The 42718-nt window shown below is 62.8% G+C and carries 38 protein-coding genes (1 of these 38 cut by a window edge); 15 read left to right on the plus strand and 23 right to left on the minus strand.

From position 1 onward, the window contains the following. Window positions 1–612 carry the 3' portion of a peptide chain release factor H gene (gene prfH / locus ACP7D4_RS20025; protein WP_426106222.1) on the plus strand. The gene continues 9 nt to the left of window position 1, outside the view, so 612 of the gene's 621 nt are visible here — the last part of the coding sequence; its start codon lies off the left edge, out of view; it ends in the stop codon at window positions 610–612. Here prfH and ACP7D4_RS20030 read toward each other — a convergent pair. The 7 genes from ACP7D4_RS20030 to ACP7D4_RS20060 form a co-directional block, all read right to left on the minus strand. Continuing rightward, the gene (locus tag ACP7D4_RS20030) at window positions 609–929 is read right to left on the minus strand and encodes a DUF2288 domain-containing protein (protein WP_426106223.1); all 321 of its coding nucleotides are present in this window, start codon (window positions 927–929) and stop codon (window positions 609–611) included. The genes prfH and ACP7D4_RS20030 overlap by 4 nt on opposite strands. 8 nt (window positions 930–937) lie before the next feature. Further along, the gene (locus ACP7D4_RS20035; RefSeq protein WP_426106224.1) at window positions 938–1630 is read right to left on the minus strand and encodes an RES family NAD+ phosphorylase; all 693 of its coding nucleotides are present in this window, start codon (window positions 1628–1630) and stop codon (window positions 938–940) included. Next, a complete protein-coding gene (locus ACP7D4_RS20040) occupies window positions 1631–2068 on the minus strand; it encodes an antitoxin Xre-like helix-turn-helix domain-containing protein (protein ID WP_426106226.1) in 438 nt (145 codons plus the stop codon). Window positions 2069–2398: 330 nt separating this feature from the next. Further along, complete coding sequence (gene recJ / locus ACP7D4_RS20045; protein WP_426106228.1) at window positions 2399–4093, minus strand: single-stranded-DNA-specific exonuclease RecJ; 1695 nt, start codon at window positions 4091–4093, stop codon at window positions 2399–2401. Then, on the minus strand, window positions 4090–5112 hold the full coding sequence (locus ACP7D4_RS20050; protein ID WP_426106229.1) for a hypothetical protein: 1023 nt from the start codon (window positions 5110–5112) through the stop codon (window positions 4090–4092). The genes recJ and ACP7D4_RS20050 overlap by 4 nt, the downstream gene beginning before the upstream one ends. Before the next feature lie 139 nt (window positions 5113–5251). Further along, window positions 5252–6037, minus strand: a complete 786-nt coding sequence (locus ACP7D4_RS20055) for a ferritin Dps family protein (RefSeq protein ID WP_426210920.1) — start codon at window positions 6035–6037, stop codon at window positions 5252–5254. Between the two features lie 50 nt (window positions 6038–6087). After that, window positions 6088–7278 carry a hypothetical protein gene (locus ACP7D4_RS20060; protein WP_426210922.1) on the minus strand — a complete coding sequence of 397 codons (1191 nt, stop codon included), beginning with the start codon at window positions 7276–7278 and terminating at the stop codon, window positions 6088–6090. Between the two features lie 179 nt (window positions 7279–7457). Here ACP7D4_RS20060 and ACP7D4_RS20065 point away from each other — a divergent pair, with 179 nt between their 5' ends. The 5 genes from ACP7D4_RS20065 to ACP7D4_RS20085 are packed head-to-tail and all read left to right on the plus strand — an operon-like array spanning window position 7458 to window position 12218. Further along, window positions 7458–8723, plus strand: a complete 1266-nt coding sequence (locus tag ACP7D4_RS20065; RefSeq protein WP_426106233.1) for a lipoprotein-releasing ABC transporter permease subunit — start codon at window positions 7458–7460, stop codon at window positions 8721–8723. Further along, window positions 8716–9456: a lipoprotein-releasing ABC transporter ATP-binding protein LolD gene (gene lolD / locus ACP7D4_RS20070; protein WP_426210924.1), complete on the plus strand. Its 741-nt coding sequence runs from the start codon at window positions 8716–8718 to the stop codon at window positions 9454–9456. Before ACP7D4_RS20065 ends, lolD (ACP7D4_RS20070) begins: the two co-directional genes overlap by 8 nt. After that, on the plus strand, window positions 9453–10724 hold the full coding sequence (locus ACP7D4_RS20075) for a lipoprotein-releasing ABC transporter permease subunit (protein ID WP_426210926.1): 1272 nt from the start codon (window positions 9453–9455) through the stop codon (window positions 10722–10724). Before lolD (ACP7D4_RS20070) ends, ACP7D4_RS20075 begins: the two co-directional genes overlap by 4 nt. Beyond that, entirely contained in the window at window positions 10717–11415 is a 699-nt protein-coding gene (gene lolD, locus ACP7D4_RS20080; protein WP_426106239.1) for a lipoprotein-releasing ABC transporter ATP-binding protein LolD, read from the plus strand. Before ACP7D4_RS20075 ends, lolD (ACP7D4_RS20080) begins: the two co-directional genes overlap by 8 nt. Before the next feature lie 2 nt (window positions 11416–11417). After that, a complete protein-coding gene (locus tag ACP7D4_RS20085) occupies window positions 11418–12218 on the plus strand; it encodes a TatD family hydrolase (RefSeq protein WP_426210928.1) in 801 nt (266 codons plus the stop codon). 19 nt (window positions 12219–12237) lie between these two features. On the opposite strand, the gene ACP7D4_RS20090 is transcribed toward ACP7D4_RS20085, so the two are convergent. The 3 genes from ACP7D4_RS20090 to ACP7D4_RS20100 all read right to left on the minus strand — a co-directional run bounded on the left by ACP7D4_RS20090 (window position 12238) and on the right by ACP7D4_RS20100 (window position 16453). Further along, entirely contained in the window at window positions 12238–13638 is a 1401-nt protein-coding gene (locus ACP7D4_RS20090) for a sigma-54 interaction domain-containing protein (RefSeq protein WP_426210930.1), read from the minus strand. A gap of 104 nt (window positions 13639–13742) precedes the next feature. Next, entirely contained in the window at window positions 13743–15686 is a 1944-nt protein-coding gene (locus tag ACP7D4_RS20095) for an acyl CoA:acetate/3-ketoacid CoA transferase (RefSeq protein WP_426210932.1), read from the minus strand. Further along, a complete protein-coding gene (locus tag ACP7D4_RS20100) occupies window positions 15671–16453 on the minus strand; it encodes a 3-hydroxybutyrate dehydrogenase (protein ID WP_426106244.1) in 783 nt (260 codons plus the stop codon). Before ACP7D4_RS20100 ends, ACP7D4_RS20095 begins: the two co-directional genes overlap by 16 nt. A 601-nt stretch (window positions 16454–17054) precedes the next feature. Between ACP7D4_RS20100 and ACP7D4_RS20105 the strand changes: the two genes are divergently transcribed. Both ACP7D4_RS20105 and ACP7D4_RS20110 read left to right on the plus strand, forming a co-directional pair. Beyond that, window positions 17055–19412 (plus strand): DNA internalization-related competence protein ComEC/Rec2, encoded by a 2358-nt coding sequence (locus ACP7D4_RS20105; RefSeq protein ID WP_426210934.1) that lies wholly within the window; start codon window positions 17055–17057, stop codon window positions 19410–19412. A gap of 128 nt (window positions 19413–19540) precedes the next feature. Then, a complete protein-coding gene (locus tag ACP7D4_RS20110; RefSeq protein WP_426106246.1) occupies window positions 19541–20701 on the plus strand; it encodes a papain-like cysteine protease family protein in 1161 nt (386 codons plus the stop codon). A gap of 186 nt (window positions 20702–20887) precedes the next feature. On the opposite strand, the gene ACP7D4_RS20115 is transcribed toward ACP7D4_RS20110, so the two are convergent. Further along, complete coding sequence (locus ACP7D4_RS20115) at window positions 20888–21403, minus strand: alpha/beta hydrolase (RefSeq protein WP_426106247.1); 516 nt, start codon at window positions 21401–21403, stop codon at window positions 20888–20890. A 115-nt stretch (window positions 21404–21518) separates the two neighbouring features. On the opposite strand from ACP7D4_RS20115, the gene ACP7D4_RS20120 reads away from it, so the two are divergent. From ACP7D4_RS20120 to ACP7D4_RS20130, 3 genes are all read left to right on the plus strand, one after another. Then, window positions 21519–22319, plus strand: a complete 801-nt coding sequence (locus tag ACP7D4_RS20120; RefSeq protein WP_426106249.1) for an alpha/beta fold hydrolase — start codon at window positions 21519–21521, stop codon at window positions 22317–22319. 66 nt (window positions 22320–22385) lie between these two features. Beyond that, window positions 22386–22952 carry a dCTP deaminase gene (gene dcd / locus ACP7D4_RS20125; RefSeq protein ID WP_426106250.1) on the plus strand — a complete coding sequence of 189 codons (567 nt, stop codon included), beginning with the start codon at window positions 22386–22388 and terminating at the stop codon, window positions 22950–22952. 207 nt (window positions 22953–23159) lie between these two features. Then, window positions 23160–23729 carry a PEP-CTERM sorting domain-containing protein gene (locus ACP7D4_RS20130; RefSeq protein ID WP_426210936.1) on the plus strand — a complete coding sequence of 190 codons (570 nt, stop codon included), beginning with the start codon at window positions 23160–23162 and terminating at the stop codon, window positions 23727–23729. 62 nt (window positions 23730–23791) lie between these two features. On the opposite strand, the gene ACP7D4_RS20135 is transcribed toward ACP7D4_RS20130, so the two are convergent. The 11 genes from ACP7D4_RS20135 to wrbA form a co-directional block, all read right to left on the minus strand. Further along, the gene (locus ACP7D4_RS20135) at window positions 23792–26044 is read right to left on the minus strand and encodes an Orn/Lys/Arg decarboxylase N-terminal domain-containing protein (protein ID WP_426210938.1); all 2253 of its coding nucleotides are present in this window, start codon (window positions 26042–26044) and stop codon (window positions 23792–23794) included. Between the two features lie 164 nt (window positions 26045–26208). Next, a complete protein-coding gene (locus ACP7D4_RS20140) occupies window positions 26209–26706 on the minus strand; it encodes a dihydrofolate reductase (RefSeq protein WP_426210939.1) in 498 nt (165 codons plus the stop codon). Continuing rightward, entirely contained in the window at window positions 26703–27497 is a 795-nt protein-coding gene (locus tag ACP7D4_RS20145) for a thymidylate synthase (RefSeq protein WP_426106254.1), read from the minus strand. Before ACP7D4_RS20145 ends, ACP7D4_RS20140 begins: the two co-directional genes overlap by 4 nt. 34 nt (window positions 27498–27531) lie before the next feature. Beyond that, the gene (locus ACP7D4_RS20150; protein ID WP_426106256.1) at window positions 27532–28617 is read right to left on the minus strand and encodes a threonine aldolase family protein; all 1086 of its coding nucleotides are present in this window, start codon (window positions 28615–28617) and stop codon (window positions 27532–27534) included. Between the two features lie 247 nt (window positions 28618–28864). Next, window positions 28865–30718 carry an ABC transporter transmembrane domain-containing protein gene (locus ACP7D4_RS20155; protein WP_426210941.1) on the minus strand — a complete coding sequence of 618 codons (1854 nt, stop codon included), beginning with the start codon at window positions 30716–30718 and terminating at the stop codon, window positions 28865–28867. Window positions 30719–30744: 26 nt separating this feature from the next. Next, window positions 30745–31803 (minus strand): lipocalin-like domain-containing protein, encoded by a 1059-nt coding sequence (locus tag ACP7D4_RS20160; protein ID WP_426106258.1) that lies wholly within the window; start codon window positions 31801–31803, stop codon window positions 30745–30747. Beyond that, complete coding sequence (locus tag ACP7D4_RS20165; protein WP_426210942.1) at window positions 31803–34352, minus strand: ABC transporter permease; 2550 nt, start codon at window positions 34350–34352, stop codon at window positions 31803–31805. The genes ACP7D4_RS20160 and ACP7D4_RS20165 overlap by 1 nt, the downstream gene beginning before the upstream one ends. Further along, entirely contained in the window at window positions 34340–34780 is a 441-nt protein-coding gene (locus ACP7D4_RS20170; protein ID WP_426210944.1) for a DUF4124 domain-containing protein, read from the minus strand. The genes ACP7D4_RS20165 and ACP7D4_RS20170 overlap by 13 nt, the downstream gene beginning before the upstream one ends. Before the next feature lie 17 nt (window positions 34781–34797). After that, window positions 34798–36207 carry an FAD-binding oxidoreductase gene (locus ACP7D4_RS20175; RefSeq protein WP_426106261.1) on the minus strand — a complete coding sequence of 470 codons (1410 nt, stop codon included), beginning with the start codon at window positions 36205–36207 and terminating at the stop codon, window positions 34798–34800. After that, the gene (locus ACP7D4_RS20180) at window positions 36204–36599 is read right to left on the minus strand and encodes a DUF2069 domain-containing protein (protein ID WP_426210945.1); all 396 of its coding nucleotides are present in this window, start codon (window positions 36597–36599) and stop codon (window positions 36204–36206) included. Before ACP7D4_RS20180 ends, ACP7D4_RS20175 begins: the two co-directional genes overlap by 4 nt. Beyond that, window positions 36599–37210 (minus strand): NAD(P)H:quinone oxidoreductase, encoded by a 612-nt coding sequence (gene wrbA / locus ACP7D4_RS20185; protein ID WP_426106301.1) that lies wholly within the window; start codon window positions 37208–37210, stop codon window positions 36599–36601. The genes ACP7D4_RS20180 and wrbA overlap by 1 nt, the downstream gene beginning before the upstream one ends. Window positions 37211–37304: 94 nt before the next feature. Here wrbA and ACP7D4_RS20190 point away from each other — a divergent pair, with 94 nt between their 5' ends. Continuing rightward, the gene (locus ACP7D4_RS20190) at window positions 37305–38636 is read left to right on the plus strand and encodes a YihY family inner membrane protein (protein ID WP_426210946.1); all 1332 of its coding nucleotides are present in this window, start codon (window positions 37305–37307) and stop codon (window positions 38634–38636) included. A 58-nt stretch (window positions 38637–38694) separates the two neighbouring features. On the opposite strand, the gene ACP7D4_RS20195 is transcribed toward ACP7D4_RS20190, so the two are convergent. Then, window positions 38695–39171: a lysozyme inhibitor LprI family protein gene (locus ACP7D4_RS20195; RefSeq protein ID WP_426106265.1), complete on the minus strand. Its 477-nt coding sequence runs from the start codon at window positions 39169–39171 to the stop codon at window positions 38695–38697. A gap of 106 nt (window positions 39172–39277) precedes the next feature. On the opposite strand from ACP7D4_RS20195, the gene ACP7D4_RS20200 reads away from it, so the two are divergent. From ACP7D4_RS20200 to ACP7D4_RS20210, 3 genes are all read left to right on the plus strand, one after another. After that, window positions 39278–41260, plus strand: a complete 1983-nt coding sequence (locus tag ACP7D4_RS20200; protein ID WP_426210947.1) for an alpha/beta fold hydrolase — start codon at window positions 39278–39280, stop codon at window positions 41258–41260. A 272-nt stretch (window positions 41261–41532) separates the two neighbouring features. Then, entirely contained in the window at window positions 41533–41958 is a 426-nt protein-coding gene (locus ACP7D4_RS20205; RefSeq protein WP_426210948.1) for a hypothetical protein, read from the plus strand. A gap of 109 nt (window positions 41959–42067) precedes the next feature. Further along, window positions 42068–42409 (plus strand): transcription initiation protein, encoded by a 342-nt coding sequence (locus ACP7D4_RS20210; RefSeq protein ID WP_426210949.1) that lies wholly within the window; start codon window positions 42068–42070, stop codon window positions 42407–42409. The last annotated feature ends 309 nt before the right edge of the window (window positions 42410–42718 follow it).

The raw sequence follows: 42718 nt of genomic DNA on the forward strand, positions 1-42718 counted from the left end.
TTGCAAATCACGGTCAATTCCGGCCCGGCGGCGTGCTGCCTTGCGGTGACAAAGGCGGTCGGCGTGTTGAGCGCGGAGGCGTTGCAGGCCGGCGTCGACATTCGTATCGTCGAACAGCTGGAAGGGCCGGTTCTCGGCACTTTCAGGTCGGTCTTGCTTGAACTCGATGGTGGCGACGCCGCGTTGCTGGCCAGGCGCTGGTGCGGCAGTTTGCTGTGGGTGTGCGAGAGCCCCTACCGCAAGCTCCACAAGCGCAAGAACTGGTTCCTGCATGGCGCGGCCTTCGCGCCGCCGCAGGTGGACGCCGGCACGGGCGAGATCCGCTATGAGGCGACGCGCGCGTCCGGACCGGGCGGGCAGCACGTCAACAAGACCGACAGCGCGATCCGGGCCACGCACGTGGCGTCCGGCTTGTCGGTCAAGGTGCAGAGCGAGCGCAGCCAGCATGCCAACAAGCGGTTGGCGGGGCAACTGCTGGCAAGTAAGCTGGCCGCTTTGGCGCAAGCGCAAGCCGATAGTCAAAAGTCGGCGCGCCGCATGGGGCACCTGCAGGCGGAGCGGGGTAATGCCGCCCGCGTGTTCGTCGGTGCAGACTTTGCGGAAAAGCGCTAGTGAATTTTTTTCTTCTCTGGCTGGACCAGGATGAAAGGATTGACCACTGACGTCCACAGCAAGGCCTCGGACTGAGCCCAGGTCTGGGCCTGCACGTCGGTGACCTTGCCCACTTTGCCTTCGGCCATCCAGGCGGCGATGGCGGCCTTGTCGTCGTGCGAAATACGCACGGCGACATCGACCAGGTCGAGTTCTTCGCTAATGTAGACCACGGTGCCCTGGGCGAAGTGGCGTTCCAGTTCGGCCCATGGCAGGCGCGCAGTTTCGAGGTTGATCTTGATGCGCAGGTCGGTGTCGTTGTCAGGTGTCGTGTTCATGCAAAAGATCAAGGGTGTTCAATGGATTCAATGACGGGTGTTGGCGAGCCGGACCACGTAAGGCGGTAGGCCGGGCCTTTGCGCACGTTGCCGACCAGCGCGGGCCGAAAGCATGCCAGGCAAGTGCCGCCTTCATGGCGCACGCTGGGGTAAATAACGCCCATCGAGCCGGCGTCGAGCAGGTCGGCGGCCAGTTTTTGCGAGTCCATGTAGCTGGCCGGGTCCAGGCAGTTGCTGAAGGCGTCGATGCCACGGATGTCGTGGAAGGTGCTGGTGAAGTCAGCCAGCATCGCCTGGTAGGTCACGCTGTCGTCGAAGCGGTCGATCTCCTGGTATTCCACGGTCTTGTGGAAAGTGATTTCGGCGAGCGAAGTCTCCACTTCGAAAGCGCAGTACCAGGCCCCGCGTTCGCCGTCGTTGAAGCGGCTGCCTTCCGGGCGCGGATAGGTATAGGCCGCATTGATGATGCGAAAGTTGGGCACGCCGAATACGAGTTCATCGACGCCAATGCCGGGCAGGCCGCCGTATTCGCCGCGCAGGCGTTCGTTGGTGGCGTTATCGAGCTCGAACAGGTCGCGCAGCACGTCGGGGCTTCCGGCCAGCGGTGCGAGGACCGAGTCTTCGACATCGGCAAAGCGCGACGGGATTAGGCGACAGGTATCGAACTGGCGCAGGTTGCAAAGTTGGGGGACGACGGGCAATTAGAGGCCTCCGCGGCGCGCATCGAGCAGTTTGCGTACGGTTTGCATGGCCAGCAGGCCGCCCGCAACCATCTGCGAGATCGGGGTGCGCCCGGCAAACACGGGATTTTTATTCGGGAGCGTGATCCATTCGTCGGCGAGCTTGTCGCCGTACAGAATGTGCAGGGCCTTGTAGATGCCGAGCAGGTAAGAAATACGCGTAATGCGGTCGACTTCGAGCACGCGGTCGGGGTTCTTTTTCCACTCGTAAAACGTGGACGAAGACAGGCCGCCGAGAAGTTCGCGCGCGTCTTCGTCGCGCAGCTTCCAGGCTGCAACGAGCTTGAAAAAGCCGATGAGCGCCGACTTGGACAGGCGCTCGCGTTCGGGCCGCGCGTTCAAGTCCACCAGGACGGCGGGCTCGAAACGGCTTTTAGGATATGCGTAGGCTAGGTTCATGATGCGATACCTCCGGTTATGGATACTTTATACTCCACTTGGGCCGCACGTGCAAGCGTTTGCGCCGAATTCGGAGGGTTTCTTGGCTTTTTTCGATGAGTTGGAGTAATTTACACTCGTCATTTTGTTGTTGCGCGTTTGGGGCGTCAACGATGCGCAGGTCGGAGAAGGGGCGCGCCCAGGCCTTGCGCTTATCCGACCTATGCCCCTCGTTGGGACACGTTCACACCAGAGGCAGCGCGCAATGCTAAAACGTTATCTGTTCTGCGATAACTTCGTGCGCGAGGTGCTGCGTCGATGACTGAGCAACTCCTTGGATCTGGCGTCCCTTTACGCCGGTTCCGCGTGTTCCACCATCAGTTGCACCCGCGTGACGCCGTTGTACTCATTGGCATCGAGCCGGAATGCGACCCTGGCGCGCTCGCCCACCGACGCGGTGTGCCCGAACCAGATCGCATCATAGCGCTGGCCATTGCGCTCCAGCTGCAGCTTCAAGTGGCGCTCTTTCAAAATGCGCTGGCTTACCACCCGAAACTCGTCGCAAAACACGGGCGGCGCGAAGCCCTGGCCCCATACCTGGCCATCCATGATGTCAATGAATTCGGTCGTGTAGTACGCGTCTTCCAGCGGTCCGTCGGTCTCGATGATGCGCTCGAGCTGCGGGGCGCTCAGCCAGGCGCGTCCCACTGCCTCGAAGGCTTCCGAGAACGCGTCAAAGGCGTCAGCGCGTATCGTCAGCCCGGCCGCCATCGCGTGGCCGCCAAATTTGTCGATTAGGCTGGGCGCACGTTTCGACACGAGGTCGAGCGCATCGCGCAAGTGAAATCCTGGGATCGACCGTCCGGACCCCTTGATCCAGCCATCGGCACCGGGCGCGAACGTGATCGTGGGCCTGAAAAATTTCTCCTTCAGGCGCGAGGCCACAATGCCGATCACGCCCTGGTGCCAGCTTTCGTCAAACACGCTGATCGTATTGCTGGCCGACGGCTCAAAGGCGTCCAGGTGTAGCAGCGCAGCGTCCTGCATCTCCGCTTCGATTTCGCGCCGTTTAAGGTTGATTTCATTGAGCTGCTGGGCGATCGCCCAGGCGCGCCCTTCGTCGTCCGTGATCAAGCACTCGATCCCAAGCGACATGTCGTCCAGCCGTCCCGCGGCGTTCAAACGCGGACCCAGGGCAAAGCCCAGGTCGAAGGGCGACGCGGTGCGCGGTTCGCGCCCGGCCACGCGAAACAGCGCGGCTACGCCGGCATGCATGCGGCCGGCGCGCATGCGCTTCAAGCCTTGCGCGACCAGGATGCGGTTGTTGGCGTCGAGCTTGACGACGTCGGCCACGGTCCCCAGCGCGACCAGGTCGAGCAGGTTGTCGAGCTTGGGCTGGGTCTGGGCGTCGAACACGCCGCGCCGGCGCATTTCGGCGCGCACGGCCAGCAGTACGTAAAACACCACGCCCACGCCCGCCAGGTGCTTGCTGGGAAAGCCGCACTCGGGCTGGTTGGGGTTGACGATGACGCGCGCCTCGGGCAGCTTGTCGGCGGGGAGGTGATGGTCGGTGATGACGACGTCAATCCCGCGCCGCTTCGCTTCGAGCACCCCGTCGATGCTGGCGATGCCGTTGTCGACGGTGACGATGATGTCGGGCGCTTTTTCGCGCGCGGTCAGGGCGACGATTTCGGGCGTGAGCCCGTAGCCGTACTCGAAGCGGTTGGGAACAATGAAGTCGACCGTGGCGCCCATGGCCCGCAAGCCGCGCAGCGCGACGGCGCAGGCGGTGGCGCCGTCGCAGTCGTAGTCGGCCACGATGCACATCTTTCTGCCGGCAGCGATGGCGTCGGCCAGGAACACGGCGGCGGCGCCAATATGCAGCAAGCCGCTTGGTGCCATCAGGGACGCTAATTCGCTCGACAGTTCGCGCGCGTCGGACAAGCCACGTGAGGCAAACAGGCGGGCCAGCACGGGATGCACGCCGCCCTGGCGCAGCATTTCAGAAGTGCGGAACGAACAGGGGCGGGTCGAAATACGGGTCATGGCAACAATCGGTCGAGGGTAGGCGAACGCCAGAATGCTTTCTGCGCCCACTTGGTGGTGATGAATGCCTTGTGGACGGCGCGGTTGCCGATCACGAGCCTGAGCTGCGCATTGCGCCCATGCTGCAAGCCGGCCAGCGTGGGCGCGAACAGTGTCTCTTCAAAGCGCTGCATGAGGCCAAGCCAGCTGGACCAGTCGCCGGCCATGGCGGCCTGGCACAAGTCGCCGCGCACCAGCATGCTGTCAGCCTCCTTGCCGCTGAACGGGTCGGGCAGGGCGGCTGCAGGACTGGTGGCGATGGCCGACAGCCAGGACGGCACGCCGGTGGCGGCAAACAGTGGCGTAGCGCCCGCAGTTGCAGGCCCTTGCGACAAGCCCCACGGCCAGAAGGAATTGACCGCTGCCAGGCCGCGACCTTCGCGCGCCACGTTGGCCGGGTGCTCGAACCACAGCATCTGGACTTCGTTTTGCAGCTTGCGAAATTCCACGGCGGCCGGGCCGGTAGGCAGCCAGTCGGTCAGGTTCTGGCCCACGGCGGCGTCGGGCGAGCCGGTGTGCAGCGTGGCCCAGTCGCCGGCGGCCATGAACCAGGTCTGGGCGTCGCCGTACACCAGCGTTTTGCCCAATTCGTCGAAAACCGGCTTGGAGGTGGCGAACAAGGCTTTGGCATGGTCTTCGGCCAGGTGCAGCTGGCGAAGGTCGTGCATTAACAGGTGGCTGCGTGCGATTTCGATGTGGGCAGGGTTGATGATGAACCAGGCGGCCGTGCCAGGGTCCAGGCCAAAGCCGCGCATGGCGGCGGCGGCAAAGCTTGGGGCGCCGGAAGGCGCCAGGCCGAGCGTTGCGGAAAGCCAGGTTTCATGCGGCAGCGCGCGCAAATTGTCGTCGAAGGGCAAGCTGCGGCACGCAGCGCGCGACAGCAACGCTGCCAAGGCTGGGGTCTTCAGGGCGCGCACCAAGTCTTGCGCCAGTTCGGAGGGGGGCAGAGCGTAGGGCAGGACAAGCGTAATCTGAGTCATGCCACATTGTAGGGCATCTTATGTTTCCAGGTGCAATTGCACGAACCTGCAGTGCCCTTAAAAACGCGCGCCGGGCGACAATCAAGCCACCATTAGGCGGCACGGCGCGTGCTGCCATTTACTAATGCATGCGCTGCTGTTATTCCGCTGATATCGACTCTTGCTGGCTATCGATGTCCCCACCGTCGAGCTCCACATCGCCGTACGTCAGTCCGATGGCTTCCTCGTACCACGTTTGCACCAGTGCCAGGTGCTCGCGCTCCTGGTTCAGCGCGTTAGTGAACTCATCGACCATGTCGGTCAGGTCGTGCTCGTCAGCCAGCGCGACCAGCGTTTCCCAGCCGGCTTTGTCGCACAGTTCGGCCGTCATGATGGCGTGCAGCGACTGGGCAATGCTGGTGCGCGGGTCGTTCAACACCTGGACCAGACCCATGGACTCGACCCCGGCCAGGTCGGCGCTGGGCGTTTGCGACGTCGGGTCGCCGCCCAGCGATTCGATGGCGTCGGAAATAAGCATGAAATGGCGCGCTTCATCGGCCCTGATGTGCTCCAGGTCATCGATAGTCATGCTGATGTCGCCGTCGAGCATGACTTCGCACTTGGTGATCAGCGCGTCATAGAGCCGGGTGCCGGTACGTTCAAAGGCGAGCCGCTCGCCAAGCTTGTCGAGCAGGATTTGCGGGCTGTCGCCCTTGAGCGCCTGCACCGTCATGCTCACTGCACCCTTGAGCGTGCCGGGAAGCGGAATCGAACCAAGCGAATCGGCGTTGGCGATGTAGTCGTTGCGCATCTCGGCCAGTGCCGATTCGTCGCCGTCGTCAATCCCGGCCATGGAAGGATCCATTTCCTGCATCGCCTTGCTGTCAACGGGCGACATCTGGATCCCGGTGCGGTTCATGCCCACGTGTTCAGAATGAAGTGTCATACATATCTCCTAAGATGTCTCCTGCAATAGTTCATCAAATCGGGAAGACGTCAGGACGCCATGGTTCCCACGGCGCTGATCTTGCCCCTGCGGCTCAGTTCCGTGCCTGGCGCCCAGATGTAGCCGGACGCCACCGCTTCGCTGGGCGAACCGTCAGCGTTGACCACGTTGCGGTAGAGGATAGAGTTAGGTCCCTCCTTGTCGCGCGTGACGAACTGTGTGCCGTCGGTGCGCAGGTCAACCTCGTTGGCGAGCACCTTGCGCACGAACTCGCGCTGGCTGCGGAACGCGAGCGGGGCGGTGAAGTCGCTCGTGACGATCTCGGCTGGGTCACGTTTGGCGAACTGCTTAAGCGCGTCGCAGGCCATGTGGAAGTGCCCCAGCTCATAGTCCAGGAAGCGTTCCCAGATGGCTTTGACGTTGTGGTTGGTTTCCTGCTCCACGCAGCTGTAGTAGTTGTAGCACTCGTTTGCCTCGTGCAGCACCCATTGTTCGAGCCAGCTTTCGGTCGGGTCGAGCATGGATGAGTACTGGGTGACGTGCTGCTCTTCGACCGATGCAATCTCGGCATAGAGCTGGCGTGCCAGCGGGTCGGAAAACAGCGGACCGATATTGAGGTAATAGTTCTGGGTTTGCGATTCGCCTGCGACGATGATGAGCGCGTGCAGTTTGGTGAGGAAATCGGCCTGTTTGGCGTCGTAGGGCGTGCGCAGGTCGTCCTCGGGCGAGCGGTGGTGTTCCACCGTGTGGCGGGCGGGCACGATGTCGGTATAGCTTTGCAAGATGTTGTTGGCATCCTTGCCTTCAAGCCGGTCGAGCAGGGCCGAGTAGCGGTATAAATGGTCGAAGTCTTCCAGCAGCCCGAAACGGTAAACCTGCGCCAGGTAAGCGTCCGGCTCGCGCTGGGCGATGGCGGCGGTGACTTCGATCGCCGTCTGTTCGTAGGCAATGGTGGTTTCAAGGGGCGAATGGTCGGCGCCAATGAGCCAGTTGACCATGGTGGCCTGGTGGTGCTCGGTGCGGCGCACCTGGGCCAGCGGCAGGCGCAGGTCGGCATTGAAACGCGCCGCCATGTGACCGAAACGCAGCGCTTCGTGCTCCAGCCCGTTGATGAGAATGATCCGCACGCGCGTAAATGCGTCGTCGTCAAGTTTGCTGATCGGTTTTTGAACAAGGTCGCGCCAGGTAAAATGCTGGTTCTCGACCTTAATGCCTTTTGCGTCAAATAAGCTAAATGCCATCACGAGCCTCCTGTTGGTGAACGTACGGGCTTCATGCTTTGAGTTGCCGGCTGCCGGCAGGTTCAAGGTTTTTTTGTAACTGTCAGCCTAGCGGCGCGTGATTCAATGGTGGCAAGACTGTCATGCAGCGGCTTTGTATGGCACACTTCGCACTTACTTAAAATACACTGCCGGGACTCATGAGTATCACCCACAAGATGCCGTACGAATGGCTGGTCGGCCTGCGCTACACGCGCGCCGGCAAGCGCAGCGGCCGCAACAGCTTCATTTCCTTCATTTCCTTCCTGTCGGTCGCCGGCATCGCTCTCGGCGTGGCCGCGCTGATCATCGTCATGTCGGTCATGAACGGCTTTCGCAAGGATGTCACCAACCGCATGCTCTCGGTGCTGGCGCATATCGAAGTGCTCGGGCCCCAGGGCGAGATGAGCAACTGGCAGGAGGTGATGACGCAAGCGTTCCAGAACCCGGCCGTCAAGGGCGCGGCGCCCTACGTCCAGACCCAGGGCATGCTGCTCAAGGACGGCTCGATGCGCCCGGCCGTGATTCGCGGCGTGCTGCCGTCGGAAGAACCCAAGGTGTCCGACGTCGCCAAGACGGTCGTGCAAGGTAGCCTGGACGCGCTGCGCCCCGGCCAGTTCAATATTGTGATGGGCTACGCGCTGGCCCGTTCGCTTGGTCTGAATATCGGCGACAAGGTCACCATGGCGCTGGCCCAGGCCCAGGTCACGCCGGCCGGCATGGTGCCGCGCATGCGTTCTTTTACGCTGGTGGGCGTGTTCGAGGCGGGCCACTTTGAATTTGATAACGGCATGGCCTTCGTGCACATGGCGGACGCACAGAAAATGGAACGTCTGGCCGCGCCGTCCGGTATTCGCCTGCGCATCGCCGACATGCACCAGGGGATTGAAGTCGCCAGGCAGCTCGAAGCGAGCCTTCCCGGCCACCTGGAAGTGCGCGACTGGTCCAAGCAGAACAAGACCTGGTTTGCCGCCGTGCAGATCGAAAAGAAGATGATGCTGATCGCCATGGCGCTGATCATCACCGTAGCCGCCTTCAACCTGGTGTCGATCCTGGTGATGACGGTGACGGACAAGCAGGCCGACATCGCCATTTTGCGCACGCTGGGCGCGTCGCCGCACTCCATCATGAAAATATTCATGATCCAGGGCGCGGTCGTGGGCATTCTGGGCACGCTGGCCGGCGTCGGCATGGGCGTGGTGGTGGCGCTCAATATCGGCGTGATCGTCCCGTTTTTTGAACACCTTTTTGGAGCGCAGGTTTTGTCGAGCGATATTTACCAAGTGAGCGCCTTGCCGTCGGACCTGCACTGGCCCGACGTGTATGGCATCGGCGGCATGTCCGTGCTGATGGCCTTTTTGGCTACCATCTATCCAAGCTTTGCCGCCTCGCGCGTCAAGCCCGCGGAGGCGCTGCGCTATGAATAAGCCTGTTTCAAGTAAGCCGGTTTCCGACGTTGTGCTGGCCTGCCGCGGCCTGGGCAAGACGTATACGCAAGGCGACTACCAGGTCAAGGTACTGAGTAATATCGACTTTAGCGTGCAGCGCGCCGAGCATGTGGCCATTGTCGGCGCGTCCGGTTCGGGCAAGTCGACTTTGCTGCATCTGCTCGGCGGGCTCGATACGCCCAGCACCGGCTCGGTCACCTTGCATGGCAAGGACTTTGCCACGCTGTCGGAAACCGCGCGCGGCGACTTGCGCAATGCCTCGCTCGGCTTCGTCTACCAGTTCCACCACCTGCTGCCCGAATTTTCGGCGCTCGACAATGTGGCCATGCCGCTCCTGATCCGGCGCGAAAAACGTGCAACGGCGCTGGCCAAGGCCGAAGCCATCCTGGCGCGCGTGGGCCTGTCCAAGCGCGCCATTCACGTGCCGGGCGAACTGTCCGGCGGCGAACGCCAGCGCGTGGCACTGGCGCGCGCCCTCGTCACGCAACCGGCCTGCGTGCTGGCCGATGAACCGACCGGCAACCTCGATCACGCGACCGCGCAGCAGATCTTTGCGCTGATGCTCGATTTGTCGAGCACCCTGGGCACCGCCTTCGTCATCGTCACCCACGACATTGAACTGGCCGGGCGCTGCGACCGCGTGCTGCGCCTGACCGAACACGGGCTGCATCCGGCTGAACGGATGACCGTTTTGCAAGGCGCGACGCCATGAGCATTATCGACAAACTGCCCTACGAATGGGCCGTGGGCATCCGTTACACGCGCGCCGGCAAGCGCAGTGCGCGCAATAGCTTCATTTCATTCATCTCGCTCATTTCGGTGTCGGGCATTGCGCTTGGCGTGGCCGCGCTGATCGTGGTGCTGTCGGTGATGAACGGCTTTCAGAAGGAAGTTACCGACCGCATGCTGGCCGTGGTGGCGCACATTGAAATCTACGACGAGCGCGGCGCCATGCCCGACTGGCAAGGCGCAATCAAGGCGGCATACCAGAACTCGGCCGTGATCGGGGCTGCTCCGTTCGCCGAAACCCAGGGCATGCTGATGTACGACGGCGTCATGAAGCCGGCCGTGCTGCGCGGCGTGCTGCCCGCCGAAGAGAGCAAAGTGTCGGACGTCCCGAACAGCATGGTCAAGGGGCAGGGCAGCTTTGACGCCTTGCGCGCGGGAGAATTCAACATCATCCTGGGCAGCGAGCTTGCCAAGGCGCTCGCGCTCAAGGTAGGCGACAAGGTCACGCTGGCCGTGGCGCCGGGCGATGCGTCAGCGGCCGCCAGCTCGCCGCGCATGGTCAACTTTACGCTCGTGGGTATCTTCGAGGTTGGCCATTTCGAGTTCGACTCGGGCCTGGCTTTCGTGCACATGGCCGATGCGCAGGTCATCGCCAACCTGCTGGCGCCGGCCGGCGTGCGCCTGCGCCTGGCCGACCTGCACCAGGCGCCGCAGGTCACCCAGGAGCTGGCCAGGACCATGCCGGGCAGCTTGCTGCTGCGCGACTGGTCCAAGCACAACCCGACCTGGTTTGCCGCCGTCCAGAGTCAAAAGAAGATGATGTTTATTATTTTGGTGCTGATTATCGCGGTGGCGGCCTTCAACCTGGTGGCCACGCTGGCCATGACGGTGACGGACAAGCAGGCCGACATCGCCATCTTGCGCACGCTCGGCTCATCCCCGCGTTCGATCATGAAGATCTTCATGATCCAGGGGGCGCTGGTGGGCATCATCGGCACTGCCGCAGGCGTGGGCGCGGGCGTGCTCATCGCGCTCAATGTCGACGTCATCATCCCGTTTATCGAGCGCGTGCTGGGCATGCAGTTCATCTCCAAGGAGATCTATTTCATCAGCGCCTTGCCGTCCGACGTGCGCTGGCCCGATGTATGCCTGATCGCCGCAGTGTCAGTTGGCCTGGCCTTCATCGCCACGCTGTACCCCAGCTTTGCCGCCTCGCGCGTCAAACCGGCGGAGGCGCTGCGCTATGAATGACGCCAAGCTGCCAGCCGTGCTCTCGTGCCGTGGTTTGGGCAAGACCTATGTGCAGGGCGACTACCAGGTCAAGGTGCTCGATAATGTCGACTTCGACGTCTACCGCGGCGAGCACGTGGCCATCGTCGGCGCGTCGGGTTCGGGCAAGTCGACGTTGCTCCATTTACTGGGCGGGCTCGATACGCCGACCACCGGCAGCGTCACGCTGCAGGGCGCCGACTTTGCCACCTTGTCGGAGACGGCGCGAGGCGACCTGCGCAATACGTCGCTTGGCTTCGTGTACCAGTTCCACCACTTGCTGCCGGAGTTTTCCGCGCTCGACAACGTGGCCATGCCGCTGTTGATCCGGCGTGAAAAGCGCGCGACGGCCGTCAAGAAGGCCGAAGCGATCCTGGAACGGGTAGGACTGTCCAAGCGCGCTATTCACGTCCCGGGCGAGCTGTCGGGCGGCGAGCGCCAGCGCGTGGCACTGGCGCGCGCGCTCGTCACACAGCCCGGCTGCGTGCTGGCGGACGAACCAACCGGCAACCTCGATCACGCGACGGCGCAGCAAATTTTTGACCTGATGCTCGACCTCTCGAGCACCCTGGGCACCGCCTTCGTGATCGTCACCCACGATATCGAGCTGGCGCAGCGCTGCGACCGGGTGCTGCGCCTGACCGACACCGGGCTGCAGAGCGCGGCGCACTGACCATGTGGATCGACACCCACTGCCACCTTGACGCCCATGAATTCGGCGCCGAGTCGCTGGCCGTGGCCCAGCGCGCCGGCGCGGCCGGGGTGGGCATGATCGTGATTCCAGCAGTTGAGCGGGGTAATTTTGGCGTTGTCGCGCAACTGGCGGCCAGTGCGCCCAACGTCAGCTATGCGCTGGGAATTCACCCGATCTGCGTGCCCCAGGCGCGCGAAGAAGATCTGCTGGCGCTGCGCACTGCCGTCGAGGCGGCGCTCATCGATCCGCGCTTTGTGGCGATCGGCGAAATCGGGCTCGATTTTTTCATCCCGATGCTGTGCGAGGCGGCCATGCGCGAGAAGCAGGACCATTTTTTCCGCGAACAGCTGCGCATGGCGCGCGACTATGCCTTGCCGGTGCTGATGCACGTGCGGCGTTCGCAAGACCAGGTGCTCAAGCACGTGCGGCAAATTCGCCCGGCTGGCGGAATCGCGCATGCATTTAACGGCAGCTTCCAGCAGGCGCAGATGTATATTGACCTGGGCTTCAAGCTTGGCTTTGGCGGCGCGATGACGTTTACCCGCGCGCTGCAGATCCGCCGGTTGGCCACCACGCTGCCGCTCGACGCCCTTGTGCTCGAGACCGATGCGCCCGACATTGCGCCGGCCTGGGTTCATCCGGCGCGCAACAGTCCGGAGCAGTTGCCGGCGATTGGCGCGGCCCTGGCCGAACTGCGCGCGATGGCGCCAGGCGATGTGCAGGCGGCGATGAAGGCAAACGCGCTCTCGGCATTGCCCCGCTTGAGCGCTATCGTCGGCTGAAAAATGTACGCTATGCGTGCTATGCGTGTTTGCGCCCCGCCAGAGCCAATGCTGCGATGCGCTTGTACAGCGTGGCGCGCGACATGCCCAGCTGGCGCGCCGCCGCCGGTACGTGGCCGCCGTTGTATTGCAGGGCCAGCGCGATGATGTTGCGGTCGAACGCTGCGAGTGCCTCGGCGTAATTGACGGCAACGCTCGCCGCGGCCGGCCCCAAAAACGCAAAGTCGACCGCGTCCAGTTCGAGGTTGTCGCTCAGGATGCAGCCACGCTCGAGCACGTTGGCCAGTTCGCGCACATTGCCCGGCCAGCGGTAGGCGCTGAGGATGGGCATTGCGCCCGGACCGATGCGGCGCGGCGCCGTGCCGGTGCGGCGCGAAATTTCTTTCAGCAGCGCTTGGGACAGCAGCGCCAGATCTGACAAGCGCTCGCGCAGCGGTGGCAACTTGATCTGCAGGACATTCAAGCGATAGTAAAGATCTGAACGGAAACGACCTTCACGCATTAAATAATCGAGATCGACGCTGGTGGCGGCGATCACGCGCACGTCCACTTTGACGACGCTGTTCGAGCCGAGCAGTTCGAATTCCTGCTCCTGCAGCACGCGCAGCAGCTTGCCTTGCATCGGCAGCGGCAAATCGCCAATTTCGTCAAGAAACAAAGTACCGCCGTCGGCCAGCCTGAATTTTCCTTCGCGCGCTCGCTTGTCGGCGCCCGTGTAGGCGCCAGGCGCCACACCGAAAAACTCCGCTTCCAGCAAGGCTTCCGGCACCGCTGCCATGTTGATGCCAATAAACGGCCCGCCCGAGCGCGGCGACGCGGCATGAATCGCGCTGGCGATGATTTCCTTGCCGGTACCGGTTTCGCCCAGCAGCAGCACGCTGGCCTCCTGCTGGGCGGCGCGGCGCGCCAGGCGCTTGACTTCAACGCTGGCCGGGCTCTCGCCGACAAAGCTGTCGAGCGTGTGCTTGGGGCGGCGCGTTTCGGCCAGCCCGCGCTTGGCCTGCGCCAGCTCGGCTTGCAGCGCGGCGAACTTGGTCAGCAGGGGTTTGAGGTAATTCATTTTTTCGTACAGCACAAAGCCGACCGCGCCGATGACGTCGCCCTGGGCGTCGTGCAGCGGCATGCGCGTGACGACCATCGGCTGGGCGCCAATGGTCATGATGTCGAGCAGTATGGGCTGGTTCAGGCGCATCACTTCGCGCATCAGGCTGTTGGGGATGAGGGTTTCCACATCCTGGCCCAGCGCATCGTGGGCGCTGGCAACGCCCAGCATGGCCAAATACTTGTCGTTGATCCAGGCGATCCGGCCCTTGCGGTCGACCGTGATCGCCCCCTCGCACAAGCTGTCGAGCTGGGCGAACAGAGAGGCCATCGCATGCTTGTGGATGGCATGCGAATCCTGCAGGAAAGCTTGCGTCATGTGTGTCAACATCGTGCACCGGCCCTTTGGCGATCAGCTTGTAGGATACTTGCAAATGATGCAAGTGTACAGCGGATCAGGCCGGTTTAATCACGTCCTTGGCCTCAGGCCGAATGGGCGTTCTTTCCGGCCAGGCTTTGCAGGTAGGCATGCGCCTCGGCCGCGCTTTCGTAGATATGCGGCGCCACACTGCGTTCGGCCAGCGCTTTTCCCAGCTTGGCGCGCAGAAAGCTGCTGGTCGTGTAGCGCGTCACACCCGCGTAGTAGCGGGCGATCAACTCCTTGACCATGTCGGTGTAGGCGTCGAGCACGTCGGGCGCGATCGAGAAATTGTCGTAGTTCACGATCGCCTGCACGCGCCGTCCGCCCGGCAGGGCCAGGCGTTCCACCTGGAAGCCGATGGCGTTGACGTCGGCCAGGTTCCGAACGCTGTAGCCTTCGAAATTGATGAATAGCGTATTGTGCCGCTCATCGTAAGCGAAGCGGCTGGCCAGTGGCAGGCTGAGCATCCTGTCGCGCAAGCCCATTTTGTCGTCCTCGAAGATGCGTGCATCCATCAGCGCGACCGTGCCATTGATGCGCGGCGCGAAGTCCATATGGGCCAGGATATCGCGCGCCACGTCCACGCCCGGCGCCACTTCGATCAGTTCCAGACCTTCCTCGCATAACTGGAATACGCAGCGCTCCGTCACGTACAGCACCGGCTGCTTGCGGCGCACGGCAAACGGTCCGCTGAAGGTGCAGTGTTCCACCTCATCAACAAACTTGCGCACATCATTACCGGCGAAAAACGTTCCCATGAACACAACCTTTTTTGCGTTCTGGCTGATATTGATAAAGCCGCCCGCACCGGCCAGTTTGCTGCCGAACTTGCTCACGTTCAGGTTGCCGTGGCGGTCAGCCTGCGCCAGCCCCAGGAAGGCCACGTCCAGGCCGCCGCCATCGTAGAAATCGAACTGCGACGGCTGGTCGATGATGGCGTCGGCATTGATGGCCGCACCAAAGTTCAGGCCGCCGGCGGGAATGCCGCCGATTACGCCCGGCTCGGCCGTGAGCGTCACCAGGTCGATCACGTTTTCTTCGTTGGCAATGGCGGCCACGCCTTCGGGCATGCCGATGCCGAGGTTGACCACGCTGTTGGGCTTGAGTTCAAGCGCGGCGCGGCGCGCGATGATGCGGCGCGCACCGGCGAGCATGGGCTGGGCGGAGGCGCCGGGCACACGAATCTCGGCGCTAAATGCTGCGCTGTAGGGCTCGCCGAAAGTCTGCCAATGATGTTCCGGGCGCGCCAGCACCACGCAGTCGACCAGGATGCCGGGTATGGCCACCCGGCGCGCATTGAGCGAACCGCGCTCGGCAATACGTTCGACCTGCACCATCACGATGCCGCCCGAATTGTGCACCGCCATCGCAATGGCCAGCGCTTCCAGCGTCAGCGCTTCTTTTTCCATCGTGATATTGCCGTCGGTATCAGCCGTGGTGCCCCGCAAGATACCGATGTTGATCGGAAGAGCTTCGTAGAACAGGCATTCTTCGGTGCTCATCGGCATGTCGATTAATTGCACCAGGTCTTGGGTGGTGCGTTCGTTGAGCTTGCCGCCGCCAAAACGGGGATCGACAAAGGTGCCCAGGCCGACCGTCGAGACATGGCCGGGCCGGCGCGCGGCAATGTCGCGAAACAGGTGCGAAATCACGCCCTGCGGCAAATTGTAGGCTTCGATGGCGCCGGACAGCGCCAACTGCTGCAGTTTGGGTACGAGCCCCCAATGGCCGCCGACCACGCGCTTGAGCAAGCCCTGGTGGGCCAGGTGGTTCAGTCCCTTGTCCTTGCCGTCGCCTTGACCGGCGGCGTACACCAGCGTCAGGTCGCGCGGCCCGCCGCCGTCTAAAAACAATTGTTCTAGCGCGATGGCGATCTCTTCGGCAAAACCGATGCCGACAAAGCCGCCGGTGGCGACCGTGTCGCCGCTGCGGATCAGCCGCACGGCCTCGCCGGCCGTGACCACCTTGCCTTGCCCTGCGCTGTGCCCGATCATTGCGCGGTCCATCCCCCGTCCACCGTCATGGCCGCGCCGCTGATCTGGGCAGCTGGGGCGGAGCACAGGAAGGCCACCAGCGCGCCGACTTGTTCGGGCGTGGCGAACTGACCGGATGGCTGCTTTTGCGACAGCAACTGCGCCTGGGCTTGCGCCGGGGCGACATCCAGCCGTGCGGCCAAGTCATCGATCTGTTTTTGCACCAGCGGTGTCAAGACCCAGCCCGGGCACACGGCATTGCACGTGATGCCGGAGCCGGCAGTTTCCAGCGCAATGGCGCGCGTCAGGCCGATCACGCCATGCTTTGCTGCCACATAGGCGCTTTTCATGGTCGAGGCAACCAGGCCGTGCACCGAGGCGATGTTGACGATCCGCCCCGCGCCCTGGGCGCGCATATGGGGCAGGGCGGCCTTGATGGCGTGGAAATTGGACGACAGGTTGATGGCGAGGATAGCGTCCCATTTGTCATCCGGGAATTCTTCGACGGGGGCCGTGTGCTGGATTCCGGCATTGTTGACCAGGATGTCGACGCGGCCCATGCGCGCGCTGGCGAGAGCGACCAGTTCGCGCACTTGCCTGGGGATCGACATGTCGGCGTCGCAGAACAGCACCTCGACGCCGTGATCGCGGGCCATGCCGGCGCGCAGCAGTTCGATGGCGTGCGGGTCGCCAAAGCCGTTAAGGACGATGTTGGCGCCTTGCTCGGCCAGTGCGTGGGCAATGCCCAGGCCGATGCCGCTGGTGGAACCGGTCACGATGGCAGTTTTGTTGCGTAGCATGCAAAAGTCTCCTGGAATGATCGGCCGATGCTGACCGTTCCGGATTACTGAGCAATGATCATGCCAATGTGGGAGGGCGGTTCAAATGACGGGTCGCCACGAGCAAGAAATCGTTCGCCGCGCAATTGTCGAGGTGGCGGTCGTCTCAAGTTTGAGACTTGTTTGATGCATGGCGGGCGTGGCGCTCTATTGCTCGGCTTTGTCTCAAATTTAAGACGGTTGTCTCGAATTAGGAGCGGGCGTTACCTGTTAGTTGCTCGGGGCGCTAGGAAAAGCGTCGGCAGTGGTCTGGAATCCGTGCCCGTTACCGGCACCCTTGCCGTTCCGTGGCCAGGGTGGGGATGATCTGCCACCCATGGGAGCCTGGAATGGCCTCTTCGTCAGCGTGCTGCACAAAGATCACGTGACCGCCGGCGCTGCGGATAGACCAGGCGGCGCTAGCAAAGTGTCCATTGGTGACTTTCTGGTTGGGGCTGACGGTGTGTGAAATTTTGGCAAGCCACAATTAATATCCCACCGAATTTGCCGAGATCTAGATTTGAGACAAAGCAAACCTCGACAACAAGGCGAGACTCGTGTCTTTCTCCGCCAGGGACCTATCATGCGCTGTGCGATTCTCGGTTTTGCCACCGGCGCAGCTTGTCTTCAGTCATCGCCTGGCTTGCCCGACGCTGCAGCCCTCGCATGGCTCGCTTGCGCCGCAGTCCTGTGCGGCTGCCTGCGTTACGCGGCAGGCGCTGGCGCCGCAGGCGTGCTGCTCGGCTATTGCTGGGCCGCGCTGCTGGCGACGCTGGCGCTGGCCCCGCAATTGTCGGCGGCGGACGAAGGGCGCGACATCGTCATTACCGGGACCGTCGACAACCTGCCGTACCACTTCGACCAGGGCACGCGTTTCAACTTTGCCGTCGAACGCGTGCAGGACGCGCGCATTCAGGTCCCGCCGCGCATCACACTGGCGTGGTACACGGGTTTTCGCGACAGCGTGCAGCAGGTGGGCGACGTGCAGCCGGGCGAACGCTGGCAGCTGACGGTCCGCTTGCAGCGACCGCACGGTAACGCCAATCCCGAGGGCTTTGACTATGAAGCGTGGCTGCTCGAGCAGGGCGTGCGCGCCACCGGCTATGTGCGTCCGGCCGGCGCGCAAAACCGGCGCATCGACCCTTTCGTGACCAGCGTGTCCAACCTGGTCGAGCGCAGCCGCGCCACGCTGCGCGAACGCATCCTGCGCGCGCTGCCCGGCAAACAATACGCGGGCGTGATCGTCGCGCTGGTGGTGGGCGACCAGCGCGCCATCGACCAGTCGGACTGGAAGGTGTTCAACCGCACCGGCGTTGGACATTTGATCTCGATCTCTGGGCTGCACATCACCATGGTGGCGGGCCTGTTTGCGCTGCTCGTCTCCAGTTTGTGGCGGCGCTCGTTTTTTACGCGTGCCCAATTGCCGCTGTTGCTGCCGGCGCAAAAGGTGGCGGCGCTAACTGGTGCTGCCGTCGCGCTCCTCTACGTGCTGCTGGCCGGCTTTGGCATTCCCGCCCAGCGCACGCTGTACATGCTGGCCGTGGTGGCCGTCGCGCTCTGGTCCGGGCGCCTCGCCAATGTTTCGCACGTGCTGTGCGCGGCGCTCGGCGCGGTGGTCCTGCTCGATCCGTGGGCCGTGCGGGCGCCGGGATTCTGGCTCTCGTTTGGCGCGGTGGCGGTGATCCTGTTTGCCACCACCGGCCGCACCGAAGGGCCGGCCACCCGCTTTTGGAGCGTCATCAAACTGGGGGCGCACACCCAGTATGTGGTCACGCTGGGGCTGGTGCCGCTAACGATGCTGCTGTTCTCGCAGTTCTCGCTGGCCAGCCCATTCGCCAACGCGATCGCCATCCCTCTCATCAGTCTGGTGGTGACGCCGCTGGCACTGGCCGGCGCCATGCTGCCGGCGCCGCTCTCCACATTGCTGCTCACGCTGGCGCATGCCGCGGTCGAAGCGCTGGCCTTAGCGCTGGAAGCCATGAGTGCCATGCCGATGGCGGTATGGAGTGCGCCGGCGCCATCGGCATGGGTGTTTTGCTTTGCGATGGCCGGCACCCTGTGGATGCTGGCGCCGCGCGGCTGGCCGCTGCGCTGGAGCGGCGCCATCGCTTGGCTGCCGCTGCTGGCGGGGCAGCCGTCGCACCCCGACGATGGCCAGTTCACCGTCACCGCGTTCGATGTCGGGCAGGGCATGGCGCTGCTGGTGGAAACGCGCGGGCATCGGCTGCTGTACGACGCCGGGCCGCTGTACTCGGCCGAGTCGAATGGTGGCAACCGCGTGATTTTGCCGTACTTGAAGGCGCGCGGGATCGACGTGCTCGACGCCATGGTGGTGAGCCACAGCGACGCCGATCATGCCGGTGGCGCGCTGGCGGTGCTCGGCGAAATCAAAGTGGACTGGGTCAGCTCGTCGCTGTGGTATGACCACCCGGTGGTGCACGCAGCGCGGCGCCACGTGCGCTGCGTTGGCGGGCAGGCCTGGGTATGGGAGGGCGTGCGCTTCGAAATGCTGCAGCCAAGCTTGGCCAGCTACGACGAGCCGGCCCTCAAGCCGAACGCGCGCGGTTGCACGCTGCGCATCTCGGCGCGCGGGCAGGCTGTGCTGCTGGCGGCGGACATTGAAGCGGCGCAGGAAGCGCAACTGGTGGCGCGCATGCCAGGCTTGCTGCGCGCCCAGGTGCTGCTGGCGCCGCATCATGGCAGCGGAACCTCATCGACGATGGCATTTTTAAAGGCCGTCGATCCTCAGCTGGCCCTGTTCCAGGTGGGTTATCGGAACCGCTATCACCATCCAAAAGCGGAGGTGATCGCGCGCTACCGGATACGTGGCATCGCGCGCTTGCGCAGCGATGAATCGGGCGCGGTGCAGATCAGCTCGAGCGATGGTTTCGTTCCCCATGCCTACCGGCGCGAACACCAGCGCTACTGGTACGGGCATTAAGGCTTGCTGTTGAGAAACGCCCCACCTGTGCGTTGCCACAAACCGGCCTCATCCTTTTAATCCAGAATCTCCTACGGTGGACGCCGCCGGTGGCGCCCCTTACCCGCCTCTTACCTTATGGAGTTGTCATGAATGTGTCCGAATTAGCTTACCTGGCGCGCCGCCCCTACAGCGCCTTGCTGCAAGAAAGTACCATCTTCGGTACGCTCTTTGTCGTCAAGCAGTTACCATTCAATATGCAGCTGCAGACCCAGTCGAACTGGTGCTGGGCGGCGACGGCCAACAGCGTGTCGCATTATTTCTGGCGCTGGAGCACATGGAGCCAATGTAAAATCGCCAACGCGGAACTGGGCCACACCGATTGCTGCCACAGCCCGGTGCCGTCGGACTGCAACGTGCCGTGGTATCTCGACCGCGCGTTGACGCGCACGCGCAACTTTGTCAGCATCCAGGGGCCGGCCAGTTTCGAGCTGGTGCGCGCGCAGATCGATGCCGGCAAACCGGTCGGCGCACGCATTGGCTGGAGCGGCGGCGGCGGCCACTTCATGGTGATCTACGGCTACAGCCTGATTGCCGGGAACGAATACTTCGATATCGACGATCCGATTTACGGCAAGAGCCACATTCCCGTGTCGGAATTTTCAAACAGTTACCAGGGATCGGGCAGCTGGACCCATACTTACTTTATGAAAAGTTACTTCAAATTGCCATTCGACTTCCCGATTCCGGCGGACAAGATCTTGCGCCGCATCTGGGAACTGCGCCCGCTGCTCAAGTTGAAGGGCGACCTGGCGGACGTCAATCCGCGCGACGCCAGCGACGACCAGGACGCCTCCGTGGGTCTGGCGCAGCGCATCTATGCCGTCGGGCTTGACGCCTTGCTGCGCGGGGACGCCGTTGCGCCCGAGGCGGTCGGCCTGCGCGTCTACGAGATGGCGGGCGAGGTGCCGCGCGCCTTTTTCGATATCAGCGAGGATGACGAGGCGCGCCTACTGCAGATGTCGGCCGCCAAGGTCCACCTGGACGCCTTTGCGCGCGCCCTGGCGGTCGCGCTCGGGCAGGCCAAGGAAGACCAGACGTACGAATTGCGTCTGTTCCGGGTGCCGGCGTTGAACTTCGAGGCGCTCTGGATCAGCTCCGACGGCGATGCTGCCAAGGATGTGCTGGTGCCTACGCGCAGCGTGGGGCGCCTGGCGCCGTATCAGGTGGTGGCGCTGCCAGACGCGCTGGCCGCACTGCGCGAAGCTGCGCGGCCGCTGGCGAACATGGATGACACCATCGGCGCCTGATGGTGGGCTGGGTTGCCAGTCTTGCAACAGAGTTGGCGCCGGTCGGGAAAGGTCGATGGCGCCTGCGCGGCCGCCTTTTCCGACCAGCGCCGTCGAGACGCATGGCGGAATGCGAGCCTTGCCCTTTTCCGCCCTACAGAGGCTCTTCACCACTCGCGCGCGCGGATGATCGAAGGATTTCTTTACTCACGGCTTGTCAGGAGCGGTAAACCATGCGACCGCCGACTGTGCCACCTCCGCCGGTATCGTATGCCCGCCGTCAAATTCTTCGTACGTCACATCAAATTCCAGCCGTTCCAGTTGCTTGACGATACTGCGGGCACAGGGATTGACGGGGAGTACCTCGTCCTCGGTGCCGTGCGAAATATAAATCTTCGGCTCGCCGCGCGCCGTCATCGGCCCGATGTCCGAGCCGTAAGTGCGCGCCGCAATGATGTCCCAGGTGCCGGCGTCGGAGGCTGGCGCGACGAGCATCATGCCGGCCTGGTCCGCCTGCGAACGCAAGATGTCGAGGCCGTCCTGCGCGTGGCCGCCTGCGCCGTGCAGCAACACCACCAGCGGCATCGGATACAGCGGGTGATAGCGCGACGGCACGTACAAATAACTGTCGCGCTTGCCGCCGACAGGCAGCGTTTGCATCCCGGTCGGCGCCAGTGCCGTGACCGGCCCGGGACGCGCGTACAAATGCGCTTGGGTGGGCATCGCTTCCTCCTACAAATGAGGGTAAGAACAGCGCCGGCGCGATTGGTTCGCGCGCCTCTAGTGCGTTTCCTCTAAACCATGATCGGCGGGGCGCGAATCCCCTTACAATTTGGCGATGAGCAAACCCCTGATCCACTTTTCGCACGGCAACAGCTACCCGGCCGGCAGCTACCGCCAGTTTTTCGATTACCTGCGCGACGAGTTCGATATCCGTTCGATCGACATGTACGGCCATGATCCGCGCTATCCGGTCACGGACGGCTGGCCCAAGCTGGTCGAGCATCTGGTCGCCAGTCTTGAAACGTATCCCGAGCCGGTGATCCTGGTCGGCCATTCGCTGGGCGGCATGCTCAGCATGATGGCAGCCAAGCAGCGGCCCGACCTGGTGCGCTGCGTGGTGATGCTCGATTCGCCCGTGGTGGCCGGCTGGCGCGCCATGCTGCTGCGCTTTGCCAAGGGCCAGCGCTGGGCCGACCGGTTTTCGCCGGCCAAGTCGTCGAAAAAGCGGCGCAACGTGTGGCCCGACGCGCAGGCCGCGCATGCGCACTTCAACAGCAAACCCATGTTCGCCGCCTGGGCGCCCGGGGTGCTCGCCGACTACCTTGAACATGGCCTCGAGCCGCATCCGGAAGGGGTGCAACTGCGCTTTCGGCGCGAAGTCGAAACTGCGATTTACCGCGCGCTGCCGCACCACCTGGGCACGCTGATGGGCGGGCAGTTTCCGGTGCCGATTGGCTTTGTGGCCGGCGTCGCCTCCGAAGAATTACGCCAGGCCGGGCTGGGCGCCACGCGCGCGCTGGTGGGCGAGCATTTCAGCCCGATCGAGGGCGGGCACCTGTTCCCGATGGAGTCGCCAGAGAAGGCGGCGCGCCTGACGCGCGAGATGATCGGGCGGCTGCTCAAGCAGGCTAAATAGTCTGGCGGGCGCTTTTCGCGTAAAATCGCGTGAAATTAACCCACCAATCTGGAAGAAGCCTCCGCGATGACTATCAAAAGCGATAAATGGATCCGCCGCACGGCGCTCGCCACCGGCATGATCGAACCGTTCGAACCGCAACAGGTGCGCGAAGTGGATGGGCGCAAGATCATCTCGTATGGCACCTCGTCTTATGGCTACGACATCCGCTGCGCCGACGAGTTCAAGATTTTCACGAATATCAACAGCACCATTGTCGACCCGAAGAATTTCGATCCGAACTCGTTCGTGGACGTCAAAAGCGATGTCTGCATCATTCCACCGAACTCGTTCGCGCTGGCGCGGACCATGGAGTACTTCAGGATTCCGCGCAATGTGCTGACCATTTGCCTGGGCAAGTCGACCTACGCGCGCTGCGGCATCATCGTCAACGTGACGCCGTTCGAGCCGGAGTGGGAAGGCTACGTGACGCTGGAGTTTTCAAACACCACGCCATTGCCGGCCAAGATTTATGCGGGCGAAGGCTGCGCGCAGGTGCTGTTCTTCGAGAGCGATGAAGTGTGCGAGACCTCGTACAAGGACCGCGGCGGCAAGTACCAGGGACAGAGCGGCGTCACCTTGCCGAAGGCTTGATCAGGAAGGCGGGGCGGGGCCATGTACCCGCTTGGCATGTCGGCGATCCTTACAGGCGCCCGATGCAACATATCATGCCATTGTCGTTAAGTAATTGATTTATAGACATTATCCCGCCAGTGTACTTGCACTGGCACAACTTGTGCTTTTCCCCTGGCAAGCCGCTTACTTGAGCGGCGTAGTCAAAACGCTATATGGGAAAACTGCATGAAACTATTACAAAAATTCCTGGCAGCAGCCGTGCTGGCGATGTCCGTCGCGGCATTTGCGTTCCCGATCGCCGCATCCGGAACGGAAGGACTGGTCGTACTGGCCGGTAACACCGGCGATATTGTCGCCACTTACCAGGGCAACACGGCGTCATTCAGTAACGACCTGTACCTGTACACCGATGACGGCATTGCCGGTAACGATGTCCTGATATTCAACAATCATGCCTCGCCGATCGGCAGTATTTTCAACCTGGGCTCTTTCGCTACCGGGTCTGAACTGCTGTTCCGCCTGCATGTGAACAATACGGGCAACGACTACTTCACTGGCGCTGCCACGCGCAACCTCGACAACAATTTCCATGCGCGCGTTCAAGAGAACTGGATGCCTGGTACAACCCTGGTCAGCTTCGAAGACCTGTTGGGCGGGCCGTTCGACTACAACGACCTGAGCTTCTCGTTCACCAACACGGTGACCACGGCCCCGGCAGACGTTCCCGAACCGGCAATGCCGCTGCTGTTCGGCCTGGCACTTGCGGACCTGATTGGTTCGCGCCGCCGCGCCTAAGTTTCTCCGCAATAAAAAAGGCCCGGTCGCTGCAAGCGCCGGGCCTTATTTTTAACTGTCGCCTACTGCATGACGCAATCGACGAAGTAACCTCGCTTGCCATCGACTTCGCGCTTGACCAGGCCGTGCACGTCCGTTTCGAAGCCCGGGAAGCGCTCGTTGAAGTCGCGCGCAAAGCGCAGGTAATCGACGATGGTCTTGTTGAACCGCTCGCCGGGAATGAGCAGTGGAATGCCCGGCGGATAAGGCGTCAACAGGATTGCCGTGATGCGTCCTTCCAGGTCTTCGAGCGCAACGCGTTCGATTTCGCGATGCGCCATCTTGGCGAATGCGTCCGATGGTTTCATCGCAGGGATCATGTCCGACAAATACATCTCGGTCGTCAGGCGCGCCACGTCGTAGGCCTGGTAGAAATCGTGGATCTGCTGGCACAGGTCGCGCAGGCCCATCGCTTCGTAGCGCGGGTTGGCGGCCGCAAATTCGGGCAGGATGCGCCACATCGGCTGGTTCTTGTCGTAGTCGTCCTTGAACTGCTGCAGCGCCGTGACCAGCGTGTTCCAGCGGCCCTTGGTAATCCCGATCGTAAACATGATGAAGAACGAATACAGCCCGCACTTTTCGATGATCACGCCGTGTTCGGCCAGGTACTTGGTGACGATCGAGGCGGGAATGCCGGTCTTGCCGAACACGCCGTCAAGCGACAGGCCGGGCGTGACCACCGTGGCCTTGATCGGGTCGAGCATGTTGAACCCGGGAGCGAGGTTGCCAAAGCCGTGCCAGGTGTCTTCGGCGCGAATCATCCAGTCGTCCTGGGTGCCGATGCCTTCTTCGCTGAAGGTGTCCGGGCCCCAGACCTTGAACCACCACTCGTCGCCAAATTCAGCGTCGACTTTTTTCATCGCGCGCCGGAAGTCCAGCGCCTCGAAAATCGACTCTTCGACCAGCGCCGTGCCGCCTGGCGCTTCCATCATGGCCGCGGCCACGTCGCACGAGGCGATGATCGAATACTGGGGCGAGGTCGAGGTGTGCATCAGATACGCCTCGTTGAAGGCATCGCGGTCGAGCTTGACGGTTTCCGATTCGCGCACCAGCACCTGCGAGGCCTGCGACAGGCCCGCGAGCAGCTTGTGGGTCGATTGAGTCGAGAAAATCATCGATTCCTTGGCGCGCGGACGGTCCTTGCCGATTGCGTGCATGTTCTTGTAGAAGTCGTGGAAGGTCGCGTGCGGCAGCCATGCTTCATCGAAGTGCAGGGTGTCGATCTTGCCGTCCAACATTTCGCGCAGCGTCTCGACGTTGTAGACCACGCCGTCGTAGGTCGACTGGGTGATGGTCAGAATGCGCGGCTTCTTGTTGACCGCTTCGCGCGCGAACGGATTGGCTTCGATCTTGCGGGCGATCGACTCGGGCGTAAATTCCTCGAGCGGGATCGGGCCGATGATGCCCAGGTGGTTCCGGGTCGGCATCAGGAACACGGGAATGGCGCCGCACATGATGATCGAGTGCAGGATCGACTTGTGGCAGTTGCGGTCCACGACGACGATGTCGCCGGGAGCGACCGTCGAGTGCCACACCATCTTGTTGGAGGTCGAGGTGCCGTTGGTGACGAAATAGCAGTGGTCGGCGTTGAAGATGCGCGCCGCATTGCGCTCCGACTTGGCCACGGGGCCGGTATGGTCGAGCAGTTGGCCGAGTTCCTCGACCGCGTTGCACACGTCCGCGCGCAGCATGTTCTCACCAAAGAACTGGTGGAACATCTGGCCGATCGGCGACTTGAGGAAGGCTACGCCGCCGGAGTGGCCGGGGCAGTGCCACGAGTACGAGCCGTCGTTGGCGTAGTTAACGAGCGCGCGGAAAAACGGCGGCGCCAGGCCGTCGAGGTAAGACTTCGCTTCGCGGATGATGTGGCGCGCGACGAATTCGGGCGTGTCCTCGAACATGTGGATGAAGCCGTGCAGCTCGCGCAGGATGTCGTTCGGGATATGGCGCGAGGTGCGCGTTTCGCCGTAGATGTAGATCGGGATGTCCGCATTCTTGTGGCGGATCTCCTTGATGAACGCGCGGATCGAAATGAGGGCTGAATCGGTCTCGGCGACCGATCCTTCGCCGAACTCTTCATCGTCGATCGACAGCACAAAGGCGGACGCGCGCGACTGCTGCTGCGCAAACTGCGACAGGTCGCCGTAGCTAGTCAGCCCGAGTACTTCCATGCCTTCTTTTTCCATCGCATCGGCCAGCGCGCGGATGCCAAGGCCGGAGGTGTTCTCGGAACGGAAATCCTCATCGATGATGACGATCGGGAAGCGAAATTTCATGGACAGCTCCAAAGCAGAGCGCCGTGAGGGCAGGGACGTCGCTCACGGCACCGGTAAAAAATAAGAAGCGGATTTTCGCAGAAAAGGCGCCAATCCGGTGAAAAAACTTTTGTAAGAATAGCCACAAGCGGGCTCGGGCGTCGCACACTTGGCGCGGCGCCGGTTCAAGCCTGGCGCCCCACCTTTTCATAGGTAACAAACGCGTACGCATAACCGTTGGCGTCCGAATGATACGCCTCGCGCGCCGATTGCGCCCACGCGTTGTGGTCGATGGCGGGGAAGAAGGTGTCGCAGGAAAAGGTATGGGCAATTTCGGTCACGATCATGCGCTCGGCCAGGGCGATCGCATCACTGAAAATCTGGGCCCCGCCGATGATGAAAGCGCTCGCCTCGCCCACCAGCTTGACGGCAGCGCCCAGTGACGGCACCGCTTCCACGCCCTCGTGGCGCCAGTTGGCATTGCGCGTGATGACGATATTGCGCCGGTTCGGCAGCGCGCGGCCGATCGAGTCGAACGTCTTGCGTCCCATGATGATCGGGTGGCCGGACGTGACACGCTTGAAATGCGCCAGATCCTCGGGCAGGTGCCAGGGCAGCTTGTTGTCAACGCCGATCCCGCGTTCTGCGTCGATAGCGACCACGATGGTGAGCTTGGCGCTCATACGGCCACCGGCGCGCGGATCAGCCCCTGCGGCGCATAGCCTTCAAAGGCGAAGTCGTCGAACTGGTAATCGAACAGAGAATCAGGTTTGCGCTTGATGACCAGCTTGGGCAGCGCCATCGGCGCGCGCGACAGCTGCAGCTCGACCTGCTCCATGTGGTTTGCGTACAGGTGGCAGTCGCCGCCGGTCCAGATAAAGTCGCCCACGTCCAGGCCGGCCTGCTGCGCCATCATGTGGGTCAGCAGGGCGTAGGAGGCGATATTGAAGGGCACGCCCAAAAAGATGTCGGCGCTGCGCTGGTACAGTTGGCACGACAGCTTGCCGTCGGCGACGTAGAACTGGAACAGCGCGTGGCAAGGCGGCAGCTTCATGTTCGGCACGTCGGCCACGTTCCAGGCCGAGACGATCATGCGGCGCGAGTCCGGATTGTTCCTGATCTGGTCCAATACTTGCACTATCTGGTCGATGTGACCGCCGTCGGGCGTGGGCCAGTTGCGCCACTGGTAGCCGTAGATGGGGCCAAGGTTGCCGTCGGCGTCGGCCCAGTCATCCCAGATCGACACCCCGTTCTGCTTGAGGTAATCGATGTTGGTGGAGCCGTTCAGGAACCAGATCAACTCATGGATGATGGATTTCAGGTGCAGCTTCTTGGTGGTCACCAGCGGAAAGCCTTCCCGCAGGTTAAAGCGCATCTGGTGGGCGAAAACGGAACGGGTTCCGGTGCCGGTGCGGTCGGTTTTTACGGTGCCATGTTCTTTCACATGGCGCATCAGGTCGAGGTATTGGCGCATCGCGTAGGTTCGGTGGATTTCAGGTGATTGTAACTTAGGCGCACACTTCGGCGGCGAGGATCGCAAACGCCTCGCGCACCCGATCGTCAAGCAAGTTGGCGAGGTTGTCGCCCACGTACAGTTCGATGACGCTGGTGTCAGGCAGGGCGCCGTGCGCGGCGCGGCCGAACAGCCAGATGCGGTGCTCTTGCGCCACGCGGTTGCGGATCGCCAGCGCCTTGTCGCGGCTGACGGGCAGATGCAGGTGCAGCATATTGGCCTGCGGGCGGGCAGGATTGGGGCGCAGCGCTGGATAGTCGCGCAGCAGCGCGTAAAGCCACTCTGTGCGGCGAAACAGGGCGGGCATGGCGGCCAGGCGCGCATTGAACTGCATGGCTGCGGCCACGATATATGGCGAGCGATGGATGACATTGCCGCCCTGGCGCCGGAACGACTCGGCCGCGCGCGCCACAAAGCTGCGCGAGCCGGCCAGCATCGCGCCGCCAAGCCCACCGATCCCCTTGTACAGCGACACGTAGCACGAATCGGCGCCCGCGGCGATGTCGGCCACGGGGCGATTGTAGGCGGCGGCGCATTCCCACAGGCGCGCGCCATCGATGTGCAGGTGGACGTTGCGGCGGCGGCAGTGGGCCTTGATGGCCGACAGCTCTTCCCATGAAGGATTCTGGCCGCCGATTTCGCGCATTGGCACTTCGATGGCCACGGCGCCCAGGCGGTCCGGGATCGCTTCAAGATCATCGGGCGACCATGGCCGGTGACGCTCGCCCACCTGCAGCGCATGGAAGTGTGCGAACAGTTGATAGTTCGATTTTTCGTGGACGATGATGTGCGAGGTAGGATGGAGCGCAACCAGTTGGCTGGCGCGGTCCTCGCAGCCGAGCCGCAGCGCGGTAACCTGCGCCATCGTCCCGCTGATGCAAAAAACGGCCGCTTCGAAGCCGAGAATGGCGGCGACCTCATCTTCGAAGGCCTGGATCAGGGCGCCGTCGCCGTAGACGTCATGCGCGACCTGGTTGGCGTCGCACCACGCCGCCATCGCAGCAAACATTGCCGCCGGCGCCCGCGCCTTGTGTCCGGGAATCACCGTATCACACTGTTGCAAGAGTTCAGCATCTGTCATCACACACTCCTCTGGGGTCAGACCACAATTTTGAAATAGTTTTTTAATTGGGGTCAGACCTCGCGGTTCGAGCAATTTATTTCCGTGTTGCCACGACTTTGTACCGTCGAACACTGGAAAGGACCGACAAGGGCCAGATTGTCCCAAATACTCGCCGAATCTTGCCATGCACCTTCAAAAATTACTCGAAACACGAGGTCTGACCCCAATTAAAAAATTGTTTTCTAACTGAGGTCTGACCCCGGGTTTAGTGGGTGATGTGGACGTTGTGGAACTGGAGGGCGGCGAGGTTGGCGTAGATGCCGCCAAGGGCGACCAGCGTGGAATGGGTGCCGGTTTCGACGATTTTGCCGTCTTCCATGACGATGATGCGGTCGGCACGCTGTACCGTCGCCAGCCGGTGCGCGATGATGACGGTCGTGCGCCCCACCATCGCCGCTTCCAGCGCGCTTTGGACCAGGCGCTCCGACTCGGCGTCGAGCGCACTGGTCGCTTCGTCCAGCAGCAGCAGCGGGGGATTTTTGAGCAGGGCGCGCGCAATCGCGATGCGCTGGCGTTGCCCGCCGGAGAGGCGCACGCCGCGCTCGCCCAGGAAGGATTTGTAGCCTTGCGGCAGTCGCTCGATGAATTCGTGCGCGGCCGCCATGCGCGCCGCCGCAATCACTTCGGCATCGGTCGCGCCGGCCCGGCCGTAGCGGATGTTTTCCATCGCGTCGGCCGAAAAGATGATGGTGTCCTGCGGGACGATGCCGATTGCGTCGCGCAAGGTGTGCAGGTCGAGCTGCCTGATGTCGACGCCGTCCAGCGTGATGCTGCCGCTTTGCGGATCGTAAAAGCGCAAGAACAACTGGAACAGCGTGGTCTTGCCCGCGCCCGACGGGCCGACCACGGCCACCGTTTCGCCAGGCTGGATCGACAGCGACAGGTGCGCCAGCGCCGCCGTCTCGGGCCGCGACGGGTACGAGAACGTCACATCCGACAGCGCCAGCGCGGCGCCGGTCGCCATGCGCGCCGGCAGCGCCAGCGGCTGGGCGGGGTTCTGGATCGACGACTTGACCGACAGCAGTTCAAGCAGGCGCTCGGTGGCGCCGGCGGCGCGCTGGGCTTCGCCCATCACTTCGGACAGCGCGCCAATCGAGCCGGCCACGATCGATGCGTACAAAATGAACTGGCCAAGGTCGCCGCCCGTCATTTCGCCGTTCAGCACCGCGTGCGCGCCCAGCCACAGCACGAACACGATGGTCCCGAACACGAGCACGATGGCAATCATGGTCAGCAGCGCGCGCGCGCGGATGCGCCGCATGGCTGTCTGAAACGCGCTTTCGACCGAGGCGCCAAAGCGCGTCGATTCGATTTTTTCATGGGTGAACGCCTGTACCGTCGGCATGGCGTTCAGGATTTCGCCGGCCATGGCCGAGGCGTCGGCTATCCGGTCTTGCGAGTCGCGCGAGAGCTTGCGCACGCGGCGTCCGAACAGGATGATCGGCACGATCACTAGCACCAGCAGCACCAGAATAATCGACGAAAGCTTCACGCTGGTCACGAACAGCATTGCCAGACCGCCCACGAACAGCAGCACGTTGCGCAGCGCCATGGAGATGCTGGTGCCGACCACGGCCTGGATCAGCGTGGTGTCGGTGGTGATGCGCGAGAGGACTTCGCCGGTCTGCGTGGTCTCGAAAAATTCGGGACTCTGGTTGACCACGTGGGCGTAGACAGCGCTGCGGATGTCGGCGGTGACGCGCTCGCCCAGCCACGAGACAGTCAGAAAGCGCGCCGCCGTGGCCAGCGCCAGCACGGTGGCCACGCCGAACAGCGCCAGGAAGGTGGCGTCGACGTGCTTGATGCTGCGCGCTCCGGCCGAGGCGCCAAAGCCAAGGTCGATCATTTGCTTGAACGCGTACGGTATGGCCAGTGTGGACGCGGCGGCCACAACCAGGGCGATCGCGGCCAGCATGAACTGGCGCCGGTACGGGCGCAAAAACGGGAACAGGCCCTTGAATGCAGCCAGACTGCCTTTGCGGCTTGCTTCGGTCGCGCTGGTGCTCGCTGTGCTGGCGGTGCTGGCCGTGCTGGTGGTGCTGGTGGAGCTATTGGTCATCGTGTCTTATGCTGTGCGGTGTAATTTTAAAGTGTCATCGGGCGGTGGTAGCCGACCAGTTCAAGGTATCCATGCCCCGCAGGCACGCCGTCGCGCCCGACCGATACCGCGCCTTCCCAGTAGACGGCGCCGGTCGAGCGGCGCGAATCGAGCTCCTGGTCGCTCTGCAACGGTGTTATCTGCCATTTGGTCGATCCGGTGACGATGGTCGTCGCTACCGGATAGTCGGCGTTCGTACGGGGCGAGCGCCAATGCGCCTGCGGGGTAAAACTGACTTGATCGGGTTCATACTGCGTGACTTTGCCGCGCGCGTCGCGGACCGTTGCGTGCGCCCATAGTTTACCACCTTGTTTGCTTCGGATCTGAAAAGCCATCAGCGCCGAGCCGTCATCGAGGTTGGCGCCGATCCAGTCCCAGCCCGCCGCGTCAGGATCGAGCGCCTGGCTGGACCACTCGTGATCGAGCCAGGCCGTCCCTTCGACCGGGCGCGCAGTCGCCCCGCTGCCGGCCGTGCCGCGCACCAAAAGCTGCGGTTCGCTGTAATAGTAGCTGGCGTTGGCCGCGTCGCGCCCCTTGCGCGAGTAGCCCCCCTGGCCCTGCAACAGCAGCGCCTGGCGCGGGGCCAGGGTGAGGTCAAGCTGCAGTTGGGCCGACTTGATGCTCACTTTGTAGACGCCGTCGGCGCCGCGCACCATGCGCCAGTCCTCCAGCTTGATGTCGGTGGTGCCTGGCTTGGCATAGGCCAAACCGAAGCCTTCGCGCGTGGAGCGCTGGTCGTGCGCGAGTTTGCCGAGCGCCGGGTCGGACAGCGCGGCGTGGCCGATGATCAGCTGGCGCGGGGCAAAGGCGCTCGGGTTGTCCTTGCCCTGGCCGGTCGCGCTGCGAAAGAACGTGACCTGAAAACCGAGCGGCTTGCCGTCCGCGCCCTTGAGCCAGCCGGTGACGTACCACCACTCGGTCTTGAAGGCGGGATGGGCGCCGTAATCGGCCGGGAAAACCAGCGCGCGGCCCGGCACCACGGGCGCAAAATCGGCCGCCTGGCAAGCTTGCGACAGCAGCAACAGCAGCATGAAAACAAAGCGCATTACCAGTCCTCCCTGACGGCGCGTATCGGTCCGCCGGAGAGCGCATAGCGCCCCGACACCAGCGCGGTGAGCACGGACGCCACCAGCAGCGCGGCGGCCACGCTGGCCAGCAGGGGCCACGGCACGTTGAGCTGCATCGACCAGTGGAACGATTGCGGATTGACGATATAGACCAGCACAAAACTGATCAACAGCCCGAGCGCAAACCCGCAGGCCACGCCCAGCGCCGACAGCGAGCCGCCCTCAAGGGCCAGGATGCGCAGGATTTGCCCGCGCGTGACGCCGACGTGGCGCAGCATGCCAAATTCCTTTGCGCGCGCAATCGTCTGGGCCGAAAACGTGGCGGCCACGCCCGCCATACCGATGGCAATGGCGATCGCCTCCAGCAGGTAGGTGACGGCAAAGCTGCGGTCGAAGATCTTCATGCTCACGTCGCGAATTTCGCCGGGCCTTGCGTACGCGAGGGCGGCGCCAAAGGGCAGGGCGCGAATGCGCGCCTCTAACTGCTGCGAGCTGGTCCCGGGCGCGGTCCATACGGCGACATCGTTGACGGCGGCGTCGCCGGACAGGGCCCGGTAGTCTTCCAGGCGCACGTGGACGCCACCGTTCTGGTGCACGTAGTCGCGCACCACGCCGGCGACAAAAAACGCCTGCATGCTGCCACCGAGCGGCACGCGCAGCTGTCCGCCCACCTTGACCTGGTACAGGTCGAGCATCGCGCCCGACACCCAGGCCGGGCGCGCACCGGCCGGCACGGGGACGCTAGCGCCTTCGAGCACCATGGCGCGGCCGGGGTCGAGCGTATCGATATGGCGTGCGATCAGGGTCACGGGCGGGCGCGCCGGGTCGAGCGAGAGGTCGCGGCCACGCAGAAATTCGACCCGGGCCGCGCCCGGCAGTGCGCCAAGCGCCGCCTGCTCGGCCGGGCCCAGGCCGCCGGCGCTGCCGCTGTTTTCAATGCGCAGGTACAGGTCGGCGGGCAGCAGGCGCACCAGCCAGTCGTCCAGCGACACCCGAAAGCTCGACACCATGATCGCCATGGCGACCATCAGTGAAAAACTCGAGAGCACGCCACCCAACGCAATGCCGGCCTGCCCGGAAGCGTTGGCCAGCCGCGCCAGCGTCAGCGCCAGCACCGGGTGCTGGCGCGCGCGCGCCATGGAGATGCGGTTAAGCTGCGTGAAGACGGCGCCGGCCAGGCGCGGCATCATGCCGATGCCGCCGATGAGGAGCAGGGCGATTGCCAGGTAGCCGAACAGCGGCAGCTCCAACACGGGCGGCGCAAAAGCCATGGCCGCGGCCAGCGCAAAGCACACCATGGACGGCCACAGGCGTGCCAGGCGCGCCAGCGCCGCTTCATCGTTGCCCGATTTTAGCGCCACGGCGGGCGCGGCGCGGGCAGCTTCCAGCGCCGGCGCCATGCCGCCCAGGACCGCCACGCCCAGGCCGAGCGCAAAAAAGACGCTCGCGGCCAGCGGCGGGAACACGATGCTCGGGAGCACGCCGGAAAAAAAGCCGGCGCCAAGGTCGGCGCCAAAATAACGCAGCGCGAGCGCCGCCAGCGCGTAGCCGGCGCCGATGCCCAGCAGCGCGCCCAGCAGACCCAGGCTGGCGCCTTCGAGCAGCACCTGGCGCAGCAGCGTGCGCCGTTCGACGCCGAGCACGCGCAGCAGCGCAAACTGGCTGCGCCGGCGCATCACCGACAGCGCCTGCGTGGAAAACACCAGGAAGGCGCCGGTAAACAGGGCGACCAGCGCTAGCACGGTGAGGTTGACGCGATAGGCCCGGCTCATGCCGCTGTTGCGGCTTTCCTGGGCCGTGTCGTTGGGCTGCTCGACCCGAAAGCGGCCCGGAAAGTCGCGCTCGAGCGCTGCCGCCAGATCGCGTTCGACCGCCTCGCGGTTGGCGCCGGTGCGCAGTTTGAGGTCGATGCGCGAGAGCACGCCCACTTTGCCAAAGCGCCATTGGGCCGCGCCAATGTCCATCATGGCGATGCGCTGCCCGGGCCGCGCCTGCGCCAGCTGGCCGGCCACGCGCAGCGTAAAGTCGCTGGTGCCCGAGCGCAGCACCACGCTGGCGCCGGAGGCGCGCTTGAGCCAGCTGGTTGCCGCCGGCGAGAGGAAAATGGCGTCATCGGCGAAAATATCGGCCGCCTTGCCGGACGCGCTGGCCCCCACCAGGCCGGGCGTGACGTAGCCGGCCCGAAACGCGTCGACGCCGACCACTTGCAGCGTGGTTCTTTGCCCCGGCACGCCCGCATTGACCAGCAAGACGGGCGAGGCCACGGCCACCATCGGGTGTTCGGCAATGCGCGGAAAGAGCGCTTCATCGAACCAGGCTTCGGTGCCCGTGATGTGCAGGTCGGCCTGGCCGGAAATGCTTTTGGTGGCCGCCGAAAACTCGTTGAAGGCCGCCGAATTGATCAGGTGGATGGCAAAGCCCATGGCCACGCCGACCGCAATGGCGGCAATGGCCAGCAGTGCGCGGATGGGGTGAGCGCGCCATTCACCGAACAGCAGCCAGCGGGTCAGCAAAGTCAATCGGGACACTCCGACGCCACGTACTCGGCCACGCGCATCGCTTTCTCTTTGAGCGCCTGGGTTTCCAGACCCACGGCGGCGGTGACTTCATCGTCGGCGAATTTTTTCTGCAGGCGCAGCTTCTCGCAGCGGTTGCGTCGCCCGGCAGCCAAGCGGGCGTCGGAATCAGCATAGCGCTTGTCCTGTTTTTCGCGGATCAGGCGCTCTTTTTCGAGCCGGTCGAGCGCGATTTCCTGGCGCTTGAGTTCGGCGGCGACGGCAGGGTCGGGCTTGGGGGCGTCGGGCACGTCAACGGGTGTACTGGTCACGCCCTTGCACGGCGCGCCGGAATAGACCAGGGTGCCATTGACGCGACATTTGTACAGTTTTTGGGCGTTGGCCACTGTGCACAAGGAGGACAGCGAGCACAGCAAAAGCAAGGAAATCAAGCGCGACATGTTCTCTCTCCCGAAGTTCATAGGATTTTCCCAGGATTCATGATGCCCAGCGGATCAAGCGCGTTTTTGATTGCACGCATCATGTTCAGTTCCACGGGGCTCTTGTAGCGTACCAGTTCGTCACGTTTTAAGGTGCCAATTCCGTGCTCGGCAGATATTGATCCTCCGAAACGGTCGACGCTGTCGTGCACCAGACGATTGATCGCCTCCTGGTGCTGCAAAAACGCGGCGTGCGCCGTGCCGTCGGGCGGGGCTACGTTGTAATGCAGGTTGCCGTCGCCCAGGTGGCCGAAACACACCAGCTGGCAGCCGGGAAAGGCGGACAGCAGCAGCGCGTCGGTCTGCTCGATGAAGTCGGCGATGCGCGAAATGGGCAGCGACACGTCGTGCTTGATGTTGCTGCCGGCGGCTGCCTGCGCCATCGAAATGTGTTCGCGCACCTGCCACAGGCCGCGCGACTGGGCAACCGAGGTGGCGACTACGGCGTCGTCGGCCATGCCCGCTTCCAGCGCGCCGGCAATGGCGCGTTCGAGCAGATCGATGGCGTGCCGTTCCGACTCGCTGCTGGACAGTTCCACCAGCACGTACTGATTGTGGCGCGCCAAAAAGGGCCTGGGCAGCAGCGGGAAGTGGGTGGCCACCAGGCGCAGTGCAAAGTCCGACATCAGTTCAAAGCCCGTCAGGCTGGCGCCGCAACCGTCTTGCATCAGGCTGAGCAGGCCGAGCGCGCCGCGCGGCGAGGCCAGCGCGACCATGGCCGTGATTGATGCCTTCGGTTGCGGGAACAGCTTGAGGACGGCGCCGGTGATGACGCCGAGCGTGCCTTCGGCGCCGATGAACAGGTCGCGCAAGTCGTAGCCGGTGTTGTCCTTGCGCAGGCCGCGCAGGCCGCTCCACAGCTCGCCCTGGGGCGTGACCACTTCCAGACCGAGGCACAGCTCGCGCGTGTTGCCGTAGCGCAGCACCGCGGTGCCGCCGGCATTGGTGGAAAGGTTGCCGCCGATGGTGCAACTGCCTTCGGCCGCCAGCGACAGCGGAAACAGGCAGCCGTGTTGCGCGGCCGCCTCCTGGATAGTGTGCAGGATGCAGCCGGCGTCCACCGTGATGGTGCGGTTGACCGGGTCGATCGCGCGCACCTGGGCCAGGCGCGCCAGCGACAGCACCACGGCGCTGCCGCTGGCGTCAGGCACGCCGCCTTGCACCAGACCGGTTTTGCCGCCTTGCGGCACCAGTGGAATGCCAAATGCGGCGCAGGCCTGGACCAGTTGCACCACTTGCGCCACGGTATCCGGGCGCAGCACCGCCAGCGCCTTGCCCGTAAACCGGCCGCGCCAGTCAGTGAGGAACGGTGCCATGTCGCATTCCCTGGACAATACGTGGCTGTCCCCGGCGATGTCGCGGCAGCGGCGCAGGAAAGCAGCCGTCATTGCTTGGACGTGACCTTTTCGAGCAACTCCTTGGCGATGCGTTTTGCCGCCTTTTTGTAGGGGCGCAAATACAGCAGCGCGCAGACAAAATAAATGCAGACCAGGACAACTTCGCCCCAGGCCATGAGTTGCGACGCCGGCAGCTTGTCGCTCCAGGCGCGCACCGAGCCTTCAATGAAGTACAGCAGGATCACCATGGATGACCACTGCAGCGTATAAATGTCGCGCTTGATGACGCCGCCCAGCGGAATGAGCAGCGGCACGGCTTTCAGCGCCAGCCACGAGCCGCCTGGATGCAGCGGGGCGACGACTACTTCCCACACCACCAGCCAGACGATCAGCGCGACCAGACTGGCAATGGCGCCCAGGTGAAAATATTTTGGCGATTCCATTAGCGCGCTCCGCCAAGTTTGACAGCCGTTTCGGCCAAACGTTTGCCCATCGCGACGGCCAAACGCTTTTCGTCGTCGGTGATGGCCTTGTTGCCGTCGATACCGGACCAGTGGGTCGGGCCGTACGGGCTGCCGCCGCTGGCGGTGGTCATCAGTTCGGGGTGGGTGTACGGCAAGCCCATGATCAGCATGCCGTGGTGTAGCAGGGGAATCATCATCGTCAGCAAGGTTGATTCCTGGCCGCCGTGCAGGCTGCCGGTGGAGGTAAATACGACCGCAGGCTTGCCTGACAGGGTGCCCGACAGCCATTCGGCCGCGGTGCCGTCGAGGAAGTACTTGACGGAGGCGGCCATGTTGCCAAAGCGCGTGGGCGAGCCGAGCGCAAGGCCGGCGCATTCGGCCAGGTCTTGCAGCTCCACATAGGGCGCGCCGCCGGAAGGAATGTCGGCCTCGGTCGCTTCGGTCACGGTGGACACGGCCGGCACCGTGCGCAGGCGCGCATCAACGCCGGGCACGCTTTCGACCCCCTGGGCGATTAGTTCGGCCAGCTTGCGCGTGGCCCCATGGCGCGAGTAATACAAAACAAGAATAATCGGATTCGTAGGGTTCATCATTGGTATTATAGGGCGCTTTGAATGCCGATATCGCCACGCGACGCCTTTTTCCGACCACATGCTTTCTAAAATTTCCCGCTCCACCAACCAAATGATCCACTCGAGCGTCGATGTCGTGCGCGGCCTGACCTGGAGCGAAGCGCGCGACCTGTTTTATTTCGCGCGCCGCCGCCTTGGCGAGGAGCAATTGCAGCAGGTCGCGGGCGGCCTGACGTTTACGACCACGCTGGCCTTGGTGCCGCTGTTGACGATCATTCTCGCGATTTTCACGACCTTTCCCATATTCCATAATTTCCGCACGGCGCTGGAGGCGTATTTCGTCCAGACGATGATGCCGCGGGGCATATCCGAGACCGTGATCGGGAGCCTCACCACCTTTGCCAGCAAGGCCAAGGGCTTGTCGGCGGTGGGCGCGGTCATGCTGTTTTTCACCTCGGCCAGCATGATGGGGATGATCGAGCGCGCCTTCAACCAGATCTGGAAGGTCAGGCGCGTGCGCCCGATCGGGCAGCGGGTGGTGATTTATTGGGCGCTCGTGACGCTGGGGCCTTTGCTGTTCGGCCTGTCGATCACGGCCACCTCGCAATTGTTTTTGGCCACGACGGGGCTGACGCAGGTGTCGCCATTTGTGACCTCGTTGTTTTATACCATCGTGTCGGTCGGGCTGACCGGGGGCGCGTACACGCTGCTGTACATGCTGGTGCCGAACAAATTCGTCGACTGGCGCGACGCCATGTGGGGCGGTCTGGTGGCGGCGGTGGCGTTTGAGGTTGCCAAGCGGCTGTTTGCGATGTTCATTCGGCAGTTCCCAAGTTATGCCGTAATTTACGGCGCGCTGGCGGCGCTGCCCTTGTTTTTAACGTGGATTTATCTGTCGTGGATGATCACGCTGGTGGGGGCGCTGCTGACGGCGGCGCTGCCGGTCGTGAAATATGAGCGCTGGTGGTACAAGCCGGTGCCGGGCGGGGCGTTTGTGGACGCGATGGCGATCCTCAAGGTGCTGCACGGCAGCGCGCAGGTGAATCTGACCGCGCTGGTGTCGTCGGCGTCGATCAGGGCGCATACGCGCTTTGGCTATGACGAGATGACGTCGCTACTCGAGCGCATGCTCGCTGAAGGGTGGGTCGGGCGCGTGCAGGATGATGTGACGGCGCGCGCGCGCTGGGGCAAGGGCGTGGTGGAAAATGCGGACAACTGGGTTCTGCTGGCCAATGTGAACAAGCTGAGGCTGGCCGATGTGTACCGGCTGTTTGTGTTCAATGGCGTGGCAGTGGATGCGGCCAAGCCGCTCGACCTGGATCAGGACTCGCCGATGACCTTGGATACCAGTGCGCTGGCCCGGCAGGTGGAGCTGGCGGTGGAAGGCGGGCTGGATCAGACGCTGGCCGAGCATTTTGCGCGGGGGGCGCTGGTCGAGGCGTGACGCAAGGCGGCGCGGCAGTTGCCAGCCGCCCCGACCTGCTTTCACGCGCGGCGCTATGTTACAGTTTGCTGTTCTGGCAGCCGGCGCTGGCGCATTCGCGCACACGGTCCTGCAAAAACTGGGCGCGTGCGATGGTGGTGCTCGACGCACATTGCAAATCAACATAGAAACGGTCGGTTTCCGCCTTCGAGCAAGACCTGTTCCGATCCTGCATCCACCCGAGTTGGCGCTTTTTGAGCGCTTTCTTTCCTTCAGAATCGAGCTTGGCAGAGAGCTTCTGGTAATTCTCGTTCAGTTCCTTGTCCGCTTCCTGATACACCTTGTTCAGGCAATACAAACCATCGAAATCGTTCTTCGGTTTGTCGCAGGCGGAGTTGGCAAAGGCGGCGCTTGATGCACACAGCAGGGCGGCAATGACGATGCGTTTCATGTTTTCCTCAAAGTGCGACCAGCCCGGCGCCGCCATCGGCGCTGCAAGCTGCTCTCCACAGGCTTGTAAAGTTACCATAACGAAAACAAGTTGGCCAACGGTCATTCATTGTTATTGATATTTGACCAACATTCTGCTATGATCGCCGCGGCCGTGCGCGAAGGCCCGTTGCCATCGCAGCGACCCGCTCCGACCTACCTTGGCGACCCATATGATCACTCTCAGAAGCATCCCTGTGCACGCAGCGCTGGCAACGCTGTTGTTCGTCTCGCACCTTTGTTCTGCGCAAACCCCGGTGCGCCCCCCGATTGGCAGCTTCTTCAAAAGTGCCGCGTTTAGTGGCGCCGAAATGTCGCCCAATGGGCGCTTCGTCGCGTTCCGCGTCGCCACCAAGGGCAGCCGGGCCACACTCGGCGTACTCGACCTGGACACCATGCAGCCAACGGCTGTCGCCGCGATCGACGGTGTCGATATCGGGGAGTTTCACTGGGTAAATGACAAGCGCTTGGTTTTTTCCGTGACCGACTTGCGGATAGCCGAGGGCGAACGAGACTTCGTGCCCGGACTGTTCGCAGTGGACCGCGATGGCAATGGCTTTCGGCGTTTGGTGGAGACTGACTTCCACTACCTCAAAAATACCAACGAACCCAATATTTTGCCGTGGAATACTTTCCTGGTTGGCGTGCCGGGAACACAAGAGTCGAACGATGTTTTTGTCATGCTGTACGAGGGCTATGGCAAGAATGTCGACGCTTTTCTGCGCCTGCAGCGCGTCAATACCAAATCGGGACTTTCCACCTTTGTCGACACGCCCGATTATGCACACGACTGGCTGTTTGGGCCGGATGGCACGGTGCGCACCGTGGTAACCAGCATCGGAAAGCGCCGGGCAGTGCACTACAATGATCCGGCCAGCGCCACCTGGCGCAAGCTTGCAGAATTTGACAGCCTGTCCGGTGACGCCTTCAAGCCGCTCTGGTATGGAGCGGACCATACGCTGTACGTGAGCGCCTTGAATGGCCACGACAAGAGCGCGATCTACCGCTACGACTTGAGCAGCGGAAAGCTTGCGCTCCAGCCTCTGGTGTCCTCGAATGATTATGATATCGACGCCAGCTTTATCCATGACAAGGGCAAATTGCTGGGCGTACGCTATCACGCCGATGGCGAGATTACCCAATGGTTTGATCCGGCCATGCTTGCCATCCAGAAGGAGATCGACACATTGCTGCCGGCAACCAGCAACCGTATCTCGGTTGGGCAACGCTCGCAAACGGCCAACGTGCTGATCGACGCCTATTCCGACGTACAGCCGCATAGCTACCTCATTTACAACAGGGACAGCAAGAAGCTGACCAAATTGGGGATGGCCCATCCCGACATCGATCCCAAGCAAATGGGGACCAAAGACATGGTGCGCTACAAGGCACGCGACGGCCTCGACATTCCCGCCTACATCACCATGCCGCCAGGGGGTATTAAAAAGAATTTGCCGATGGTGGTCATGGTGCATGGCGGCCCGAATGTGCGCGGCGGCCGCTGGGAATGGGACCGCGAAACGCAGTTTCTCGCGTCGCGCGGCTACGTGGTGCTGGAGCCGGAATTTCGCGGCAGCACAGGGTTTGGCTCGCGCCACTTCAAGAGCGGCTGGAAGCAATGGGGCCTTGCCATGCAGGACGATCTTGCCGACGGAGCCAAGTGGGCCATTGCCAATGGGATTGCCGACCCCAAGCGTATTTGCATCGCGGGCGCGTCGTATGGTGGCTACGCTTCCATGATGGGGCTGGTCAAGGATCCCGCCTTGTTCAAATGCGGCATCAACTGGGTCGGTGTTACGGATATCAATCTGCTCTATACGGTTCGCTGGAGCGATCTATCCGACACCACTAAAAAATATGGCATGCCAATGACGATTGGCGATCCTGTCGCCGATGCAGCACAATTTGCCGCCACTTCGCCTCTGGCGCAGGCCTCGCGCATCCGGCAGCCGGTGCTGCTGGCCTACGGCGGCGTCGATGAGCGCGTTCCGCTGGTGCACGGCAAAAAATTCTACGACGCCGTTAGGCAAGGCAATCCCAATGTGGAATGGGTCGTCTACGGCGACGAGGGGCATGGCTGGTCCAAACCGGAAAACAATGTCGATTTCTGGTCCCGGGTCGAGAAGTTTTTGGATCGGAATATCGGCAAGCCGTGACGGGTTGACAATGGGCGGCGTGGCTGCTGCTTTGGTGACCAGTATTTTTTATCTGCAACCCGGTCGCGTAGCGTGCATGGTTCAAGAAGAATGGATTGATGCACTGGGACGAGCGCTGGTCCGCGTCGATATTGACGAGCCATGGGGTCACTTTACGGGATTGCCGACCCAGGTCGGTGAGCGTCATCGCCGGCGAGTGCAATCGGCAGCAGCCCGCCAAAACCGGACGGTCGGTAGTTCAGTAAGTGCTGCTTAAATCGTTAGAGGAATGTATGACACCACGCGAAGCCTTTGAAGAGATCGAAAAACGGATACCGACTGGGACAGCGCTGACAGACGCGCTCAAGGAATTCGTGAATTTCTATTCCGCAACCTCAATCGAGGGGTGTCCAAAAGATTCTGAAGGAGATATGCTTTTGTTCGAATGGGGTGGTCCATATCCTTGGGATGAATGCGTCTCCTTGAACCTCACCCGGCAGTTCTCGCTACACGACGAAAATGGGGATTATGATCGGATGCAGCAACTGCACATGCACTGCCGCTACGATGCAAGCCAAGTAAGTCTTGTCGCGGGAAATGAATGGCTGCACGGCCAAGATGTTGACGCATTTCTTGAGCACGTGCTCAATGCGCCGTGTACGCAAACTGTCAAAATGCTGTCCATGCATTCCCTAGCGTTTGACCTGCACGATGTCTAGACGAATGTGGGCCGCCGGCTAAAAACGGTCGTTCGGCCATTGCGCAAAGTGACCAAGGTAGGCCACTTGGCATCACCCTCGACCACCATTGATTCTCAGAAGGAGCACCATGGCCAAGTACCTGATCTCTTTTCCAAGCGCGGCAATGGTTGTGCCTGATGGCGAAATGGGCGCGGTGGGCCTCGACGCGTGCGCTGTGATTGATGAGGCGAAAGCTGCGGGTGTTTGCGTCTTCGCGGGCGGAATCGACGTCGACGTACCGCCTATCCTCGTCTCTGCTGACGGAGCGGTTGCAATGGGCGGTTATCCTTGGGCGCCCGCGCTCGATGGCGGCTTTGCTGTGTTGGAATTGCCTTCGCGCGATGATGCGATGGCGTGGGCGGCGCGTATGGCGCAGGCCTGTCGTTGCGCCCAAGAACTACGCGTCTTTGGGTTCGACCCGGGGTCGTAAGGGCAATGCGGAAATGGAGCGGCAAGTGCGGTGCTTGATGAAGAAGGCCTTCTCATTTGCGGCGACGGTCGCGTCGCGGCTGAAGCCTACGCCCAGCTACAGGCGGACATCTAGAGATCGGCATTCCGGGCGGCACCCGCTCAATCCACCCAAGTTAGCGATGGGCGTGCACTTCAGTAAATTATTATCGATTTTTTCACAATAACACTTGACATCACCTTAAAATCGCGGCGCCCAGCATGGATTTTTACTATCCCTGCCTGCCATGTCCGTTCTGACCACGCTGTTCCAAGATTTCGCCGCGCGCCT

Source organism: Massilia sp. TWP1-3-3 (assembly GCF_049897805.1).
GTDB lineage: Bacteria > Pseudomonadota > Gammaproteobacteria > Burkholderiales > Burkholderiaceae_D > Telluria_A.

Coding starts and splice junctions, on each gene's coding strand:
- ACP7D4_RS20195 (WP_426106265.1), bottom strand. CDS start 39,171: ATGACCGTTGGCCAACTTGTTTTCGTTATGGTAACTTTACAAGCCTGT.
- ACP7D4_RS20075 (WP_426210926.1), top strand. CDS start 9,453: ATGAGCATTATCGACAAACTGCCCTACGAATGGGCCGTGGGCATCCGT.
- ACP7D4_RS20040 (WP_426106226.1), bottom strand. CDS start 2,068: ATGAACCTAGCCTACGCATATCCTAAAAGCCGTTTCGAGCCCGCCGTC.
- ACP7D4_RS20135 (WP_426210938.1), bottom strand. CDS start 26,044: ATGAAATTTCGCTTCCCGATCGTCATCATCGATGAGGATTTCCGTTCC.
- ACP7D4_RS20030 (WP_426106223.1), bottom strand. CDS start 929: ATGAACACGACACCTGACAACGACACCGACCTGCGCATCAAGATCAAC.
- ACP7D4_RS20120 (WP_426106249.1), top strand. CDS start 21,519: ATGAGCAAACCCCTGATCCACTTTTCGCACGGCAACAGCTACCCGGCC.
- ACP7D4_RS20200 (WP_426210947.1), top strand. CDS start 39,278: ATGATCACTCTCAGAAGCATCCCTGTGCACGCAGCGCTGGCAACGCTG.
- ACP7D4_RS20140 (WP_426210939.1), bottom strand. CDS start 26,706: ATGAGCGCCAAGCTCACCATCGTGGTCGCTATCGACGCAGAACGCGGG.
- ACP7D4_RS20050 (WP_426106229.1), bottom strand. CDS start 5,112: ATGACTCAGATTACGCTTGTCCTGCCCTACGCTCTGCCCCCCTCCGAA.
- ACP7D4_RS20170 (WP_426210944.1), bottom strand. CDS start 34,780: ATGTCGCGCTTGATTTCCTTGCTTTTGCTGTGCTCGCTGTCCTCCTTG.
- ACP7D4_RS20085 (WP_426210928.1), top strand. CDS start 11,418: ATGTGGATCGACACCCACTGCCACCTTGACGCCCATGAATTCGGCGCC.
- ACP7D4_RS20145 (WP_426106254.1), bottom strand. CDS start 27,497: ATGCGCCAATACCTCGACCTGATGCGCCATGTGAAAGAACATGGCACC.
- ACP7D4_RS20180 (WP_426210945.1), bottom strand. CDS start 36,599: ATGGAATCGCCAAAATATTTTCACCTGGGCGCCATTGCCAGTCTGGTC.
- ACP7D4_RS20100 (WP_426106244.1), bottom strand. CDS start 16,453: ATGCTACGCAACAAAACTGCCATCGTGACCGGTTCCACCAGCGGCATC.
- ACP7D4_RS20155 (WP_426210941.1), bottom strand. CDS start 30,718: ATGACCAATAGCTCCACCAGCACCACCAGCACGGCCAGCACCGCCAGC.
- ACP7D4_RS20175 (WP_426106261.1), bottom strand. CDS start 36,207: ATGACGGCTGCTTTCCTGCGCCGCTGCCGCGACATCGCCGGGGACAGC.
- wrbA (WP_426106301.1), bottom strand. CDS start 37,210: ATGAACCCTACGAATCCGATTATTCTTGTTTTGTATTACTCGCGCCAT.
- ACP7D4_RS20210 (WP_426210949.1), top strand. CDS start 42,068: ATGGCCAAGTACCTGATCTCTTTTCCAAGCGCGGCAATGGTTGTGCCT.
- ACP7D4_RS20205 (WP_426210948.1), top strand. CDS start 41,533: ATGACACCACGCGAAGCCTTTGAAGAGATCGAAAAACGGATACCGACT.
- ACP7D4_RS20160 (WP_426106258.1), bottom strand. CDS start 31,803: ATGCGCTTTGTTTTCATGCTGCTGTTGCTGCTGTCGCAAGCTTGCCAG.
- ACP7D4_RS20090 (WP_426210930.1), bottom strand. CDS start 13,638: ATGACGCAAGCTTTCCTGCAGGATTCGCATGCCATCCACAAGCATGCG.
- ACP7D4_RS20130 (WP_426210936.1), top strand. CDS start 23,160: ATGAAACTATTACAAAAATTCCTGGCAGCAGCCGTGCTGGCGATGTCC.
- lolD (WP_426210924.1), top strand. CDS start 8,716: ATGAATAAGCCTGTTTCAAGTAAGCCGGTTTCCGACGTTGTGCTGGCC.
- ACP7D4_RS20060 (WP_426210922.1), bottom strand. CDS start 7,278: ATGGCATTTAGCTTATTTGACGCAAAAGGCATTAAGGTCGAGAACCAG.
- dcd (WP_426106250.1), top strand. CDS start 22,386: ATGACTATCAAAAGCGATAAATGGATCCGCCGCACGGCGCTCGCCACC.
- ACP7D4_RS20105 (WP_426210934.1), top strand. CDS start 17,055: ATGCGCTGTGCGATTCTCGGTTTTGCCACCGGCGCAGCTTGTCTTCAG.
- ACP7D4_RS20110 (WP_426106246.1), top strand. CDS start 19,541: ATGAATGTGTCCGAATTAGCTTACCTGGCGCGCCGCCCCTACAGCGCC.
- ACP7D4_RS20065 (WP_426106233.1), top strand. CDS start 7,458: ATGAGTATCACCCACAAGATGCCGTACGAATGGCTGGTCGGCCTGCGC.
- ACP7D4_RS20150 (WP_426106256.1), bottom strand. CDS start 28,617: ATGACAGATGCTGAACTCTTGCAACAGTGTGATACGGTGATTCCCGGA.
- ACP7D4_RS20190 (WP_426210946.1), top strand. CDS start 37,305: ATGATCCACTCGAGCGTCGATGTCGTGCGCGGCCTGACCTGGAGCGAA.
- recJ (WP_426106228.1), bottom strand. CDS start 4,093: ATGACCCGTATTTCGACCCGCCCCTGTTCGTTCCGCACTTCTGAAATG.
- ACP7D4_RS20115 (WP_426106247.1), bottom strand. CDS start 21,403: ATGCCCACCCAAGCGCATTTGTACGCGCGTCCCGGGCCGGTCACGGCA.
- ACP7D4_RS20055 (WP_426210920.1), bottom strand. CDS start 6,037: ATGACACTTCATTCTGAACACGTGGGCATGAACCGCACCGGGATCCAG.
- ACP7D4_RS20095 (WP_426210932.1), bottom strand. CDS start 15,686: ATGGACCGCGCAATGATCGGGCACAGCGCAGGGCAAGGCAAGGTGGTC.
- lolD (WP_426106239.1), top strand. CDS start 10,717: ATGAATGACGCCAAGCTGCCAGCCGTGCTCTCGTGCCGTGGTTTGGGC.